The organism is Dyadobacter sp. AC419 (assembly GCF_979253085.1).
In genome coordinates this window covers 1-57671 of record NZ_CEEDCD010000006.1, presented here as the reverse complement: position 1 = coordinate 57671, position 57671 = coordinate 1, and the positions used below count along the sequence as shown (strand labels likewise).

General features: G+C 45.4%; 58 protein-coding genes, 1 other RNA gene and 2 pseudogenes (1 of these 61 running past the window's edge). 24 read left to right on the top strand and 37 right to left on the bottom strand.

Annotated features, from left to right (window positions below; all coding sequences use genetic code 11):
• The 7 genes from AC0IYG_RS03100 to AC0IYG_RS03070 form a co-directional block, all read right to left on the bottom strand.
• On the bottom strand, positions 1–794 hold the beginning of the coding sequence (locus AC0IYG_RS03100) for a HEPN domain-containing protein (protein WP_471709562.1). The gene continues 1435 nt to the left of window position 1, outside the view; only the first 794 of its 2229 coding nucleotides appear in the window; it begins with the start codon at positions 792–794; its stop codon lies off the left edge, out of view.
• Positions 795–808: 14 nt separating this feature from the next.
• Positions 809–2053 (bottom strand): sulfate adenylyltransferase subunit 1, encoded by a 1245-nt coding sequence (locus AC0IYG_RS03095; RefSeq protein ID WP_235159433.1) that lies wholly within the window; start codon positions 2051–2053, stop codon positions 809–811.
• A 123-nt stretch (positions 2054–2176) separates the two neighbouring features.
• Entirely contained in the window at positions 2177–3109 is a 933-nt protein-coding gene (gene cysD, locus AC0IYG_RS03090; protein ID WP_471709561.1) for a sulfate adenylyltransferase subunit CysD, read from the bottom strand.
• Positions 3110–3193: 84 nt separating this feature from the next.
• Positions 3194–3898, bottom strand: coding sequence for a phosphoadenylyl-sulfate reductase (locus AC0IYG_RS03085; protein WP_235159434.1), 705 nt, complete (start codon positions 3896–3898; stop codon positions 3194–3196).
• A 76-nt stretch (positions 3899–3974) separates the two neighbouring features.
• Positions 3975–4310 (bottom strand): hypothetical protein, encoded by a 336-nt coding sequence (locus tag AC0IYG_RS03080; RefSeq protein ID WP_471709560.1) that lies wholly within the window; start codon positions 4308–4310, stop codon positions 3975–3977.
• Between the two features lie 24 nt (positions 4311–4334).
• A complete protein-coding gene (locus AC0IYG_RS03075) occupies positions 4335–5522 on the bottom strand; it encodes a trans-sulfuration enzyme family protein (RefSeq protein WP_471709559.1) in 1188 nt (395 codons plus the stop codon).
• An 88-nt stretch (positions 5523–5610) separates the two neighbouring features.
• Complete coding sequence (locus AC0IYG_RS03070; protein ID WP_471709558.1) at positions 5611–6780, bottom strand: sulfite exporter TauE/SafE family protein; 1170 nt, start codon at positions 6778–6780, stop codon at positions 5611–5613.
• A gap of 424 nt (positions 6781–7204) precedes the next feature.
• On the opposite strand from AC0IYG_RS03070, the gene AC0IYG_RS03065 reads away from it, so the two are divergent.
• Positions 7205–7462 (top strand): Txe/YoeB family addiction module toxin, encoded by a 258-nt coding sequence (locus AC0IYG_RS03065; protein ID WP_471709557.1) that lies wholly within the window; start codon positions 7205–7207, stop codon positions 7460–7462.
• Between the two features lie 76 nt (positions 7463–7538).
• On the opposite strand, the gene AC0IYG_RS03060 is transcribed toward AC0IYG_RS03065, so the two are convergent.
• The 12 genes from AC0IYG_RS03060 to AC0IYG_RS03005 all read right to left on the bottom strand — a co-directional run bounded on the left by AC0IYG_RS03060 (position 7539) and on the right by AC0IYG_RS03005 (position 18219).
• Positions 7539–8501 carry a sugar phosphate isomerase/epimerase family protein gene (locus AC0IYG_RS03060; RefSeq protein ID WP_471709556.1) on the bottom strand — a complete coding sequence of 321 codons (963 nt, stop codon included), beginning with the start codon at positions 8499–8501 and terminating at the stop codon, positions 7539–7541.
• A gap of 92 nt (positions 8502–8593) precedes the next feature.
• Positions 8594–9442 (bottom strand): RagB/SusD family nutrient uptake outer membrane protein, encoded by an 849-nt coding sequence (locus tag AC0IYG_RS03055; protein WP_471709555.1) that lies wholly within the window; start codon positions 9440–9442, stop codon positions 8594–8596.
• Entirely contained in the window at positions 9399–10259 is an 861-nt protein-coding gene (locus AC0IYG_RS03050; protein WP_471709554.1) for a RagB/SusD family nutrient uptake outer membrane protein, read from the bottom strand. Before AC0IYG_RS03050 ends, AC0IYG_RS03055 begins: the two co-directional genes overlap by 44 nt.
• Positions 10260–10306: 47 nt before the next feature.
• Positions 10307–12178, bottom strand: a complete 1872-nt coding sequence (locus AC0IYG_RS03045) for a SusC/RagA family TonB-linked outer membrane protein (RefSeq protein ID WP_471709553.1) — start codon at positions 12176–12178, stop codon at positions 10307–10309.
• Entirely contained in the window at positions 12075–12374 is a 300-nt protein-coding gene (locus AC0IYG_RS03040) for a hypothetical protein (RefSeq protein ID WP_471709552.1), read from the bottom strand. Before AC0IYG_RS03040 ends, AC0IYG_RS03045 begins: the two co-directional genes overlap by 104 nt.
• A 10-nt stretch (positions 12375–12384) precedes the next feature.
• Positions 12385–13881 (bottom strand): STN domain-containing protein, encoded by a 1497-nt coding sequence (locus AC0IYG_RS03035; RefSeq protein ID WP_471709551.1) that lies wholly within the window; start codon positions 13879–13881, stop codon positions 12385–12387.
• A 179-nt stretch (positions 13882–14060) separates the two neighbouring features.
• Positions 14061–14822, bottom strand: coding sequence for a FecR family protein (locus AC0IYG_RS03030; protein ID WP_471709550.1), 762 nt, complete (start codon positions 14820–14822; stop codon positions 14061–14063).
• Positions 14764–15180, bottom strand: a complete 417-nt coding sequence (locus AC0IYG_RS03025; protein WP_471709548.1) for a hypothetical protein — start codon at positions 15178–15180, stop codon at positions 14764–14766. Before AC0IYG_RS03025 ends, AC0IYG_RS03030 begins: the two co-directional genes overlap by 59 nt.
• Positions 15181–15266: 86 nt before the next feature.
• Positions 15267–15863 carry an RNA polymerase sigma factor gene (locus tag AC0IYG_RS03020; RefSeq protein ID WP_471709547.1) on the bottom strand — a complete coding sequence of 199 codons (597 nt, stop codon included), beginning with the start codon at positions 15861–15863 and terminating at the stop codon, positions 15267–15269.
• 189 nt (positions 15864–16052) lie between these two features.
• Positions 16053–17102: a discoidin domain-containing protein gene (locus tag AC0IYG_RS03015; RefSeq protein ID WP_471709546.1), complete on the bottom strand. Its 1050-nt coding sequence runs from the start codon at positions 17100–17102 to the stop codon at positions 16053–16055.
• Positions 17050–17517, bottom strand: a complete 468-nt coding sequence (locus AC0IYG_RS03010; RefSeq protein WP_471709545.1) for an alpha-L-fucosidase — start codon at positions 17515–17517, stop codon at positions 17050–17052. Before AC0IYG_RS03010 ends, AC0IYG_RS03015 begins: the two co-directional genes overlap by 53 nt.
• Positions 17518–17718: 201 nt before the next feature.
• A complete protein-coding gene (locus AC0IYG_RS03005; protein WP_471709544.1) occupies positions 17719–18219 on the bottom strand; it encodes a hypothetical protein in 501 nt (166 codons plus the stop codon).
• 186 nt (positions 18220–18405) lie between these two features.
• Here AC0IYG_RS03005 and AC0IYG_RS03000 point away from each other — a divergent pair, with 186 nt between their 5' ends.
• On the top strand, positions 18406–18795 hold the full coding sequence (locus AC0IYG_RS03000; RefSeq protein ID WP_471709543.1) for a hypothetical protein: 390 nt from the start codon (positions 18406–18408) through the stop codon (positions 18793–18795).
• Here the strand turns inward: AC0IYG_RS03000 and AC0IYG_RS02995 are convergent.
• Positions 18712–20130 carry an alpha-L-fucosidase gene (locus tag AC0IYG_RS02995; RefSeq protein WP_471709541.1) on the bottom strand — a complete coding sequence of 473 codons (1419 nt, stop codon included), beginning with the start codon at positions 20128–20130 and terminating at the stop codon, positions 18712–18714. The two genes, AC0IYG_RS03000 and AC0IYG_RS02995, sit on opposite strands and share 84 nt — an antisense overlap.
• A 25-nt stretch (positions 20131–20155) precedes the next feature.
• The gene (locus AC0IYG_RS02990) at positions 20156–21190 is read right to left on the bottom strand and encodes an isoaspartyl peptidase/L-asparaginase family protein (protein WP_471709540.1); all 1035 of its coding nucleotides are present in this window, start codon (positions 21188–21190) and stop codon (positions 20156–20158) included.
• Positions 21191–21399: 209 nt separating this feature from the next.
• Between AC0IYG_RS02990 and AC0IYG_RS02985 the strand changes: the two genes are divergently transcribed.
• From AC0IYG_RS02985 to AC0IYG_RS02975, 3 genes are read left to right on the top strand one after another with little or no spacing between them, the layout of a single operon-like run.
• Complete coding sequence (locus AC0IYG_RS02985) at positions 21400–22287, top strand: hypothetical protein (protein WP_471709539.1); 888 nt, start codon at positions 21400–21402, stop codon at positions 22285–22287.
• Between the two features lie 23 nt (positions 22288–22310).
• Positions 22311–22949, top strand: a complete 639-nt coding sequence (locus AC0IYG_RS02980) for an ABC transporter ATP-binding protein (RefSeq protein WP_471709538.1) — start codon at positions 22311–22313, stop codon at positions 22947–22949.
• Positions 22946–24016 carry a hypothetical protein gene (locus tag AC0IYG_RS02975; protein WP_471709537.1) on the top strand — a complete coding sequence of 357 codons (1071 nt, stop codon included), beginning with the start codon at positions 22946–22948 and terminating at the stop codon, positions 24014–24016. Before AC0IYG_RS02980 ends, AC0IYG_RS02975 begins: the two co-directional genes overlap by 4 nt.
• A gap of 61 nt (positions 24017–24077) precedes the next feature.
• Here the strand turns inward: AC0IYG_RS02975 and AC0IYG_RS02970 are convergent, their stop codons facing one another.
• Positions 24078–24791 carry an SDR family oxidoreductase gene (locus tag AC0IYG_RS02970; RefSeq protein ID WP_471709536.1) on the bottom strand — a complete coding sequence of 238 codons (714 nt, stop codon included), beginning with the start codon at positions 24789–24791 and terminating at the stop codon, positions 24078–24080.
• A 143-nt stretch (positions 24792–24934) separates the two neighbouring features.
• Between AC0IYG_RS02970 and fabG the strand changes: the two genes are divergently transcribed.
• The 11 genes from fabG (at position 24935) to trmD (ending at position 35355) form a co-directional block, all read left to right on the top strand.
• Positions 24935–25681: a 3-oxoacyl-[acyl-carrier-protein] reductase gene (fabG, locus tag AC0IYG_RS02965; protein ID WP_471709535.1), complete on the top strand. Its 747-nt coding sequence runs from the start codon at positions 24935–24937 to the stop codon at positions 25679–25681.
• Positions 25682–25752: 71 nt separating this feature from the next.
• The gene (locus AC0IYG_RS02960; protein WP_471709533.1) at positions 25753–27828 is read left to right on the top strand and encodes a vWA domain-containing protein; all 2076 of its coding nucleotides are present in this window, start codon (positions 25753–25755) and stop codon (positions 27826–27828) included.
• Positions 27815–28753, top strand: a complete 939-nt coding sequence (locus AC0IYG_RS02955) for a DUF2279 domain-containing protein (RefSeq protein ID WP_471709532.1) — start codon at positions 27815–27817, stop codon at positions 28751–28753. Before AC0IYG_RS02960 ends, AC0IYG_RS02955 begins: the two co-directional genes overlap by 14 nt.
• A gap of 55 nt (positions 28754–28808) precedes the next feature.
• Positions 28809–29792 (top strand): Smr/MutS family protein, encoded by a 984-nt coding sequence (locus tag AC0IYG_RS02950; protein WP_471709531.1) that lies wholly within the window; start codon positions 28809–28811, stop codon positions 29790–29792.
• A 94-nt stretch (positions 29793–29886) separates the two neighbouring features.
• The gene (locus AC0IYG_RS02945) at positions 29887–30894 is read left to right on the top strand and encodes a DUF4403 family protein (RefSeq protein WP_471709530.1); all 1008 of its coding nucleotides are present in this window, start codon (positions 29887–29889) and stop codon (positions 30892–30894) included.
• On the top strand, positions 30881–31228 hold the full coding sequence (locus tag AC0IYG_RS02940) for a DUF4403 family protein (protein WP_471709529.1): 348 nt from the start codon (positions 30881–30883) through the stop codon (positions 31226–31228). The genes AC0IYG_RS02945 and AC0IYG_RS02940 overlap by 14 nt, the downstream gene beginning before the upstream one ends.
• A 108-nt stretch (positions 31229–31336) precedes the next feature.
• An RNA gene (rnpB, locus tag AC0IYG_RS02935) (RNase P RNA component class A) lies at positions 31337–31744 on the top strand.
• Positions 31745–31798: 54 nt separating this feature from the next.
• The gene (locus tag AC0IYG_RS02930; RefSeq protein WP_471709528.1) at positions 31799–33229 is read left to right on the top strand and encodes an OmpA family protein; all 1431 of its coding nucleotides are present in this window, start codon (positions 31799–31801) and stop codon (positions 33227–33229) included.
• Positions 33230–33450: 221 nt separating this feature from the next.
• On the top strand, positions 33451–34038 hold the full coding sequence (locus tag AC0IYG_RS02925; protein WP_471709527.1) for a 30S ribosomal protein S16: 588 nt from the start codon (positions 33451–33453) through the stop codon (positions 34036–34038).
• An 86-nt stretch (positions 34039–34124) separates the two neighbouring features.
• Positions 34125–34688 carry a ribosome maturation factor RimM gene (gene rimM / locus AC0IYG_RS02920; protein ID WP_471709526.1) on the top strand — a complete coding sequence of 188 codons (564 nt, stop codon included), beginning with the start codon at positions 34125–34127 and terminating at the stop codon, positions 34686–34688.
• Complete coding sequence (gene trmD, locus AC0IYG_RS02915; protein ID WP_471709573.1) at positions 34678–35355, top strand: tRNA (guanosine(37)-N1)-methyltransferase TrmD; 678 nt, start codon at positions 34678–34680, stop codon at positions 35353–35355. The genes rimM and trmD overlap by 11 nt, the downstream gene beginning before the upstream one ends.
• Here trmD and AC0IYG_RS02910 read toward each other — a convergent pair.
• Both AC0IYG_RS02910 and AC0IYG_RS02905 read right to left on the bottom strand, forming a co-directional pair.
• Positions 35352–35795, bottom strand: a complete 444-nt coding sequence (locus AC0IYG_RS02910) for a GNAT family N-acetyltransferase (protein ID WP_471709525.1) — start codon at positions 35793–35795, stop codon at positions 35352–35354. The two genes, trmD and AC0IYG_RS02910, sit on opposite strands and share 4 nt — an antisense overlap.
• A 48-nt stretch (positions 35796–35843) precedes the next feature.
• Positions 35844–36875, bottom strand: a complete 1032-nt coding sequence (locus AC0IYG_RS02905) for an RluA family pseudouridine synthase (RefSeq protein ID WP_471709572.1) — start codon at positions 36873–36875, stop codon at positions 35844–35846.
• 40 nt (positions 36876–36915) lie between these two features.
• Between AC0IYG_RS02905 and AC0IYG_RS02900 the strand changes: the two genes are divergently transcribed.
• Positions 36916–37806 (top strand): 1-aminocyclopropane-1-carboxylate deaminase/D-cysteine desulfhydrase, encoded by an 891-nt coding sequence (locus AC0IYG_RS02900; RefSeq protein WP_471709524.1) that lies wholly within the window; start codon positions 36916–36918, stop codon positions 37804–37806.
• On the opposite strand, the gene AC0IYG_RS02895 is transcribed toward AC0IYG_RS02900, so the two are convergent.
• The 3 genes from AC0IYG_RS02895 to rfaD all read right to left on the bottom strand — a co-directional run bounded on the left by AC0IYG_RS02895 (position 37796) and on the right by rfaD (position 42688).
• Positions 37796–40066 (bottom strand): monovalent cation:proton antiporter family protein, encoded by a 2271-nt coding sequence (locus AC0IYG_RS02895; RefSeq protein ID WP_471709523.1) that lies wholly within the window; start codon positions 40064–40066, stop codon positions 37796–37798. The genes AC0IYG_RS02900 and AC0IYG_RS02895 overlap by 11 nt on opposite strands.
• A gap of 108 nt (positions 40067–40174) precedes the next feature.
• Positions 40175–41626 carry a Fe-S cluster assembly protein SufB gene (sufB, locus tag AC0IYG_RS02890; protein WP_471709522.1) on the bottom strand — a complete coding sequence of 484 codons (1452 nt, stop codon included), beginning with the start codon at positions 41624–41626 and terminating at the stop codon, positions 40175–40177.
• Between the two features lie 96 nt (positions 41627–41722).
• Complete coding sequence (rfaD, locus tag AC0IYG_RS02885; protein WP_471709521.1) at positions 41723–42688, bottom strand: ADP-glyceromanno-heptose 6-epimerase; 966 nt, start codon at positions 42686–42688, stop codon at positions 41723–41725.
• A 102-nt stretch (positions 42689–42790) separates the two neighbouring features.
• Between rfaD and AC0IYG_RS02880 the strand changes: the two genes are divergently transcribed.
• Positions 42791–43225 carry a 6-pyruvoyl trahydropterin synthase family protein gene (locus AC0IYG_RS02880; RefSeq protein WP_471709520.1) on the top strand — a complete coding sequence of 145 codons (435 nt, stop codon included), beginning with the start codon at positions 42791–42793 and terminating at the stop codon, positions 43223–43225.
• Positions 43226–43230: 5 nt separating this feature from the next.
• Positions 43231–44340: a lipid-A-disaccharide synthase gene (lpxB, locus tag AC0IYG_RS02875; RefSeq protein WP_471709519.1), complete on the top strand. Its 1110-nt coding sequence runs from the start codon at positions 43231–43233 to the stop codon at positions 44338–44340.
• Between the two features lie 15 nt (positions 44341–44355).
• Here lpxB and AC0IYG_RS02870 read toward each other — a convergent pair whose 3' ends face one another.
• Both AC0IYG_RS02870 and vapB read right to left on the bottom strand, forming a co-directional pair.
• Positions 44356–44751 carry a type II toxin-antitoxin system VapC family toxin gene (locus AC0IYG_RS02870; RefSeq protein ID WP_471709518.1) on the bottom strand — a complete coding sequence of 132 codons (396 nt, stop codon included), beginning with the start codon at positions 44749–44751 and terminating at the stop codon, positions 44356–44358.
• Positions 44751–44963, bottom strand: a complete 213-nt coding sequence (gene vapB, locus AC0IYG_RS02865; protein ID WP_471709517.1) for a type II toxin-antitoxin system VapB family antitoxin — start codon at positions 44961–44963, stop codon at positions 44751–44753. Before vapB ends, AC0IYG_RS02870 begins: the two co-directional genes overlap by 1 nt.
• 146 nt (positions 44964–45109) lie before the next feature.
• Between vapB and AC0IYG_RS02860 the strand changes: the two genes are divergently transcribed.
• On the top strand, positions 45110–46054 hold the full coding sequence (locus tag AC0IYG_RS02860; protein ID WP_471709516.1) for a bifunctional helix-turn-helix transcriptional regulator/GNAT family N-acetyltransferase: 945 nt from the start codon (positions 45110–45112) through the stop codon (positions 46052–46054).
• Here the strand turns inward: AC0IYG_RS02860 and AC0IYG_RS02855 are convergent.
• Positions 46051–47306, bottom strand: a pseudogene (locus AC0IYG_RS02855) (asparagine synthetase B). The gene AC0IYG_RS02860 and the pseudogene AC0IYG_RS02855 overlap by 4 nt on opposite strands.
• A 131-nt stretch (positions 47307–47437) precedes the next feature.
• Positions 47438–49150: a hypothetical protein gene (locus tag AC0IYG_RS02850; protein ID WP_471709515.1), complete on the bottom strand. Its 1713-nt coding sequence runs from the start codon at positions 49148–49150 to the stop codon at positions 47438–47440.
• A gap of 132 nt (positions 49151–49282) precedes the next feature.
• Between AC0IYG_RS02850 and AC0IYG_RS02845 the strand changes: the two genes are divergently transcribed.
• The gene (locus AC0IYG_RS02845) at positions 49283–50740 is read left to right on the top strand and encodes a hypothetical protein (RefSeq protein WP_471709514.1); all 1458 of its coding nucleotides are present in this window, start codon (positions 49283–49285) and stop codon (positions 50738–50740) included.
• Between the two features lie 39 nt (positions 50741–50779).
• Here AC0IYG_RS02845 and AC0IYG_RS02840 read toward each other — a convergent pair whose 3' ends face one another.
• Genes AC0IYG_RS02840 through AC0IYG_RS02830 form a run of 3 tightly spaced genes read right to left on the bottom strand, consistent with a single transcriptional unit; the run spans position 50780 to position 52589 of the window.
• A complete protein-coding gene (locus AC0IYG_RS02840; RefSeq protein WP_471709513.1) occupies positions 50780–51442 on the bottom strand; it encodes an amidase family protein in 663 nt (220 codons plus the stop codon).
• Complete coding sequence (locus AC0IYG_RS02835) at positions 51435–52382, bottom strand: amidase family protein (RefSeq protein WP_471709512.1); 948 nt, start codon at positions 52380–52382, stop codon at positions 51435–51437. The genes AC0IYG_RS02840 and AC0IYG_RS02835 overlap by 8 nt, the downstream gene beginning before the upstream one ends.
• A 60-nt stretch (positions 52383–52442) precedes the next feature.
• The gene (locus AC0IYG_RS02830; protein WP_471709511.1) at positions 52443–52589 is read right to left on the bottom strand and encodes a hypothetical protein; all 147 of its coding nucleotides are present in this window, start codon (positions 52587–52589) and stop codon (positions 52443–52445) included.
• Between the two features lie 220 nt (positions 52590–52809).
• On the opposite strand from AC0IYG_RS02830, the gene AC0IYG_RS02825 reads away from it, so the two are divergent.
• Both AC0IYG_RS02825 and AC0IYG_RS02820 read left to right on the top strand, forming a co-directional pair.
• Positions 52810–52998: a hypothetical protein gene (locus tag AC0IYG_RS02825; protein ID WP_471709510.1), complete on the top strand. Its 189-nt coding sequence runs from the start codon at positions 52810–52812 to the stop codon at positions 52996–52998.
• A 230-nt stretch (positions 52999–53228) separates the two neighbouring features.
• Positions 53229–54203, top strand: a complete 975-nt coding sequence (locus AC0IYG_RS02820) for an FAD:protein FMN transferase (protein ID WP_471709509.1) — start codon at positions 53229–53231, stop codon at positions 54201–54203.
• A 15-nt stretch (positions 54204–54218) separates the two neighbouring features.
• Here the strand turns inward: AC0IYG_RS02820 and AC0IYG_RS02815 are convergent, their stop codons facing one another.
• The 3 genes and pseudogenes from AC0IYG_RS02815 to AC0IYG_RS02805 all read right to left on the bottom strand — a co-directional run.
• Positions 54219–56375, bottom strand: coding sequence for a CheR family methyltransferase (locus AC0IYG_RS02815; protein ID WP_471709508.1), 2157 nt, complete (start codon positions 56373–56375; stop codon positions 54219–54221).
• Positions 56308–56598: a hypothetical protein gene (locus tag AC0IYG_RS02810; RefSeq protein ID WP_471709571.1), complete on the bottom strand. Its 291-nt coding sequence runs from the start codon at positions 56596–56598 to the stop codon at positions 56308–56310. Before AC0IYG_RS02810 ends, AC0IYG_RS02815 begins: the two co-directional genes overlap by 68 nt.
• 30 nt (positions 56599–56628) lie before the next feature.
• Positions 56629–57149 (bottom strand): annotated as a pseudogene (locus tag AC0IYG_RS02805) (chemotaxis protein CheB); the annotation flags it as partial.
• Between the two features lie 185 nt (positions 57150–57334).
• On the opposite strand from AC0IYG_RS02805, the gene AC0IYG_RS02800 reads away from it, so the two are divergent.
• On the top strand, positions 57335–57671 hold a 337-nt coding region (locus AC0IYG_RS02800; RefSeq protein ID WP_471709507.1), incomplete at its 3' end, for an AAA family ATPase.

The following is a 57671-nucleotide window of genomic DNA, read 5'->3' as shown; positions in this document are numbered from 1 at the left end:
TCAGCCAAAAGAAACTTCATGCGTGCCTTATGACGACGCACGCGCTCTCCGTAACGGTCAAAAACGCGGAGCAATGCTTCAATGAAAGGAATGACTTTATCTTCTTCGAGGAATTCAAAAGCCGTTTGTGCAGAAAAAGGCTGTGCGCCTAAGCCGCCACCAATCAGCACTTTGAAACCTTTCACCGTTTCGCCCGCTTCGTTCACGCCCATTTTGGCAATAAGGCCAACATCGTGAATGAATGCCAATGCTGAATCTTTTTCAGAAGAAGAAACGGCGATTTTAAACTTCCGGCCCATATCCTGATTGATCGGGTTGCGAAGGAAATAGCTGAATATGGAATGCGTGATCGGCGTCACATCGAATGGTTCGTCCGGATCAATTCCAGCGATCGATGAAGCCGTTACGTTCCGAATGGTGTTTCCGCAAGCTTCTTTTAATGTAATGCCGGCGTCTTCAAGATCGGCCCACAATTGCGGTGAATCGGAAAGCTTTACAAAGTGCAACTGAATGTCCTGACGCGTTGTTGCGTGCAGGTTACCCGTTGCAAATTTGTCGGAAGTGTCCGCGATCCTGACAAGCTGGTCCGCCGTAATGCGTCCGTAAGGCAGCTTGATGCGGATCATTTGAACGCCTGGCTGGCGCTGGCCATAAACTCCGCGTGTAAGCCTGAACTTACGGAATGCTTCCTCGGGTGTTTCGCCCGTGTTAAATGCATTGATCTTTTGGTTCAAATCAATGATATCGCGCTTCGCAACAGCGGATACTTTGTCAGAAATCAATATTTCGCTCATGGTGATAATTTCTTTTATTCGATCATGCAAGCTCCTACGGTCACATTTGACGTTTCGTCAATCAGGATTGCTGCGCCATTCGCGCGGTTTTTCTGATATGGGTCGTAGGCGATGGGTTGTGCTGTTCTTAATACAATTCTGGCAACGTCGTTCAGTTTCAGGCTATCAACCTCATCCAGCTTTTCGTAGGAATTAATGTCAATTTGGTATTCAATGTCGCGGATAGAACATCTCGATCTCGCCGTTCCGTGCTGCAACACATATTTATTGCCCGCTTTCAAAGTCTTCTTATCGTCCATCCAACATACGAGCGCCTCAATATCCTGGCTCACAATCGGTGAATTGGTAACAGAAACGATGGTGTCGCCGCGGCTGATGTCCACGTCGTCTTCCAGCAAGATGGTCACAGATTCTAAAACAGAGGCCTCCTCAATTTCGTTTCCGCCAAATTCAATTTTAGCGATCCTGGATTCCGTTTCAGAAGGCAAAACTTTGATCAAATCGCCTTTTTTGAATGTTCCGCTTTGCACACGTCCCGCATATCCGCGGTAATCGTGCAATTCGTCCGTCTGAGGGCGGATCACATATTGCACCGAGAAACGGCCGTCTTCCTGATTCTGATCTTTCAAAACATTCACATTTTCCAAAACAGAAAGCAATGTTTCGCCAGTATACCAAGGCATGTTCACCGATCTGTCGACAATGTTATCGCCATTCAAGGCACTAACCGGAATCAATGTCAGGTCTTTAATATTCAATTTGGAAGCCAGTTCCTGATAAGATTTCGCAATCTCCAAAAACGCATCTTCCGAATTACCAACCAGATCCATTTTGTTAATCGCCACAATCACATGCGGAATGCCCAACATGGAAGCGATTAATGAATGACGACGGGTTTGTTCAACAACGCCATGACGCGCATCCACGAGAATGATCGCCAAATCTGCATTAGAAGCACCCGTAACCATATTTCTGGTATACTGAATGTGTCCTGGCGCATCAATGCTGATAAATTTGCGGTTCGGCGTCTGGAAATATTTGTAAGCCACATCAATGGTAATGCCTTGCTCACGCTCCGAACGAAGGCCATCCGTAAGTAACGCCAGATCGATTTCCCCCACATTGCGGCTCTTACTCGCACGCTCAATGGCCTCCATCTGATCCGCCAATATATTTTTTGTATCGTAAAGCAAGCGTCCGATCAATGTGCTCTTGCCATCGTCCACGGAACCTGCTGTTATAAATCTTAGTAAATCCACCTTATTTAATTTTGAATGATTGAATGAGTGAATGACTGAATGTTGTTGTCATTCTGAGCGCACGACCTGTTGCCCTGTCACCCTGAGCGCACAGGAGCGCCGGCCGGTCGAAGGGACGCTACCTCAGAAGTAACCCCCTTTTTTCCTGTCCTCCATTGCCGCTTCCGTCTGCTGGTCATCGATCCGGGTTTCGCCTCTTTCACTGATTCTTGAAACGGTGATTTCGGCAATAACCTCGTCTAATGTTGCTGCGCTGGATTCTACGGCGGCTGTGCAGGTCATGTCACCAACCGTTCTGAAACGAACCTGACGAGTTACGATTTGGTCGTATTCGTCTTTTTCGATAACAGGGGTGTTGTTCAGCAACTTGCCATCTCTCAAAATCAATTCACGCTCGTGGGCGAAATAAATGGATGGTAATGTGATGTTTTCTCTTTTCAGATAAGCCCAAACGTCAAGCTCAGTCCAGTTTGAGATTGGGAAAACGCGCACGTTTTCACCTTTATGAATTCTACCGTTGAACAAGTTCCAAAGTTCAGGACGCTGACGTTTCGGGTCCCATTGACCGAATTCGTCACGGAATGAGAAAATGCGTTCTTTTGCACGTGCTTTTTCTTCGTCACGGCGTGCTCCACCTATGCAGGCGTCGAATTCAAATTCTTCAATCGTATCCAGCAAAGTGAAGGTTTGCAGCCAGTTACGACTTGCATTTTTGCCGGTTTGTTCTTTCAAACCTTTTGCCTTAATGGTGTCTTCCACATAGCGAACGACCAGTTTTGCGCCAATCTGTTCGGCCAGTTCGTCGCGGTAATTTATCGCTTCAATAAAATTATGTCCGGTATCAACGTGCACCAGTGGAAAGGGGATTTTTCCGGGTGCAAAGGCCTTTTGAGCCAGTCTTACCAATGTGATAGAATCTTTTCCACCTGAAAACAACAATGCAGGGCGCTCGAACTGGCCTGCGACCTCACGCATAATGTAAATCGCCTCGGCCTCCAACTGGTCCAGATAATCGGGTGACTTGCGTCGCGCTTCCTGATCGCTGATATCCGACATCTTCTTTAACTGAAATTGACATATTCTGAATAATTGTTTTTCTATAAAATGGGCTAATGCTGCCCGTTTATGGCATTTTGCAAGCTACTTCGCGTGTAATCCACATTCTTTTTTCGATTCGTCTTCCCACCACCATCTTCCGGCGCGGAAATCTTCGCCTTCCTGGATTGCCCGGGTGCAAGGTGCGCAGCCAATGCTTACGAAGCCTTTGTCATGCAATGGATTATAAGGAATGCCATTCGATTTAACATATCCCTTCACCTCCTCAAATGACCAATGCAGAATCGGATGAAACTTCACCAATTGATGCGCCTCGTCCCATTCCAGCTGCGGCATATCATGGCGGTTGCCAGACTGTTCCGCCCGGATGCCCGTAACCCAGATCTTCGCACCTTTCAAAGCGCGGTTCAAAGGCTCCACTTTGCGGATAAAGCAACATTCCTTCCTGTTTTCAACCGAATCGTAAAAGCTCAGAGGTCCTTTCGTGCTGACCAATGTTTCGACTGAATCCGTTTGCGGATAGTAAACCTTGATCTTCGTATCGTAACGATTATTCGTCTTTTGCAGCGTCATATAAGTCTCGCTGAAAAGCCGTCCCGTGTCAAGCGTGAAGATCGTAACGTTCAGATTATTCTTTAAAATAAAATCTGTAATAACCTGATCTTCATAGCCCAGGCTAGTCGAAAACACCACCTCGCCAGGAAAAAGATCCGCCAGAATCGCCAGCGACTCCGTCTCACTCTTGCCCTCAATGGCCGCGTTTAAAGAAGATATTATTGTTTCGTTCATGGTGATTATTATATCAATTCAAAACGGGCGACATTCAAAAATTCCTTATTCAAATGATCAAAGTCTTTGTCCGTTGTTATTGAGAAAGTAAAAGCTCCAATGGTTCCTGAATGTTCATTTCATCGGCGAGCTTACTCATTCTCTCCTTGTCAAAACCCTTATAATTTTGTTCTCTTTTTAAAATTTCAATCCATTTCTCGGTTGAAGCATATTCCTTTGTCGGTTTGATCAGCTCTTTTGCAGGATCATTATCAGACAAAGAATAATACATCAAATCATTCACTGGAACTTCTGCCAAATCTGCCGCTTGTTTAGCTGTAAGCGCTCCCTTTTGATAAAGTTGCACTGCAATAGAAAGGAGAACCGACCTCTTCTCAAACTGCTCCGGAATTTCAATAGTTAATGTGTGCATGATATGAATATGTTAAAGTGTTTATCAATCTAATATATCACTTTTCACCGACACCTCCACGGCGTTGGTGAAGTCTTCGATTAAATCCTCGATGTCTTCCAGGCCGACTGAAATGCGGATAAGGCCTTCGGTAATGCCTAGTGCTTTTTTCTCCTCGGGTTTCAGTTTGGCGTGTGTGGTTGTGTTTGGGTTGGTTACAATGGTTCTTGTATCGCCCAGGTTTGACGAAAGTGACGCGATTTCCAAAGCATCCATAAATGCCGAAACTCTCTCAAAACCACCTTCAAGATCAATCGTAACAATGGCGCCGCCGGCTGACATTTGCTGTTTGGCCAATTCATGCTGCGGGTGTGATTCCAGGAACGGATATCTTACGGATTTTACATCCGGATGCTTTTCCAAAGCCTCAGCAAGTGCCAATGCGTTTGAACAATGTCTGTCCATTCTCAATCCAAGCGTTTCAAGGCTTTTGGTCAAAACCCAGGCATTGAATGGCGACATGGATGGTCCTGTCTGGCGGCAGAAAAAACGTAATTCTTTAATATATTCTTTTTTACCAACAACAATTCCACCCAAAACGCGGCCTTGTCCGTCCATATATTTTGTCGCGGAATGTACGATCAGATCAGCGCCGTATTCCGCAGGATTCTGTAATGCTGGTGATGCGAAGCAGTTGTCTACATTAAAGATCAGGTTATGCTTCTTGCAAAGTCTTCCTACCATGGCAAGATCGACCAGATCCAGACCTGGGTTTGAAGGCGTTTCCAGATAAACCATTTTGGAATTCGGCTGAACTGCTGCTTCCCAATCCGCTTCGCTTGCATCCGCGTCAAGGTAAGTGTATGTGATGCCCCATTTGCTCAAAATCTGCGTAATCACCTGATGTGCAGAGCCGAACAGTGCACGGCTGGCGATAATGTGGTCGCCGGTTTTAAGCAATGCAGCCATACTTGCGAAAACTGCTGCCATTCCTGTTGCGGTTGCAACGCCATCTTCACAATCTTCTAAAAGACAAACCTTATCAACAAATTCCTGGACCGTTGGATTGGAAAAACGGCTGTAAATGTTCCCTTCTTCGGTTTCCTCAAAAAGTGCTTTTCCTTGTTCCGCGCTTTCAAATGTGAAGCTGCTGGTCAGGAACAATGGTGTTGAATGCTCGCGATACTTGGTTTTCGGCGTTTGCGTGCGTATCGCTTTGGTCTGTTTTTTCATGATTTTCGAACTTCGACTGTCGGCTTTTGGCGTTCAGCTTTTTTAGGTTAATATTTAAAACTAAGCGCTGAGGCTTGGATAATGTCTTTTATAAACTGCTGATGACCATATAAATGATCCTCAAACTCACGATTATGATAACGGTCCCGACCATGATCATCATCGTTTTTATTGGTAACCTGCGGGATAGATTTGCGGCGATCGGGGCGGCGACCATACCACCAAGTATAAGTCCCAAAACGACTTGCCAATGTGAAAATCCGATGATGCTGATGAAGGTAATTGAGCTTGCGAGTGAAACGAAGAACTCCGCGAGATTTACCGACCCGATTGTATACTTTGGGTGGCGTCCGCGGGCAATCAGCGTGGATGTAACGATTGGTCCCCAGCCGCCTCCGCCGATCGAATCGAGCGTTCCGCCTGCCATTGCCAACCAGCCAATCTTCGTCATAGGCTTCTTTTCAACTCGCTTCTTTAACGCTTTCTGAATGATAAGAATTCCCAGAATTAAAGTATAAACTGCCACCAACGGCTTGATTACGTAAATGTATTTTTCAAACGACGAAAGGAGGTAAGCCCCGGTAATTGCCCCTAAAACGCCTGGAAACAGGATTTTTTTAAAAAGCTTACTATTTACATTGCCGAATTTCAAGTGCATATAACCAGAAACCCCGCTGGTAAATATTTCGGAAGTGTGCACACTGGCACTAACGGCTGAAGGCGGAACGCCCAATGTGAGCAGGAAAGTAGCTGCCGTTACGCCATAAGCCATGCCCAACGCGCCATCGATCATTTGTGCCACAAACCCACCCAGAACATAATAAAAGAAACCTTCGCTCAATTCCAGTTCGTTCCAGAGAACGGTAAGCCGGTCGTAAGTGAAGAATGTAAACAGCAGGTGTCCGACGATCATCAATGCGATCGCCGAGAATATGTTAACGGCAACTTCTGTGCGGGTTCTTTTGCGAATGGTCGCCTGCCAGATTTTTTGCTGAACAGTTTCCCAGGTGAATGGTGCTTTTGTATTATTCCTCGTCTGACTTGGGGATGATGCGACAGTCGACGGAATTGTGGAAGGAACATTAAAACGGACGTCGGATTCCTCGGGAATATCGCGTAGGAAAACCACCTGACCCTTTGCACGGGCGAGTGCCGCCAGGCGCCGATCTTCCTCAGGATCACCGCTTGCGATGTAGGCAACATCAAGAGATTCCCAGTTTGTCTCAGATGAGGGTGTAAAATCCGCCGCTTCCTTCAAAGTCTATGTAGTATACTATAATGATAGAGTAAACGAGCAATAAAATAGCAAACAATTGTTTGCTATTCGGGTGGCAAATTTAAGATCAAATTGTTAGTTTTCAAAGAACAAAACGCAACATCGAGGTTATTAGCACCGGATCTGGAATGCTGTGACTTTATCTTTATATTTGAAACATCTTACTCAATTTCATAACACATACTAACTTAAAATCTTCACTAATGCTACGCTTAGCAGTGCCGTCACGAAGAGAAAAACGAGCTATTCTTCAATTTTTGAGAACTATCAAATCTCAAAGATCTCTTCATATCCCAAAAGATACGACCGAATATTTAATGCGCAGTCCTAACCGGGAGCATCTGCTCAGGGCGGTCGACGATGTGGAAAATGGAAGGAACATCGTTTACCATAACATGATGGAGATTTGACGCTCGCCTGGCAAACCCAAGCCTGGAATCAGTATTTAGCGTGGCAAGTAGACGACAAAAATGTCGTAAAAAAGATCAACGAGCTTATAAAGGAGTGTTTAAGGACACCTTTCGAAGGAAAAGGGAAACCTGAAATGCTTCGGGCAAATTTGTCGGGCTACTGGTCACGCAGGATTTCGGATGAACATCGACTTGTGTACAAAGTTGAAAAAGACCTTATTACAATTGTAGCGTGTAAGTATCATTATAGTTGATTGCTAACAAAAAGTGCGGGCCCACCGGACCCGCACTTTATTAACTTACAGAATATAATTATGATTATTTCCGGGATCAGCTGAACACTTCCCTGAATAGTTTCAGACTTTTAGGAACGGCGGTTGCGGCATCTTCTTTTCCTTCCATTTCCAGTGAAATGTATCCTTTGAAATTGGCCTTGCGCAAAATGCTGGCAATGCGTTTGTAATCCAGATCCAAGTCGTAATAATGACCGCCTCCGTAATAAGTTTTGGCTTGCACAATGGTTGCGTATGGTGCCAACCGCTCAAACTGCGGATAGGGATCACCAACGAAATTCCCCGTGTCCACATTCATGCCCATAGCAGGCGAAGCGGAGAGTGGTTTGTAAATTTCGAGCAGATAATCAATGTTGGAAGACAAGCCCCAGTGGTTTTCAATGGCCAGCACGACGCCCGCCTTTTCCGCAGCAACCAGACATTCGCCCATCGAATCAATGCACCATTTGATGGCGTCCTGATCCGTGTAACCTTCGATCGGTGGCTCTTTGCCGTCTTTATAATAATTGGCGTCCCGTTTTGCTGTTCGCCAGCTTCCCGTGTTCATTCGGATCGCTGGAATGCCCATTTGGACAGCCATATTGATGCAATTGATCGTATGCGCAACGTCTTTTTTACGGTCTTCGGCTTTGGGCTGAACAAAACTCTGGTGAATCGACAGCAACGGAAGCGAAAGGCCGTTATCAAATGCAAGCCTTTTCAGCTTGTTCATGTAAGGAACCGTCTCATTCTCCATTTGCCTGTGCAGGATCTCCACACCGTCGAAACCAAGCTTTGCAGCGTCCTCGATCACTTTTTCGACCGGATACTTTTCCTGCCCAAAATGCCAGTAAGAATAAGTGGAGACCGCAATAGGAATTCTTCTTGCAGGCACTTTTGCAGGTGCGGATTCCGCCTCAACAGACTTTCCTGCCATCGCCGCGACGCCAGCCAGCGCAGCAGTCTTTAACCATGTCCGGCGGGATTCACCTTCTTTATTCGTGTTTGGATCGAATGACATTGTGTAAAGGTTTAGGAATAGTTTATATAAATAAAATTTGAAAAACTTGTGACAAAGCAAGTTAAATGAATAACCTGCTTTGTCCAAATTGGTCAGGGATTTTGTTTCAGCACATTCGATCCCATAATGTCGATCTGCGCTTGTGGGATTGGGAAATACTCACTTTTGCCTTTCACGAATGTCGCTCCGGACAGATAAGTGCGCTTTTTGCTTTCTTTGGACAGATATGAATTCAAAACCACATCTGCAACGCCCCAGCGAACCAAATCAAAGTGTCTGTGGCCTTCCATGGCAAGCTCAACGCGACGTTCGAAGCGAACTGCTTTTCTTGCATAATCCTTGTTTGCAAATGATGGATAAGGTTTTACAAGATAATTTGCTGCTGGCTTGCCCGCTTCATTTGTAACAACCACATTAGCCGCACGTGTGCGCACTTGGTTAACCAGTTTCAACGCCATAGCCAAGTCGTTATCTTCCACGGCAACTTCTGCACGCATTAAAAGAATGTCTGCAAAACGGATTGCACGATAGTTATTCGCATTGGCACGAGGGGATTCTGCGCCTGCGTTTTCACCACTGTAAGCAAAGAATTTCTTGAATGTATACGGACCTCCGAAAGCCTGGTCACGAACCCAGTTTTTACCTGGATGCACACCCCAGTTCAGGAATGGCAAGCCTCTTCTGCCAACTGTCCAGTCCAGACGAGGATCCAGCGTGCCGGTGTAAGGCGTGAATGCATCCGTCGAAGAAAGTCCTTCATCATTTGTCACATCCACGTCATTGAATGTATCCAGCAAAGGCAATCCAGTCGCGTCGGTTTTGAATGCATTTACAAGGTTTTGCGTAGGCTGATAAAATCCGCAGCAACCGCCGGGAGCAGAGCCATAAGGGAAATTGTCAGTTGTCTCCCCAGCTTCCGTTCTGTCCGCCGCCGCCGTCACCAACCGACATTTGCACTTCAAAAATCGACTCGCTGTTGTTTTCTGTCGTGATCCGGAAATTGTCATGAAAGCTCGTTACCAAAGCAAATGGTCCGTTATTGATCACATCGTCAAGCAATGGCTTTGCTGCCGTAAAATCCTGCTGATACATATGCACTTTGGCCAATGTTGCTTTCGCTGTCCATTTGGTCGCACGGCCAGCCTGTGTTTTTGTTGCTGAAATGTTGTCAACAGCAAATTGCAGATCCGCCTCAATGTTTGGCCAGATGTCTTTGTCGTTTGGCAGATTAATATAATCCGTCACCGTTTCATCCACATAAGGGACCATATTCCAAAGTTTCTTGGCTTCAAAATGATACCAGCCTCTCAAAAAACGCGCTTCACCCAACGCTTGTGCCTTTTCTGCTTCGGTCATATCCGTTGCAAGGCCAATGAGCTTAATGGTGTTGTTGGTGCGCGAAACACCGTCGTAAACGGCCACCCATTTATCATTGTAAGCGCCGATATCCGCCTGCGGAATGTAACGTTCAATGGTCGTGATCTGCGCCTGGTCACCCACGTCGCTGCCTTTGTAAGCGTCGTCGGAGGCCACCGAACCGTAAATCCAGTTACTAACCGATGAGGTGTTAACCGGGCCTGCGCCCACGCCGTCAAGCAAGCTGTATGCGCCGATCAGGACTGCATTAACGCCGTTTTTATTGGAAAGTGACTGCTCATTGCCCACCCCGAGCGGAGTGGTTTGCAGGAATTCGTCGCCGCAGGAGGTCATTAACCCCATGCAAACCAGCGCTGTTAAGATTGATATTTTCTTATTCATATCTATAAACTTGTGATTGTCAGATAAGTTATTCTCTTATGCCTTGATTAAAATCCGAAATTGATACCAACCTGGTACATTTTTGAATTTGGATAATTACCCTGATCCACACCTAAAACAGTGCTTCCCGGTGTCGATCCAACAGAAGTAACTTCCGGGTCAATGCCGCTGTATTTGGTAATGGTGAACAGGTTTTGCGCTTGCAGATAAATGCGTGCGCTTTCAAATCCGATTTTTGACAAAACACCTGTTGGCAATGTGTATCCCACGGTCAGGTTTTTCATACGGAAATAAGAACCGTCCTCGATGAAATAGCTCGAAGGCTGCTGACTGCGGCTGTCGTTTGCGTCCAGGATCGGAAGCACAGCGTCAGGATTTTCGGGCGTCCAGGAATCATTCAGCATGCGAAGGCTTCTGTTACCCGCCTGGTTGTTGAAGTCAACCCATCTTTTTACCATATTAATGATCTGGTTGCCTTTTACGCCCTGGAAGAATGCCGACACATCGAAGTTTTTGTAATTCACATTCAGGTTAATACCATAAGTGAAATCCGGGTGCGGGTTGCCGAGGAACTTCCGGTCGTTGTCCGTAATGGTGCCATCGCCGTCTGTGTCGTGGTATTTGTATTTACCAACTGCTGCATAACCCGGGTATTTTGGGCCATTGTCCACTTCGCCCTGATTTTGGTAAATGCCGTCGATTTGCAAGCCGTAGAATGAATACAATGGCATCCCTGCAACTGAGCGGGTCCAAGTGTAACTGCGGATTGCAGGTCCAAGCAACACAGCGCTCGTGCTGTTGTTGAGCTTCATTACTTCATTTTTGTAGGTCGAGAAATTGACGCCTACCGAGTAAGTAAGGTCGCCGTTCATGGCTTTGTTGTTGAAATCCAATGCAAGGTCAATTCCCTTGTTGTTCATTTCACCCACATTCACAAACGGGATCGTAGCCACACCCTGCGTTGCCGGCAAGCTCACCTGATAAAGCATATCGGAAGTTGTACGGTTATACAAATCCAGGTTGAAGTTGAACATGCCTTTCAGGAAAGTCGCATCCACACCAATGTTCGTCTGCGTAGTGGTTTCCCATTTTGCATCCGGGTTCCCAAATGCTTCTGTGTCAAAACCAGGTTGCACAGCATTGTTAGAGCCATCGATTGCATAAGAAGACGCGCTCAAACTTGAACGATAAGTGCTGAAACCGTTATAGTTACCAATTTCCTGGTTACCCGTTTGTCCCCATCCCGCTCTGATTTTAAGATCGTCGAGCCAGGTCAAAGGTTTCAAGAATGCTTCCTCAGAAAGCCTCCATCCCGCGCTGAACGCAGGGAATGTTCCGTAACGGTTGTTTTGTCCAAAACGGGAAGAGCCATCGCGGCGCACTGTCGCTTCCAGCAGATAGCGGTCTTTCAAAGCATAATTTATTTTACCAAAAATCGAGAATAATGCCCATTCATAACCCGCACCTGTGTTGGCAATGCCCGCCGTTCCTGCGCTAAGAAACATATACTGAGGATCTTCTGAGAAGAATGTGGTTCTGGTTGCAGAGAAATCGCGACCCGTTCCTTTAATTGCTTCCGTTCCCAAAAGCACACCCAGTTTGTGAATGTTAGCAAAGGTTTTGTTGTAATTCAATGTGTTAGACCACGTCCAGTTAATGTCGTAAGCATTGGCATTGGTCAAAGCATTTGCAGCTTCAATCTCCGCTTCTTCCAAGTCCATCAATGTGTAGCCCACGCGGTTTGCAGCGGTAAGGTCAATTCCTATGCTTGACTTTGCAGTCAGATCTTTCAGAATGTCCAGTTCCAAATAGGCGTTACCGAATGCGCGGAAGTTGTTTGTCTGGTTTTTTCTGGTTCTGTAAAGCTGTGCAAACAGGGTTTGTCGCAGGTCCGAGTCCCGATGCTCTCGTTGCCGCAAAATTGCCCATAATGTCATAAACCGGAATGATCGAAGGGATACGATATCCGTTTCCGATCGGGTTGCCATCCTGGTTGTTGGCCGAGCTTGCTGTTCCGTTGTTGTTATAGTAACCCTTATTCTCCGTATAACTCACTTCCAGGTTTTCGCCCAGACGAATGCGTTTTTTGAAAGTAAATTCTGTGTTCGAACGCAAAGAATAACGGTTAAAAGAAGTGTGGATCAGCACACCATCCTGCTTGAAATAGTTGAATGCAACCGCATATCTTCCTGTTTCGGATCCTGCCTGTGGCGCCCACATTGTATTCCTGAATGGCAGCCGGACGAAGGATTTCCTTATGCCAGTCCGTTCCTTCTTTGTTTGCCTTTACGATTTGGTAAAAACCTGCACGGTTATAGTTGTACAAGGAAGGATTTACCTTTGGATCGCCTTCAAAAAGACCATAACTTGATCCCGCCAGAATGTAATCCGGAACAACTGCATTGTCACCGTTGCCATATTGCGGATGCGAAGGCTTGCCATTGGTTAGCACGCCTGCATTTTTACGCTGCGTCCAAAGCAGATCGCCAAATTGCTGCGGATCTTTGATCAAATCCAGCTTCACTTTACCCGTTTGCAAACCAGCCCTTGAATTGAATGTGAAACGCGGCGCGCCTGCTTTTCCTTTTTTGGTTGTGATAATAATAACACCATTCGCCGCTCTTGAACCATAAATAGAAGCCGAAGACGCATCTTTCAGCACTTGCATGGATTCAATGTTGTTAGGGTTAATGCTGTTCAAGCCGCCTTTTGTAGGAACGCCATCGATCACATACAGAGGATCGTTGTTGTTGATCGTTCCAAAACCGCGGATACGAACAGTTGCTTCACCACCCGGCGAGTTGTTCGAAGTAACCGTAACCCCCGCAACACGTCCCTGTAATTGCTGGGCAACGTTGGGAGCCGCCACTTTCGTCAATTCAACTGCATCCACGGTGGAAACAGCTCCGGTAATGTCCCTTTTTGATTGAGAAGAATAACCTGTTACCACCACTTCCGACAATGCTTTTACGTCCGACTGCAAAGTGATTTCCACCATTGATTTGTTGGTAATGTCCACTTCCATCGTCAGAAAGCCGATTGACGACACGACTAATGTTGTGCTGCCATCGGGCACAATGAGTGAGAAAGCGCCGTCCGCGTCGGTGGTCGTTCCCACTGATGAACTGCCTTTCAACACCACCGTTGCGCCCGGAACTGTCGCGCCGGTTGCGTCTTTAACTTGTCCTTTGACGGGTACGTCAACGGGTTGGGTCATTTTTGTAGACGAGCCCGAACCTTGCGCAGGAGCCGTTTTGGAAGAGGCTCTTTTCAACAAGATCTGCTTGCCGGAAACCTCGTAAGTGACCTGCAACGGGGTCAGGAAATTATTCAGGATAGCTTCCAGCTTTTCTTCTTTTGCGCTGAAAGTAACCGTGCGTTGTGAACCGATCAGTTCGGGGCTGTACATGAAATTGACGCCCGAAAGTTTCCCGATCTGATTAAGTGCCGTTCCGATTTTTTGTTCCTTAATGTTAATTGTCAACCTGCGGTTAAGGACTTCCTGGCCGAAGCCGTCGAATGCATAGGAAAGTCCTGAAAACATGGTGATCATCAACATTTGCATGAGGCTGATTCTCATAATTTTAAGCAGGTAATTCTGCCGGTAAAAGGTTTTTTTCATACTTTTGATTGTTTTGGTGGTTATAAAAAATCAGCAAAATAATTCCCTTCATCCCGTTGGACTTTTCAGTCCGGGATTCTTCTTAGCGCCAGCATAGAGAGGGGGTAAATCAGGTGAATGATGTTGACGCATCATTCACTTTTTGGGTTTAGGTCAAATGTTCAGGTTTAGGTGAATAATTATTTACAGGGATTGCCTTTGATCGTTATCTTATCTTCACTCACTGCATATTCTGCTTCGAGGATCGTGCAGATCCACTTTACCTTATTTTCCAGCGGCTCATCACCCAAAGTTGCGGTTATGCTGCATTGGGACAGTGTTTCTCCATTATAATCGATGTGAATTCCGTACGCTTTTTCCAGTGCTTCAAAAACTTCTTTAACCGGTGTTTCTGAAAAAGTAAAGTCCTGGTTTTCAATGGGAATGTTCAGCAATATCGGACTGCTAAGCGCTAATCGAGATAATTTGAACTGGCTCCGTTCCAATGTGGCTTGCTGATTAGGCGTTAGCACAAGTGCCTGCAAAGCCTTGTCTTTCTTGTATTGCTCCGCTTTCGAGTCATTTTTAGAAAAAACGGAAACCTTCCCCGTTTTGACGGCCACAACAACTTTGGAATCGCTTCGTCCGGCCTTAATGCTGAAACTCGTCCCGTGCACTTTCGCCACCAGCTCATTGGCATAGACAAAAAACGGCTGCTCCGGATTTTTGGTTATCTCAAAAAATGCATCGCCTGTCAGAAAAACTTCACGCACGGGTCCGGAAAACTGCTTTGGAAACCTTATGCTGCTGTTTTTATGCAAAACAATAGCGCTCCCGTCCGATAGCCGCACATATTTTACAGCCTGATCTTTATTGGTGACTTCAATAAATATATTCGCATCATCAGCTTTCGCTAGTCCGCTTTTGACCGGTTTTGAAATGCCCGTTTTTATAAATTCCAAAAATTGCCAAACCCAAACCCAGCAATGTTACCAATGTTGCAGCCACATTCCAGACTGTAAAATTGAGGCTTCTTAACGGGCTAATCTGACGCAGACTTTGTTCGTTTTCGATCTGTTTAGCCGTTTTCAGCGCCTGGTTTACCTTATTTGCAATGTGCTCATTTGAAATGTCGTTGTTGGAAATTTGAAATGATTCCAGCAGCTCTTTGGCGATTGCAATGGTTTCCTGTTTTTCCAGATCATCCGCAGCCCAATTGTTCCATTTTACTTCATCCTCCGGCCGCTCGCCGTTTGCCCAGGCAACGAAATCGAGATTGGTGAGCAAGGTTTGCAAAAGGTCGGTCGAGCTGGAATGCATGTGCGGAATGCAGATTTTCTTACATTATCCGATTATGCTGCGCAAATACTCACTTGGGATAGAATATTTTTTCTTTTGTTAAAGACTTAATACAAAATTTGGAAAAAAGAGCAGAGTAGGAGGGAGAAAGGCGGTGTGGAAATCCACATATTCCGCAGGTTATGCAATGCGCGCTGAATAATGTTACTAACAGACTGCGAATTGATTGAGAGCAGCTTTCCGATTTCCTCGGGTTGCAGATTTTGGAAAAAACGAAGATAAATTACTTCCTGCTGCCTGACGGGCAACTGATCAACGGCATTCTTAACCTGCTTTTTCAACGCAAATTCATGCTCGCGCTGAATAAGAAAATCTTCGCAGGAAAATTCGGTGTTCATGTCTTCGGTCAGCTCTACTTCTTCCAAAAGCGGCTTGATCGTTTTCAGCATGCGGTGACGGAAAGATTTGATCAGGTAAAACTTTACCGAAGGCGTATCATTGATCGTCTCGCGGTGCAGCCACAAATGCACGAGCAGATCCTGCAATGTGTCCTCGATCAATTGCATGTTGACCGTGAACCGCTGTCCGTATTGGATCAGCGTGCGATAGTAGCGTTTTGAAAGTTCGGTGTAAGCATCTTCATCCCCGCTGCGGAAGTAATTCCAGAGAATAGCATCGTCGGTATGTTTTGAAAACTGCGCCAATGTAATCGGAGTAAAATGCGGATCTAATCAAAAATAGGCATTGCGATTTATATATAAAATACTGTTTTGCAAATTATTCGAATAACAAAATTTAATTGTCCTATTCTGCAAAAAGGCAACACTAGTACGTACTGAAAAAGAAAAGTCACGCCTTTTGAGCGTGACTTTATCTTAAAATGTATCCGTAAGTTACTCAGAATCTTTATATAAACCGAACTCACTGATGGCAACGCTCACGGGAGATTTGGTAATCCGCAGCCGCACTTTTTGAGTTGTAACAGGCGTCGAAAGTTTTACAATTCTTTTCGCACCGATGCTCGTTCCTTTGTGAATTTCCTTCCAGTCGCTGCCTTCCCAGCTATCGACTGCAAACTCTTCAATGCGCTGTCCGAGCTTGATGAATTCCTGCAAACTGATTATGTCAAACGTCACCGGCTGGCTGAGATCAATCACCACTTCGGGCGTTTTAAAATCTTCGTCTGTCGCCCAATATGTTTCAGGTTTGCTGTCCAGAATATTTTTTGCGCTGTAAATGGAGTTGTATCCGCGCACATTAACGGCTTTCGAACCGGCACGGGCGATCAGGTTTGTTGCAAATGTGGTCTTTACGTGGTCACCGAATGCTTTTAATGCGGCCACGTCGTCTTCATGCAGTTGTCCGCGTAAATCGGGAGCCAGTCCAAGATCAAGCGCCGCGCCGCGGCCTACACTTTTCAGGTAAAGGTCAAACAGCTTTTCGGGTGTCTTGGGCTTTTCTGTCGGATGGTAAAACCAGCCTTTACGCAACGGAACGTCACATTCTGCGGGAATCCAGAACTTTCCATTTCTTGTTCCCCCAGGATTTTCTGTTGCATTCGCTTGTCCGGGAACTGCAACATTCTGGCCTTCCGAAGGTTTCGGGGTCAATGTCGCCCAAGACGTTTCATTCACACTTCCATCCTCATTGCCTGCCCAGCGCACATCCCAGCCAATGTCGCTGAAAATGCTGGCTGTCGGTTGCAGTTTCCGCGTAAGATTTGTCCAAGTCGCATCCCATTGATAATAAGTGGTGTTATCGATCGCGCGTTTCTCGCGCGCACCGCCGTAGTAACCGTCGCCGCCGTTCGCGCCGTCGTGCCATGACATGAAGAGCTCGCCGTAATTTGTATAAAGCTCGCGTAGTTGTTCCCGGTAAAGCGCCAGATAATCAGGCGTTCCGTATTTGGCGCTGTTCCTGTCCCAGGGCGAGCAAGTACACACCGAATTTCAGTCCGTGCTTTCTCGCTGCGTCCGCGACTTCTTTAACCAAATCACCTTTTCCACCGCGGAAAGGGCTTTTTGAAATGTTATATTCAGTGGTTTTGGTGGGCCATAGTGCAAAACCATCATGATGTTTCGCAACAAGCACAATGCCCCTTAACCCGCCCGCTTTGGCAGCCAGGACGATTTGTTCCGCATTAAAATCACTTGGGTTAAATGTCTTAGGATCAGCGTCCCCAAATCCCCATTCTTTATTTTCGAATGTCGTCGGAGTAAAGTGCATAATGCCATAAACCTCGGTTTCATGCCAGGCAACCTGCCGGGGAGCCGGCAAAGCGCCATAAGGTTTCGGAGGAGTCTGCGCAAAAGCGTTTAAAGTGGTAAAGAGAGCAAGTGCGGCTAAGGGTTTTATCATTTTAAGTGGGGTTCTGTTTATGCGAGTAAATAAGGCTCTATTTCCGGGCCAATTTAAAGTTGCTAACCTTTGTATTGTTAACCGGTGATTTCGGGGATTTTCTTTTCTGTAATAGTGCACTAATTTCCTTCAAATCGGAATCGTTGAGTTGAACATTTACAAATTCCGGTTCTGTTTGATCGATTGCTTTGAAATTCGGTTTCATTTGAAGTATCGTTTAACCAGTAAACTGGATTCTTTCGTATCAATAAACATTCGGTTGCCAGCCAGGATCTTTGCGCCAATAGCAATCTGATAATGTGTAATTAAGCTGGTCTTGGACTCAAAAACAACAATTCCGTCAAATCCATTCTCGAATGATAATTTGCATGCATAAGCGATCAGGTTACCTGCGACGCCTAGATATTGCTTTTTGGCTCCCTTGTTGCTTTTGCTGTTTTCAATCAGATGCATAAAAACATGATCCTGATTAATGCTTATACTTAGCAAACCATGAATAACAGTCTTATCTGCGACAGCCACTAATTTATACAGCTGCTTCGCTTGGTTCGAAAATTCTTTTTTCCAGTCAAAAAGCCAGTTTCTAACGCCCAATGATCTCAGATGCGAAGCTTCAACCTGAACAACCAGCGTTTCAAAGATTTCACCTGTTACGGCATGTTCTATTGAATTGGTTAATTTGTCAATTTCAAAATTTAGCATGTGTGTAATTTTACCTTAAAGATAAGATTACTTCACCAATCTCTAAATCCTAATCAATCACAAACAAATAAGCCGGCTGCTGGCCGATTTCGATAGAAATTTGATTTTTGGAAATTCTCCATAACAAAAATCTTAATTTTAATTCATAAATTTCTCAACTCTTCAACGTTCAGCTTCAATGTCATCATGTTAAATATCATCGAAAATTACATGCAACTTAAAAAGAACATGGGTGCTCTGATTAATAAATCAGGCTATAAAAATGCCTTTTTGGCTGAACAGATCGGAATGCCGGCGCCCACTTTCAGCGTTAAAAAGCAACGCGGGAATTGGACTGAGAACGAAATGAAGCAGATTTTAGCCATCATTCAGAATGAAAAGCTCGAAGACTACTTCTTCCTCGAACTGATGCGAGCCGATTCCGATGAACCGCGCCTGCCCATTGCTGATCCTGAAGAAGCAAATTGGATGGTAGTTCAATATGTTAATACCCTAATCAATTACAAACAAATAAGCCGGCTGCTGGCCGATTTCTGTGGCGGTCTTTGCTGGGATTTGAATGCTTCCGTCTTTTAGTTTCAGTGCTTTTTTGTTTCCTGCTAATGTGATTTTTGCGTTGGCTCCCAATGTTAGGCCTTCGGGTTTTAATGTGGCTGGCAGTTTTTCTCCGGCTTCGGCTAGATAGAATGCGTAGGTTGTGTTGCCTTTTTTGGTGTAGGCCCATTTTCCTGCGCGGTAAGGAGCGAGGGGTTTGGTTTCGTAGATGCCGATGCTGTTAACATTCATCCATTTACCCATTTCTTCCAGGCGTTGATAAGCTTCTTCATGCCATTCTCCATCCGGGCCTGGCGCTACATTCAGGAGCAGGTTACCGCCTTTGGCGACAATGTCAACCAATGTGTAAACGAGCTTTTGTGTCGATTTGAAATTCTCTTTCGGAATGTAAGACCAGGAATCGCCCATTGTCATGCACGATTCCCAGGGAATAGACATATAATGGTCCGGGATCGATTGTTCGGGTGTGACGTAATTCTCAAATTCACCTGTTACAGTCCGGTCTACAACGAGTAATCCCGGCTGGTGTGAGCGGGCCATTTTCGCGATACGTGCCATGTCAATGTCCTGGTCGTAAGGAATTGACTTTTGCCAGCTGATATTCGGGTCAATGGTGCTGAAAGGCCTTACCCAGCCGCCATCGAGCCAAAGAATGTCGACAGAACCATAATCCGACATTAACTCTTCGATCTGGTTATAAGTAAAGTCTTTGAATTTATTCCACATTTCAGGACGCTTCTTGGGGTCGTAGGAAACGTTACGGTCTTTTGGCGGGAAATAGGGCCACCAGTAAGAGTCTGTGTTCCAGTCGGGTTTTGAAAAATACGTGCCTGTCATGAATCCCTGGTTGCGGAATGCCGCCAAAACTTCCTTGGTAACATTCGCTTTTGGATTAGACTTAAATGGCGTGTTGGTAATCTTATAATCCGTGTATTTGGAATCGAACATGGCAAAACCGTCATGATGCTTGGTTGTAAAAACGACGTATTTCATGCCAGCTCCTTTCGCAGCCTGCGCCCAGCGTTCCGGGTTGAACTTTACTGGGTTAAAGGTTTTAGGAATTTCTTCATATGCTTTCTTGTATTCAAACCAGTCATGCGAATGCGGTCCCTTGCGCTCACACCAGCCCTCATCCTCAGGGCATAACGACCAGGATTCCACAATTCCCCACGCACTATACGTTCCCCAGTGCATAAGCAATCCAAACTTTACGTCCTGCCATTTGCTGAGCTTTTCCTTAACCAGCGGATCTGTCGGTGCGACATATTTGGAGTGATCCTGCTCGGCATGTTGCTGTGCGTAAATGTTACCGCTGAACATGAGCGCAGCGGCAAGCAATGTAGATTTCAATTTCATTCTAAATTCTTAAAAGTGGGTTTCGTCAGGAAAAATAGCTTTTGGCATTGATCACCACGCCTTTTCCGCCTTGTTCGGTAACTGTATAATTAAAGCCTTTTTGAACAGAATATGCGCCAACTTCTCCTTGCTTGTTAATCGCAAGAAAACCAACCTGGAATGTCTTTGCGCGTTCCGGATTAGGCTTGACAATGCGTTCAATGGCTTTTTTGCAGGCTTCTTCGGGTGAAAGTCCTGAGCGCATAAACTCCACAACGAGGTGTGTCCCGCAAACACGGATCACTTCTTCGCCTTGGCCTGAGGAAGTTGCCGCGCCGATTTCATTATCAACAAATAAACCTGCACCAATAATCGGTGAATCGCCAACCCTGCCGCGCATTTTGAAACCCATCCCGCTCGTGGTGCACATGCCGGACAGGTCGCCGTTGTTGTCCAGCGCCAATGTGCCCATTGTATCGTGGTTAAACGCGCCATTTTCCAGGCGGGCCGGAGCGAACGGGCCGTGACCTTTTTGACCCTTGGATTGCTGATGTTCAATGTTGATAACCGGCTTATACTCACCTTTTTTCAACCATTCTTTATAAGATTTTTCTGCGTCCGGTGAAAGTTTTGCGGGTTCCAGTTTGAAGCCATTTGCAAGGGCAAACTGCTGAGCGCCAACACCGGCCAAGAAAACGTGCGGCGTAGTTTCCATTAGTTTCCGCGCAACGGATATCGGGTGTTTTACCCTTTCCAAAAATGCGACGGAACCGCAATTGGCTTTTTCATCCATAATGCTGGCATCCAATGTTACAAAACCGTCACGGTCCGGGTTTCCGCCCAAGCCTACGCAGCAGTTAATGTCGTTTTCGATGGCGATTGCCGCTTGCTCCACCGCATCCAATGCTTTTCCTCCTTTTTCCAAAACAGGCCAGGCGGCTGCATTTGAGATTTGCCCGCTATCCCAGGTTGAGATTACAATTGGTTTTTTGACCACATTTTTTGCAAACAATTTGGGGGCTTGCATGAAAGGCAGCGCAAAGGCAGACAGTCGTAAAAATGATCGGCGTGATGGTGTCATCTTAGTTGGGATATTGAGTTTGGGGTAAGGAAAATACTGAAAAGTCAGGATTTGCTATAATTTTTAAAAAGAACTGCCTCTTTTTTTAAAATTTTTCAAATATACATTTCAGTGCTTAACGCACCAATTAATGTATGATTATTTTCCCAGTTGAGAAAATACAGATAATTTAGCCCGACCAATACTGCACTAATATTAATCTGTTTAAAATGAACTCTCCGCAATCGCGTGTTGACGTGGCGATCAATGCTTACGGCAAACCATATCAGACAGCAGTTACGCTTTATACTTTAATGAAGCATTCGGGCCAGTGGATCAATAAGATTTATTTTGTTGAGGAGTCGAAGCAGCCTGAAAAGTCAAATTATCAATTTATCCGGGATCATTTCGGCGATAAGCTGGTGCACTTTAAGCCAAGTGTCTGGCTTTGGACAAAAAGTGTCAAGTTTGATTTTTTGCTAAACTTCAAGATGTTCCGGCATGCCGTCCGCTATCAATATCCGTGGGAAATGTCGGATCAGAAATATCTTTTGGTGCTGCATAATGATGTTTATTTCAAAGACGATCTTGTCAAACATTATCTGGAAGGCATCGGCGATGCTTCCGGGATCGGGCGCATCGGACAATGCTGGGGCTGTCCTGCATTTGAGGCAAAACTTTGTGTTCCTGAGACTTATCCGGAATATAAGCCCGATTACAAGGAGTTAATGCAACTGGCAAAAGATTATCCGCAAGCCCGCACACATGAATATGGACTTGTTGTGGACCCGAAAGCGCCGTGGCCTTTGCCGGAATGCCGCCTGAATGAATATATGGCAATGATTGATTTGGAAAAAACCAAAAAGGACACCATGCCGATTGGCAAAGGCACTGCATTTGGCTCATACGACCGGCTGGACGTGGGCGTAAAGTGGTTTGCCGATATGAACAACATGGGCCATACATTCAAGCATTTCGATTACGATCCTTATGCGACGCATAGTTGGGTGAGCTTGCGCAATGCGGGCCATGATGCATTGTTTAACAAAGATCTTTACCGTTACGAAGAGTCGGTTGCATTGCAATGTCTGCGTGATGAATTTGGTTTCAAAGGCTGATGCGCATCCTTATATAACGTTACATGACACTTCAAATCCGGGATCTGCGCCAGCAATATGGCAGTTTGGAAATCCTTAACATTGATTCCTGGGAAATAGGTTACGGGATTTTTTGGATCCAGGGAGAAAACGGAGCTGGCAAATCGACACTCTTTCGCACCATTGCCGGAATGCTGCCTTACACCGGTTCGCTGCGGCTCGATGACCGGTTGGATCTCCAAAAAGATCCGGTTGAATTCAGGTTAAGACTTAATCTGGGAGAAGCCGAGCCACTTTATCCATTATTTCTGACACCCGCCGATCTGCTGGAATTTGTGGCTGAGGCAAAACAAAGTCCGGCCGGACAAACTCAGATGCTCGTTGAAGCTTTGGGAATTAATTATCTGCAGACGCCATTTGGCAACTGTTCGAGCGGCATGGTGAAAAAGCTTTCACTCGCGCTGGCATTTTTGGGCGAGCCTTCCGTTATCATTCTGGACGAGCCACTGATCACCATTGACCGCGACGCACGCATTGCGCTTTTCAGTCTCATTAAGTCTTATCATGCCAAAGGCGTTACTTTTCTGCTTTCTTCTCACGAAAATTTCCAGCAAGACGGTCTCGACATTTCAGCAACCTATTTATTGAAAGACAAGACATTAACACTTGTTCCTGCGCTATGAAAACCTTGATGCTGGCCACGGTTTCAGCGTTTTTTAAGCAGCGGTCAGGAATGTTTTTCGTGATCCTGGCTGTTTTGTTCGGATTTCTGAGCGGAGCCGAGCACCATGCATTTGCGGTTTTCTTTCTGACGAGTTCCAAAGGAATGCTTTATCTGGGCATCATCTGGCTGGCTTATAGTTTGTTCTGCATTCAATTTTTATCCCGGTTATGGCGGCGGCCCGAATATGCATTTATTTATCAAGCCAGACTTTGGAATCCCACCACCAGAACATTCCGGTTTATCGCGCTTGCCGTCGGCTTTCTGCAACCATTGCTTTACTATGGCGTTTATCTGACGGCAGTTGCCATTCAGGATAAGCTCAGCGGCGGTTTGTGGCCGATATTTCCTTATTATATTGTATTGATCGCACTCGTTGCGCTGGCAGCGGAAATCCGGATCAAGCGCCCGCACATCATTAGCGAATCCCAAAATAGCCGGATCGTAAAATGGCCGTTTAAGCGCATTGCGTCGTGGACATGGTGGTCGCTGGAATATTTGTTTCGGGAAAAAGGCGTTACGCTGCTTGCTGGGAAAGTTGGTGCAATGTTGGTCACACTTGGCACATTGCTTTATTATTCGACTGATGTGTATGATTTGCGGCTTCCCGCCGTCGGGTTGTCGCTGGCTTATTTGCTCAATGTCGGGATTTCTTACGAGCTGTATAAATGGGAAAGTGAAACGTGGCTTTGGGGGCGTTCGCTGCCGGCAACGCGGACACGGCGAATTGCCCGGATCTTCCTGATTCACGCCATTGTGCTCCTTCCCGAAACATTCGTCGCCATCCGCAACGGCGCATTAACTATTTTCGAACTGTTTCAGCTTTATGCATTAGGCCTTTCCATCATCGTCGCCGTGCATTTGTTTTTTTACACAAAAGCAGGGTTACTGGAAGATTCAATTCAGACTTTTCTGTTCGGATTCATGGGCCTGACCTTATTGATCCTCTACAAAATCCCTATCCTGGTTCTCGCGGGAGTATTTACATTACTCTCTATTTTAATGTTTCCTAAATGGTATAAAATCTAAAAACGGACTTGATGCCGCTCTGAGCTTCAAATCCGTTTATTTAACAAACTAAAAAGGACGTTCATTTCGGAGGCATTGAAGGTCTTACTTCAACTTTGCTAGGAAGCGTTCTGGCTGGCATTTTGATAAGGTCTGAAACAATTTGACCAATGTCTTCCGGCTGGATTTTCCATGCATCTTTTTCTGATGGCTGGTGATTGCTGAATTCTGTTGCAACCGAACCCGGCATAATGGTCGTCACCTTAATTCCGGCATCACGAACGTCCATCATCATGGCTTGCGAAAATCCTACAAGGCCAAATTTGCTCGCATTATAGGCCGTTCCGCCAGGGAAGAAATTTGTTCCTGCCAAGCTGGCAATGCTGATAAAATAGCCTTTTGACTCCGTTAATGCTGCTATGGAAGCTTTTGCACTGAAAAATACGCCCGTCAAATTAATGTCAATCGTTTCCTGCCATTGTTCAGCAGTAAGTTCTTTTATCGCACCAAAATGTCCAACGCCCGCATTTGCGATGACATAATCAAGCTGTCCCCATTTGGAAATAACGGTTTGAACTGCCTTTTCCTGCGATTCAAGATTTCTCACATCCGACTGAATGCCGATGGCGTATCCGTCCTTAATTTCATTTAATGAAGCGGCTGCCTTATCAGCGCTTTCCTGCGAACGGCTGGTGATAGCAACCCGGATTCCTTCTGCTATAAGCACGGCTGCAATGCCGTAGCCAATTCCTTTTGAGCCGCCTGTGATGAGCGCCGTTTTATTTGATTCTGCCATTGGTTTTGATTTAGGTAAACAAAAATATGCGTATGCCAGTAACAGCAGCCTAACTCAGAAGGTTTCTGCAATATCTTTTTTGGCAGTGCCTGTTAAAACCCTATTTTTGCGACCTAATCATTTTGACAGAATTTATCCCATTTATGAAATTAGTAGAAAATAAAGTCGCGTTGGTAACCGGAGCATCACGTGGTATTGGACGGTCCATTGCTTTGCGATTGGCTCAGGAAGGTGCTGACGTTGCATTTACTTATTTGTCAAGTGTGGAAAAGGGCGAGGCGTTGGCCAAAGAACTTGAACAATTTGGTGTCAGGGCAAAAGGTTACCGTTCCGATGCTTCCAATTTTCAGGCCGCCGATCAGCTTGTGACGGACGTGGTCGCTGACTTCGGGAAACTGGATGTGCTGATCAACAATGCGGGCATTACGCGCGACGGACTGCTGATGCGCATGAGCGAGGAGCAGTGGGATTCTGTCATTACAGTGAATTTGAAATCGGTTTTTAATCTTACCAAAGCCGCTACAAAAAGCATGATCCGTGCCAAAACCGGTTCTATCATCAACATTACATCGGTGGTGGGGATCAGCGGAAATGCCGGTCAGTCCAATTATGCAGCTTCCAAAGCGGGGATCATTGGTTTTACCAAATCCATCGCATTAGAACTGGGTTCACGCAACATTCGCTCCAATGCAGTTGCACCAGGTTTTATAGAAACCGAAATGACTGATGCGGTTGATTCAAAAGCAGTCGAGGAATGGAAGCAATCTATCCCTATGAAACGCGGCGGACAGCCTGAGGAAGTGGCTGATGCATGCGTTTTTCTTGCTTCTGACCTTTCACGATATATCACAGGCCAGGTAATCCAGGTGGACGGCGGTATGTTAACATAGTGGGTTTCTTCGTTAGTGAATAGCTGGCAGTTTCATTGTATATTGTAGGCTGCCAGTTATCGATATTTAGCATGCGGTCCGAACTTATTTTCCAAACCCCTTACTGGTTCATTCTCTTCTGCCTGGCGGCGGGTGCTGCATATGCGTTCCTGTTATATCAGCCAACTGCGCCCTGGGGCAAAAAATGGAATTATTTTCTGGCTTTTTTAAGAGGTTTGGCGGTTAGTTTGATCTGCTTTCTGCTGCTTGGGCCACTGGTTCGTAAAACTGAAACTTCGGTTGACAAGGCCAAGATTGTTTTCGCGATTGACAATTCAGAATCTGTCAAAAACAATGGTTCCGAATTAATGAAGCAGGTTTCCACCGCCGTTACCGACCTGGAATCTGCGGGATTTGAAGTTAGTGTGCAGACATTAGATAAAGATTCAAAAACAGCATCGCCTGATTCTGTCAAATTTGACGCAAAGCGGACGGACCTCTCTGAAATGCTGCAAACAGTCAAAACAAATTTTGAAGGCAGAAACCTGACGGATGTCGTTTTGCTTTCTGACGGAATTGTGAATCAGGGCATTTCGCCTGCATATAACCGCTTTCCATTCAGGATCAGCACGCTTGCTGTGGGCGACACAGTTCCGGATCTGGACATTAGGATCAAAGACGTGATCAGTAACCGCATCGCGTATCTTGGAAATGAGTTTCCGATCCGTGCAGAAATTGTTGCCAATGGCCTTGCCGGCAAATCAACAACAGTAACATTAAAGCAAAACGGGCGGGTTATCGCAAGTCAGCCTGTGGCCATTGACCGGCCATCTTTTTTCAAAGCATTCGATTTCAAAGCTTCTTCCGATCAGAAAGGCGTACAACATTATACATTGGAATTGGGCAATGTGGCGGGTGAAACCTCCGGAAGAAATAACAAGCGTGACGTTTACATTGACATTATCGACGGACGTCAACGCATTTTGCTAATGGCCCTCGCGCCGCATCCCGACATCAAAAGCATCAGAAGCCTGATTGAAGCAAACGATAATTACGAGCTCGATATCAAAATCCTGTCGATCTCAAACACACCGATTGCTGCTACAAAACCTTACGATCTGGTTATTCTGCACCAAATCCCCAATGTGCTGGGTTTGGGAAATGCGCAGGTCCGCAATTACATTAACGCCAAAACACCGCTCTTTTTTATTCTGGGAAATCAGTCTGCCGTGCCTTTGGCCAATTCCCTGAACCGCTCGCTGACGATCAATGCGACGAATAGTCAGGTGGATAAGGTTACTGCTCGGTTTAATCCTGCATTCCAGCAACTGAATTTTGATCCGGAACAGCTGAAATTGTTAGAAAGACTTCCGCCGTTATCCGTTCCCTTCGGAGATTATAATGTGTCATCAGGCACGGAAACCATTTTATTTCAAAAAGTCGGCACTTTAAATACGAGTAAACCGCTTTTGGTTTTGAACACCAATGGTGAACAAAAAACGGCCGTGCTGGCAGGAGAGGGGATATGGCAATGGAGGCAGGAGGAATTTGCGCAAACCAATAAGCAGGAAGTTGTTGATAATTTGTTTCAAAAAGTGATTCAGGTGCTTTCGGTTCGCGAGGATAAGCGTAAGTTTCGCGTGTATCCGGTTCGCAATGAATTTGAAGCCGGCGAGCAGGTTGTTTTCCAGACGGAGATCTACAATGATATTTACGAACCGATTTTCGGCCAGGAAGTAAAATTGGACATTACCAATGAAAAGGGCGTGACAAGACAGTTCACATACACGCATGCGCAGGAAAATCCGAGGTTCAATGTGAGTGGCTTAGCAGATGGCGTTTACCGCTACGCTGCATCGGCTTCGCTCAGGTCCGGACTGGAAAAAATTACAGGTCAGTTTGTTATCACCAATGCGGATCTGGAACTGAACAATACAACCGCGGATTTCGGAATGTTGCGCGAGCTTGCAGGTCGCTCCGGTGGAACCTTCACGACTCCTGCAACATTCGCGAGTTTTATTTCAAAACTAAAAGAAGACCGCCCTGCTGACCGCCTGGACAGCAGCGAGGAAATGGTCGAGATCATTTACATGAAATGGTTGTTCTTTTTGCTGGTTCTGCTGCTCGGCGCAGAATGGGGGTTAAGAAAATATCATGGCGGATATTAAGCAGTTTTCGCTGAGAGTTTTATTGCCGCTGGCGCTGGTTTTGCATTTTTTTAATCCCGTCTTTTCACAAACTGACTCGCTTCAAACCGCTTCGGTTGAAGTCGATTCAAGTCAGCAGGTCCGGCCGAACTATGCAATGCTGCGCGCGATCTTTGCCGGACAATCTGCGCTTTATCTTGGAACCATTTACGGCCTCAGCAAATCCTGGTATAAAAACCCTTTGACCAAGTTCACTTTTAAAGACGATACAGGCGAGTGGCTCCAAATGGACAAAATGGGGCACGTTTACACATCCTACCAAATTGCCCGGCACACCGCAGCACTTTATAAAAAGACAGGAATTTCGAAGAAACAAATGCTCGTTTACGGAGCGATTTCAGGCATCATTTTCCAGACGCCCATTGAGATTCTGGACGGCTTTTCTCCTGATTATGGATTTTCACCAGGCGATATGGTGGCCAACATTACGGGGTCGGTTCTCTTTTTGGGTCAAATTGCACTTTGGGATGAAGTAAGGATCCAGCCGAAGTTTTCTTTTCACTACACATCGCTCGCAAAAGTGCGTCCCGAATTGCTGGGAAGTAACCGCTCTGAAAGTTGGCTGAAAGATTACAATGGTCAGACTTACTGGTTCTCAGGCAGTCCCGGAACGTTTTTCAAAAACAGCGGCTGGCCGGCATGGCTTTGCTTCTCCGTCGGATATGGAATTCACAATATGGTTTCTGCCGAAAAATCGATGAGCATTGAACGGGGTTACCGGCCTTACCGGCAATATTATTTGTCATTGGACATTGATCTGACCCGGATCAAAACAAAAAGCAAGCTGATCCGGACCATTGGATTTTTTGCAAATTCAATCAAAATCCCTGCGCCTGCATTGCAGTTTAGCAAAAAGGGCGTTGATTTTAAACCGTTTTACTTTTAACTATTGTTGCTGTTAGTAAGCACGATTTATCGATGCTGAAATTAATTTATACATTATGAATATTGGAGATAAAGTAAGGCTTGTGCACGGACGCGAAGAAGGTATTATTTATGCGTTTTTGCCAGGTAATATTGTTGAAATTGAGATAGAAGACGGTTTTCGCATCCCGGTGCTCCGCAACGAGATCGTAACCATTTCGCCCATTGAAACGCAACGACTGGCGAAGGCTCCGGATGCGAAAAAGATTGGCTCACAAAATGATGTAATTGTTCCAAGAAATGCGCCTTTCGCTGAAAAAGGCATTTATCTGGCATTTGTTGCTGTAAATGACCGGGCTGTAACCATGCATCTTATCAATAATTCTGACTGGATTTTGCCTTTTACCGCAGTTGCTTCCGGTGAGAAAGTGAATACGGGTTTGGCCGGTGGCGTTTTACAACCCAGGACAGCGCAAAAGCTGACAGAGCTGATTATGAAGGACTTTGAAAGCTGGCCTGTTTTCGATGTTAAGATTTTATATTATCGTGAAGGAAATCATACATTGCCGCAAGCGCTGAATAAGCGCATCAAATGCAGGGCGCAGTCGTTTTATAAAAACAAAGGTAAGGCGCCTGTTTTGGGTAAAGATGCATTTGTGTATCAATTGGATGAAGAAAACCTGAAAGCAGAAGTGCAGCCAACGCCGGAAAATCTGTCACAAGATTTAAAAAACAGCATGCTGGGCGGAAGCAAAACCGAGCAGGCGACCATTGCAAAACCGGAGCAAGTGGTTGATCTTCATATTGAAAAGCTTGCTAATAATGCGAATCAACTTTCCAGCGACTCCATTTTAAAAACGCAGCTGTCGGTTTTTGAAAACAGTCTCGAATCGGCAATTGCCAATGGGATGGAAGAAATTACATTCATTCATGGAGCTGGAAGCGGGGCCTTGCGGGCAGAATTGCATCGCCGGCTTGGTAAAAACCAGCACGTTAACTATTTTAAAGACGCTCAAAAAGAAAAATTCGGATACGGTGCGACCCTCGTTAAGATTAAATAATCGGCCTGCTAATTGCCTGAAAGTATTGGTTTTGATTGCATTTGCCGTGTTTTTGTCGCAATGTAATCCTAAAAGTAACTCTCCGAAAGCGCCTATGGAAGAATACAAGTATTCTGTGAATGAGATCCAGAATGAACGGCATCTGTCGGTGCTGAATGTGCCCGTTGAAATAGCTATTGCTGAAATTGAAAATCAGATCAATGCGAAGATCAAGGGATTGATTTATGAAGACAACAGTTACGAAGATGAAGATAACGACAATCTGAAAGCGAAGGTTTGGAAGATAAGCCCGATTAAAGTCGTTGCGATCGACTCCTCTTTTCTTTTCGAAGTGCCTTTAAAGATTTGGGTAAGTGCAGGTTACAAAATCAGTCCGCTGGGCATTACAATGTCTGGTTATAAGGATACGGAATTCTCGATCCGGATCAGGCTGATTTCTAAAATAGGCATTGCTTCAAACTGGAAAATCAAATCGGAGACTTATGTCGATAGTTATGACTGGATTTCGGACCCGAATGTAAGGGTTGCGGGCATCAACATTCCGATTAAGAGCATGGCCAGCAGGCTTTTGAATAAAAACTTTGACAAAATAACACAAGCAATCGATGAACAGGTTGCAGACAACATTGAGTTAAAAAAGAATGCAGAGCTTGCCTGGAACATTGCACGCCAGCCTGTTTTGCTCTCAAAAGAATACGATACTTGGCTTTCAATTGTGCCTACTGCTGTGGTAATGACCCCGTTACTTGCTAAAAATAACGTTTTGCGCTCTGTTATTGGCATCAAAGGTTACACACAGACCATTACTTCGGCGACCAAACCGCCTGTTCCGGCCATTTCAAAGTTGCCCGATTTACTAATTGTAAACAAAGTGCAGGAAGATTTTAAGGTCGGTCTGATCAGTGTCGTTTCCTATGCGGATGCGGCGCGGCTGGCAACTGCGAAGTTCGCAGGAGAAAAATTCGCTTTTTTAGGCGGCCAGTATAAAGTTGAGGTTACATCCATTGATATGTACGGGCAAAATGAGAAGCTTGTGATCAAGGCGGGATTGAAAGGCAGCATTAATGGCGACATTTATCTAAAAAGGAGTGCCTTACTATGATCCGGAGACGCAGCAATTGTCGCTTAAAGGCCTTGACTATGATCTGGATACGCGAAACTCGATCGTCAAAACGGCGGGCTGGCTCTTGCAGGGACAGTTTAGCAGAATGATGGAAAAGAAGATGGTTTTCCCGGTCGGACAGCAGATCGTAGATGCGAAAACGACAATCCAAAAAGCGCTTGCGAATTTTAAAGTCACCGACGGTGTCATTTTAAAAGGAAGTCTTACCGACATCAGCCCTGACCGGGTTTATTTAACTCCGGAACACCTTTACGCTGTTGTATTTGCGCACGGAAACGTCAATTTGAAGGTCAATGGATTAAAGGGAATTTGAAATGTAGTTTCTACAATAATCCCTGTCATTACCAGAATTTTTTACTTTTAATAGTATATTGGCTGCTGATCGAAAGAAAGTATTTCTTAGCTTTGTGGTCAGAGGAAAGGAATAAGCTGACCTACCGCTGCGGTTTCGGCCGGAGAGGAAAGTCCGGGCAGCACAGAGTGCCGTACTTCCTAACGGGAAGGCAGTAACCCGGAGACGGATTGCTGACAGCAAGTGCCACAGAAATGATACCGCCCTGGCATGTTTTTTATATACGAGGGTAAGGGTGAAATGGTGGAGTAAGAGACCACCGCTCTTTGGGCGACCAAAGGGGCACGGTAAACCTTACGGGCTGAAAGATCAAATAGGTGTCAATCCGCGGGGCTGCTCGTCCCCGTCTTTCGGGACATTGACACGGGTAGATCGTTAGAGGTTTCGGGTGACCGGAATCCTGGATAAATGGTAGGAGCTTTCATTTGGCTTGCCAATTGAAAGTAACAGAATCCGGCTTACAGGCTTACTCTTTTTCTGTTTTTGAGTTAATTAATAGTGAATATTTGAATCACATAACTGGTGTTTCCCATGAAGAAAAAGAATCTTTACGTTGCTTTTATTTGTTTGTCCCTGCTGAGTTTGAATACGTTTGCCCAAAACCGGACGTACGAAGGACCCAATAAAATGAACACCTGGTCTATCACAGGTTACGGGGGGATTACAAAATTCTTCGGAGATTTATCTGAGTACAATGGCTTCAAACGCGGAGACAACGAGAAACTGACAGGAGGCTGGGGTTTATCGATCAACAAACAGCTTTCTCCTATTTTTGGTGTTCAGATCGTTGGTTACAACGGTCGTCTGCAAGGTTCAAAAGCAGGTCACATCAGTTCTTTATCGAACGACGAATACAACGCCACATTTAATAGCCCATCATTCGTACAGCTTTCTCTTGATGGAACTGCAAACCTTAGCCGTCTGCTTTTTGGCTATAAAAAACTACGCAGATGGAAAGTAGACGCACATTTAGGATGGGGTATCATTTACTACCACACCGATGTTGATTACATTAACGTAACGAAAAACATCGAAGGCAGCTTTTCAACAAACACAGATGCCAGCTCGAAAACAGCCGGAAAGTGGGAGCGTAATGGTTCTACTTATACCCGCGAATGGGTTATGCCAGTTGGTCTTTCTGTACATTACGAACTTACTCCAAGATTTGATATAGGATTAGATTATACGCATAACTTTGTAAATACTGAGAAATTGGATGCAACTGTTGGTGGTCTGAGCGATTACACAACACAACAAGGCATCTGGACATTTGCTAAGGGCGAGTCAAACAATGATGCTTACGGAATGGCATCTATCGCATTGACTTACAAACTTGGTAAAAACGCTGTAATGGCGAAAAAAGGCAAATACGATGCAGGAAGCGGTCGTTATCACTTGCGTTGGGCTAACCCACAATCATTGATTCCAATTCCTTACAATCCTACAATGGAAGATGCGGATTCAATCGCAAAAGCAAACATGCCTAAGCCAGTTGACCCACGTCTTTACACAGATTCTGATGGTGACGGTGTAGCTGATCTGTTTGACAAAGAGCCTAACACACCAATCGGAAGCATTGTATCTGGTGGTGGTGTAGCAATGGATCTTGATAAAATCATCAGAGACGCTATCAAAAATAACTTGCCGAAAGACGAATGCGAGGCTTTATTCAGTAACATCGAATTTGACACTGACAAAGCAATTATCCGCAACCCATCAAAAGAAACTTTGAGCAAAGTGGTTGAGCTTTTGAACATGCGTACAAACTGCCGGATTGTCTTGGTTGGTCATACGGATGCTCGTGCTTCGGACGCTTATAACGTTTCACTTTCACGTCGTCGTGTTGATGCAGCCAAGAGATTCCTGATCCGCGCCGGAATAACTGATCCTAGCCGTATCATTGCAGAATACTACGGAGAGTATCGCCCGATTGCTGAAAACACAACAGTTGAAGGTCTTTAAGTCTAACCGTCGTGTTGAGATCAAGATTCTTCCAAATAACTCGATTCGCTCAACTTATCCAGCTGGTTTCAGACCATAAGGAGCAATTAAGATATAGAAACGGAAAGGTGAGCAATCGCCTTTCCGTTTTTTTGTTGTGTCTGTTCCGGAATTCAGTATTTTCACTTACCTTTGCACCCTGTTTAATTTAGGGACGAGTTCCCGATCATAACAATTCAATAATGGCAGTTAAAATTAGGTTAGCGCGTCGTGGACGCAAGAAGAAGGCGATTTATGATATCGTAGTCGCAGATGCCAGAGCACCACGTGATGGTCGCTTCATCGAAAAATTGGGTATCTACAACCCAGGTACAAATCCTGCTTCCATCGTTTTGGAATCAGACAAAGCAGTTGATTGGCTTTTGAAAGGTGCACAACCAACTGATACAGCACGTTCTATTTTGCAACATGAAGGCGTTATGCTTAAAAAACATTTGCAAGTAGGCGTTATCAAAGGTGCTATCACGCAAGAAGTTGCTGATTCACGTTTTGACGAATGGAAAGAATCTAAAACAGACCGTAAGGCAACTGCTGCTGATTCGTTGTCACAGAAGAAAGATTCTGACAAACAAGCCAGACTTGATGCTGAACGTAAAGTAAACCAAACTCGTGCAGAAGCGATTGCTAAGAAAAACGCTCCTGTAGTTGAAGAGGTTGCTCCAAGTGAAGAGACAGAAGTAACAGACGAAGTTTCTGATGACGTAACTGCTGTACCTGCAGAAGGAACGGATGCTCCTTCTGACGCACCAGCGGAAGAAACTGCTGAGTAATCAGCGTCTCAATACATTCTTTATGAGTCTGTCGGTTATCCGTACAGACTCATATTGTTTTATAATACACCATTATTAATACGCAGGTGACACAGGACAATTGTTTTTTGTTAGGTTATATCGTCCGTACGCACGGGACGACGGGTAATGTGGTCATTTTTCTTGACGTCGATTATCCGGAAGAATATGAGGAGCTCGATTCAGTGTATGTCGAGATCAAAGGTGAGCTGGTTCCATATTTTGTAGAAAACTTCAACTTGCAAAAGCAGGCTAATGCGATTGTTAAGTTCGAAGATGTGAACACGATAGAAAAGGCGCAAGCGCTCGTAGGAAGTTCACTTTATCTTTCCCTGGACGAATTGGAAGAGCTGGGAAATGAGGAGTTCTATTACCACGAGATAAAAGGCTTCACCGTTGTGGATCAGACACAGGGTGAGTTAGGCATTGTTCGCGAAGTGTATTCGTTGAACGGGCAGGATCTTATTGCAATGGATTACCAGGGAGCCGAAGTGCTTATTCCAACGGCAGCGGATATCGTTTTGCATGCAGATAAAGAGAAGAAACAATTGATGGTTAATCTTCCCGAAGGTTTGCTGGAAGTTTATCTGGACAATTCTGACGCTGAAAATACGCCCGATGATGCGGATTGACATTATCACTTGCGTCCCAAATTTACTAGACAGCTTCTTTGCGCACTCTATTTTGAAACGTGCGCAGCAGGGTGGTTTTGTGGAAGTGGCTGTTCATGATATCCGGGACTATTCGGTCAATAAGCATCGCACCATTGATGATTACGCATTTGGCGGCGGCGCAGGAATGGTTCTGCAAATTGAGCCCATTGCGCGCTGCATCCGTCAACTGCAAAGTGAACGGAACTACGACGAAATCATCTATTTGACGCCTGACGGAGAACTGATGCAACAGCATATGGTCAATCAGCTTTCTTTGAAAGGGAATTTGATTATGCTTTGCGGACATTACAAAGGCGTTGACCAGCGTGTGCGTGATCTGTTTGTAACGAAGGAAATCAGCATTGGCGATTATGTCTTGTCTGGCGGAGAACTTGCTGCTGCCGTGCTTTCCGATGCGATTATACGTTTGCTACCCGGCGTGTTGAACGACGAAACTTCTGCACTAACAGACTCGTTTCAGGACAATTTGCTTGCACCGCCTGTTTACTCACGTCCCGCCGATTTTGAAGGAAATAAGGTTCCGGAAATATTAATGTCGGGGCATGAAGCCAAAATTGAGGAGTGGCGTTACGAGCAATCCATTGAAAGAACCAAGGCCCGAAGGCCTGATTTGTTGAAACCTTAAAAATCGAGGCTGCAATTGATCCATTCGTTGTCAAAGTTGGTGCCGTATTTGCGGTAAAAGCCAACCGCTGACGTGTTCCAGTCCAGCACCTGCCAGAGCATGCCCGTGCAGCCGGTCTCTTTTGCAGCGGTTACCGTGGCATCAAAGAGAATCTTACCGATGCCATTTCCGCGCATGTCTTCCGTCACGATAATGTCTTCCATATACAATCTCTTTCCTTTCCAAGTCGAGTAGCGATAATAGTAAAGCGACATCCCTATGATTTTCGAATCCGATTCGGCAACAAAAAAGTCGTACAATTTTTCATTATAATCACGGGTCATTTTCTCAACATTGTTAGTAACCTGATTCAATGCTCGTTCATAAATGGCCAGCTCTTTAACTAATTCAAAAATTGCAGGGATGTCTTCCAGTTTGCCGTGTCGGGTTGAGATTGTCATAGTATTGTTTAATTAATTAACCTGTAAGAGCTTAGAATATACGATTTCCTACTCATTGTTTACATAGTTTTCCCACTTTTCTAGAATCGCCTGGAAGTTTTCAGGCAACTCCGTATCAAATTGCATCCACTCGCGCGTAGTCGGATGCACGAAGCCAAGTGATTTAGCGTGTAATGCTTGTCCGGGAAGGAATGAAAACAGGTTGGTAACCATCGATTTGTAACTTCCGCTGGAAGTGCCACGCCAAATTTTATCCCCACCATAAGTCGTGTCGTTGAAAATCGGATGGCCAATGTGCTTCATATGCGCCCTGATCTGATGTGTGCGGCCCGTTTCCAGATTACATTGGATGAGCGACACATAATGCATGCCTTTGATGACTTTGTAATGCGTTACTGCATGTTTTCCCTGACTGCCATCCGGAAATATATCCATCACCCGTCGGTCCTTCGCACTGCGGCCAATGTTGCCGGTGATCGTTCCGGATTCTTCCTTTGGTTCGCCCCAGATAAGCGCATTATAAGTTCTTTCAATGGTGTGATCAGAGAATTGTTTGGCCAGAAAAGTCATTGCAAATTCCGTTTTCGCAATCACCAGCAAACCGGAAGTGTCCTTATCAATCCGATGCACAAGGCCAGGGCGTCCCTCGCCGTTTCTGCCTGTGGGAAGTTGCTGAAAATGATAAACCAGCGCATTGATCAGCGTTCCGGACCAGTTGCCAAAAGCAGGATGAACCACCATTCCGGTTGGCTTATTAACGATCAAAAGCACTTCATCTTCATAAATAATTTCCAGCGGAATGTTTTCGGGGATAATCTCAGTATCGCGCGGCGGTTCTGGAAGCGATAGTGTGATGACGTCGAGCGGCTTGACCTTATAGCTGGCTTTGGTCGGTTGCCCGTTGACCTTAACCGCTTCCGCCTCGATTCCATTTTGTATTTTTGTCCGGGAAGCATTGGCCACGTGAAGGCTGAGAAATTTGTCCAGCCGGATTGGCCCCTGACCTTTATCAGCAACGATTCTGTAATGTTCAAATAAATCGTCTTCTTCTGACGCAATCTCAATGTTGTCTTCGGACATTTGCAATGGGTTATTTAAAGGGACAAAATTATCAAAATAAGTGGATTTACTAAGTGCCACGCTTCCGACTTCCATTCAGGAGCTTTCCAATATAACGACTGAGCGCGCCGGAATCCGGCTGTTTATCAAGCGTGATGATCTGATCCACCCGACTGTTTCAGGCAACAAATGGCGCAAATTAAAATACAGCCTATTGGATGAAGAAGCTCAACGGACACGGCATATTCTGACATTTGGCGGCGCTTTTTCCAACCATTTATATGCAACAGCAGCTGCCTGCAAACTGTTAGATTTCAAAGCAACCGGCATTGTGCGGGGTGAAGATGCAGCCCTTAATCCCAGTCCGACATTGCAGTTTTGCAAGGCGCAAGGAATGGAGCTGCATTATGTCTCGCGGGAAGAATATAAGCGCAAAAACGATGCAGATTACCTCAGTCAAATAGCATTTGAATTTGGAAATCCATTTATCATTCCGGAAGGGGGAACGTCGTCGCTCGCATTGAAGGGTGTAGCAGAAATGGTCGATGAAGTCGCTGCTCAATTGGGAAGCATTCCGACTTATTTCGCTGTCGCTGTCGGCACGGGCGGAACTGCTGCTGGGCTGTTGTCGGCCAATGCAAAGGTGCTTGCTTTCGCTGCGCTCAAAGGCGGTGGCTTTTTAAAACAGGATATCGAGAAGCTGGTCGGAAGTGATTCTGATCGTCTGCAATTATTTACCGATTATCATTTCGGCGGATATGCCAAGTGGAACAACGAGTTACTGGATTTTATGCAAGAGTTTCAAACTGATTTCGGCATTCAGTTGGAGCAGGTTTACACAGCTAAAATGTTTTACGGATTGTTCGACTTGATCAAAAATGGTCACTTTAAAAATGGCGACACGATTGCTGCCGTACACACCGGCGGAATGCAAGGCCTGCTTAGTTCATAGCAATGATTTCTTCATCACTGCTGGCTGATTTCGTCTTGACAAATTCCTTGATCAACTCACGCTCACCGGCAATCCAGAGCACGTCATCATTTTCAATGATCATGGAAGAATCGGGGTTAAGGATGCGTTCTCCATTGCGCTCCAAGCCGACGATCATGCCGTGCGTTTTTTCGCGTATCTGACTCGTTCTGATGCTTTTGCCGCGAATCTGATATTCGCTTCTTACTTCCACGCGTTCGAGAATAATGCTGTCTTCGTGCGCCATGTAAACGTCGCCATTGGTGCTGACTTCAATGTGTCCGCGGAAAATGTCCAGCTGATCATCGGTTCCTATGACTTCAATGCGGTCGCACGGATAAAGCACTTCGGTGGGGCGGGGGAGGTAAATCGTCTTGCTTCCGCGCTCAATGAGCACGACATTGATCCCAAAATTTTCCCTGATCTTCAACTCCTGCAACGTTTTGCCGATGAGTGATGAGTCAGGGCTCACTTCCAGGAAGGCGAAATGAGCGTCCCAGGGTAAAAGTATTTTTTTAGATTTTCCGCTGCCTTCCAATTGTCTTGCATTCAGATTTTCCAGAAAACGATCTTCAATTCTGTTGTAGAATGTCTGCAACCTTTGGTAAAAAATGGCAAATCCGAGGATCATAATGACTGCTGCAACGGTCAACGCCGTCGGTGTGGCGAAAAAGGAATTCAGTAGAAAACCCATAAGCAGGATCGCAATCAGCACTCTTGACAATTCCAGTAAAAGCAATGGTCCGCGGCTGAATTTCCTGCTTAACCAGATGGCTGAGTAAGCTTTTCGATTGGATCTTTTGAAAATAAGCGCCCAGAGAAATGGCGAAATCAGCAGAAAAGTTATTCCAAATAAAACAGCATTGGTAATGTAAGTTTCAGGCAAGCGTGTGTGTAATTGCTCTGCAAGTTGGCGGGAAGATGCCATCACAATCCCAATTATGACAACCGAATTCAAGATTACAGTCTGCAAATAAGATTTCAGGATCTGATTCCAGTGCGTCGTCTGGACAATGGTTTCCGTACTCGTGCTATATCGGTTCAGATAATGTCTCCATTTGTCAGGCAACCTTTTTTCCAGCCATTCTGAAAGCGGTTCTGATGCTTTCATCATATAAGGCGTTGTAAATGTGGTTATTACGGAAACGCCGACTGCGATCGGATAAAGGAAGTTGCTCGTCACGCTCAATGAAAGTCCCAGATTGGCAATGATAAATGAGAATTCACCGATTTGCGACATGCTCATGCCGGATTGCAGCGAATTTTTCAATGGCTGACCAGAAATAATTGCGCCCAGTGAAACGAATGTCGTTTTTCCCAAAATGACCACCAAAACAAGAATGGCTGTCGGCACAGCATATTGTAACAGCAATCCCGGATTTATCAACATCCCGACGGAAATAAAGAATACAGCGCCGAAAAGGTCTTTTAATGGCTTTAATAAATGTTCGATCTTCTCTGCATGCGTTGTTTCAGCCAAAATGGAACCCATGATAAATGCCCCGAGCGCTGCGGAAAAGCCTGCCTGCGTCACCAGAAACACCATTCCGAAACATAATGCAACAGAAGTGATCAGCACGCTTTCGTCATTCATTAATTTGCGATAACGTCTGAGCAATGTTGGAAATATGAAAATGCCACCTAAAAACCAGATTGTCAGGAAGAAAAACAGCTTTAAAATTGATTGCAACAATTCCATTCCGGCAAATTGCTGGCTTATCGATAATGTCGAAAGCAACACCATCAGCAAAACCGCAGTAAGGTCTTCAATTACCAGAATCCCAAGAACGACGCGGGTGAATTTTTGTGTTTTGAGGCCTAGCTCGTCAAATGCCCGAAATATGATTGTGGTGGAGGAAATCGCAATGATCCCACCCAGAAAAAGGCTGTCCGTCTTGCTCCACCCCAGAAGCTGACCTGTTGTAAAACCGGTCGCGAGCATCATGCCCACTTCAAATAGGCCCGTTATTGCGGCTGTGTTTCCTACTTTGACCAGCTTTTTAAAACTAAATTCGAGACCCAGGTTGAAAAGAAGAAAGATAACGCCGATCTCCGCCCATATTTCTATGGTTTTAATGTCGGTAATGGTTGGGAAAAGGTTGAAGTTCGGTCCTACAAGCAATCCGGCCAATATATAACCAAGCACGATAGGCTGCTTCAATTTTTTGAAGATCAGGGTGATAATCCCCGCCATCGTGAGTATTAAAGAAAGGTCTACAATTAGTTGCGGAACGTGGGTCATGAAGGTTTATATTGGTAAGACAATTCTTTTGGATCAATAAAATACAAAAAGCCTTTGACGAATCAAAGGCTTTTTAAGGGCAATCTGATAAAAAGTGGCGTTGTAAGATTATCCTACGCTGCCTTCCAGACTGATTTCCAGCAATTTCTGAGCTTCCACTGCAAATTCCATCGGAAGCTGGTTCAGCACTTCTTTGGCATAACCATTTACGATCAAAGCAACCGCTTGTTCTGTTGGAATTCCGCGTTGATTGCAATAAAACAGAATATCTTCACCAATTTTAGAAGTCGTAGCCTCGTGCTCAACAGTGGCAGACGGGTTGTTAACTTCAATGTATGGGAATGTATGCGCGCCGCATTTGTCACCTAATAAGAGAGAGTCACATTGCGAAAAGTTACGCGCTTTTTCAGCTTTCTTGAAAACCTGCACAAGTCCTCTGTATGAATTCTGGCTTTTACCAGCCGAGATTCCTTTCGAGACAATGCGGCTTTTGGTATTTTTTCCGATATGGATCATTTTGGTGCCCGTATCAGCTTGCTGCATGTTATTTGTAACCGCAACTGAGTAAAATTCACCAATCGAATTGTCACCTTTCAGAATCACCGAAGGATATTTCCATGTGATCGCCGAACCGGTTTCAACTTGCGTCCAGGAGATTTTTGAACCAGCGCCGTCGCACAGACCGCGTTTGGTTACAAAGTTATAAATCCCACCTTTGCCATCCTTATCGCCGGGATACCAGTTTTGCACAGTCGAATATTTCACATTCGCATTCTCGTGCGCGAAAATTTCCACAACCGCAGCGTGCAATTGATTTTCGTCACGCATAGGCGCTGTACAACCTTCCAGATAACTGACGTGGCTATCGGCATCACCGATAATCAATGTCCGCTCAAATTGTCCTGTTCCGGCTGCATTGATACGGAAATAAGTGGAAAGCTCCATCGGGCAACGAACGCCTTTTGGAATGTAAACGAATGAACCGTCTGAGAAAACAGCCGAGTTCAATGCTGCATAATAGTTGTCCTTCGGAGGAACAACTGATCCTAAATATTTTTTGACCAATTCAGGATGTTCACGGATTGCCTCGCTGATCGAGCAAAAAATAATGCCTTTTTCTTTCAGCGATTCTTTAAATGTCGTGAAAACCGATTCAGAGTCCATAACGGCGTCAACCGCGATAGAAACGCCTGAAAGTCTTTTTTGTTCGTTAAGGGATATTCCAAGACGCTCAAAAGTGTCGCGCAATTCCGGATCAATGTCATCCAGACTGTCAACTTGCTTTTTCTTTTTAGGCGCCGAATAATATTTTATTGCCTGAAAATCTATTTTAGGATAATGTACGTTGGGCCATGTTGGCTCAGCCATGGTCAGCCACAAATGATAAGCTTTCAAACGCCACGCAAGCATCCACTCCGGTTCATTTTTTTTGGCAGAGATAAACCTGACAATATCATCATTAAGACCCGCAGGAGCCTCATCTGCCTCAATATCAGTTACAAAACCATATTTGTATTCCGAACTGGTGATTTCCTCCAACAATTCATCTTCTTTGCTCATAGTCTAATAATTATCACACTGTGTTTCGTAATACAGTAACACAGAGATCGGGGATTGAGTTTATTGAGAACATCAAAAATACGGAAAATTGCGGATTTATAAGTAAGCGCCCGTCGAAAGATAGTTCTTCACATAGTCGTCAATTCCGTCTTCCAGTGAGGTAAACTGACGCGTGAAACCAATGGAGCGGAGTTTGCTCATATTGGCCTGCGTGAAATACTGATATTTGTCACGGATGTCTTCCGGCGTATCAATATACGAGATGTCCGGCGTCTTGTCCATTGCATTAAATGTGCTTGTTACCAAGTCTTTAAACGTCCGTGCGCGACCGCTTCCCAGATTGTAAATGCCTGAATTTTTACGGTGGTGCATAAAGAAGATGCACACATCGATCAGATCTTTTACATAAATGAAATCACGCATTTGCTCACCGTCCTTAAAGTCAGGGTTATGCGAGCGGAAAAGCTTCATTTTTTCTGTTGCCTTGATCTGATTATAAGCATGCATCACAACGGATGCCATTCTCCCTTTGTGATATTCATTCGGACCGTAAACATTGAAAAACTTCAATCCAGCCCAGAAGAATGGTTTTTTCTCTTGCTGCAAAGCCCAAATGTCAAACTCGTTTTTCGAATCGCCATAAGGATTAAGCGGTTTCAGCTGCGACAATGTTGACTCATTATCATCATATCCGTGCTCGCCGAGTCCATAAGTTGCTGCGGAGGATGCATATACGAGCGGAATTTGATAGGCAACACATTTCTCCCAGATCTGTTTAGAATAGTTGACATTAAGTTCGTCAAAAATCTCTTTGTCAAATTCAGTCGTATCCGTGCGGGCACCGATGTGGAAAATGAATTCTACGTCCCGGTTGTTCGTGTCCAGCCAATCGAAAAGTGAATCTCTTTCTACTTTTTCCTGAATTGTTTTACCTTCAAGATTTTCGGCTTTTTCGATTTTGGAAAAATCATCTACTGCGATAATGCTTTTAAAGCCATCCTGGTTAAGTCGGCTGATAAGCCCGCTGCCGATGAATCCGGCTGCACCTGTTACGATAATCATGGGAGAGATTATATGTTATTTTTTATTATCCTCGGTTGAACTGCAAAACTACGGATACAAGATGTAATTTTGTACCCTATTTATTAAGGGAGGAGAAGATTTATGATTTACGTAACGAGAAAAGAGCATTTTAACGCAGCCCACCGACTTTTCAATCCGGCTTGGTCTGAGGAAAAAAACCAGGAAGTGTTTGGTCCTTGTGCCAATAACAACTGGCATGGACATAATTTTGAACTCATTGTTACGGTAAAAGGAAAGCCTGATCCAGACACAGGATTTGTAATTGATCTGAAAGTGCTGGGTGACATTGTGAAAGAGAAAGTGGTGGATAAAGTAGACCATAAAAATCTAAATCTGGACGTCGATTTCATGCAGGGTAAAATGGCTTCCTGTGAGATATTTGTAACTGAGATCTGGAATATCCTGGCGCCGGCCATTCAGGAGGCTTCGCCAAACTCCAAGCTGCATTACATTAAGCTTGTTGAAACTCCAAAGAATTTCGTAGAGTATTACGGCGAACAATCGCCAACTGACTAGTCCAGATGAAATATTACCTCATTGCAGGAGAGCGTTCGGGAGATTTGCACGGTTCCAATTTAATCGGCGGAATTCTGGAAAATGATCCCGATGCGCAATTCCGCGGCTGGGGCGGCGATATGATGGCTTCGGCTGGAATGGAGCTGGTCACACATTATAAGGACACTGCTTTCATGGGTTTCCTGGAAGTGGCCCTTAACCTGCACAAAATTTCGGGTTTTCTCAAAAAGTGTAAAGCGGACATTCTGGAATACAAACCCGATGCATTGATCCTGATCGACTATCCCGGTTTCAATCTGCGCATTGCATCTTTTGCAAAGTCAAAGGGCTTTAAAGTGTTCTATTACATTTCCCCAAAAGTGTGGGCCTGGAATCAGAAACGCGCGTTGAAGATCAAGCAGAACGTCGATCACATGTTTGTGATCTTTCCATTTGAAATTGATTTTTATAAAAAATTCGATTATAAAGTCGATTATGTCGGCAATCCGCTGATGGACGCCATTGCCGCGTTCAAGCCCAATTCTTCGTTCAGGGAAAATAATGGTTTGCAAGCTGATAAGCGCGTTATTGCATTGCTTCCGGGCAGTCGCCAGCAGGAAATCGTCGGCATGCTGGACATTATGCTCACCGTTCAGCCGCATTTTCAGGAACATCAGTTTGTCATTGCCGGCGTCAGTAATTTGCCAAAGTCTTTATACGAAAAGTACGTTTCGGCGCACAATGCAATCATTGTCTACGAATCCACATACGACTTGCTGAACATTGCCGACGCAGCCTTGGTCACATCAGGAACAGCGACATTAGAAACGGCTTTATTTGGTGTCCCGGAAGTGGTTTGTTACAAAACCAGCGGCTTCTCCTACGCCATCGCCAAGCGCCTCATCCGCGTCCCCTTTATTTCCCTGGTCAATCTGATCTTAGAAAAAGAAGCAGTCCGGGAGCTGATCCAAGATGACCTGAACGAGAAATTGTTGGTCGAAGAACTAGGAAAAATCTTACCCGGCGGAGCCAAACACAAAGCGCAAATGGCAGATTACCAAATATTGAAAGAGTTGGTAGGCGGCCCTGGCGCCTCAGGCCGGGCAGGTGGGTTGATTGTTGGGTATTTGAAGTAACTTCAATGTCAGGATTTACCAAATTCGTCTAATCTCGCTTCCCGAAAAGTACTTGTCAAAAACGCCATCATTGCTAAGTAAGTGCATCTTCTCAGCCAAAGCCTGAGAAGCGATAAGGCGGTCGAATGGATCTTTGTGAAAAAAAGGCAGTTTACTTTGCACAACCGTGTGACTGAAATCAATAGAGATGATAAGCATGTTTGCACTGTAAACTTCACTTATTAAAGTCTCATAGGGTGCAAGCATTTTTAGCTTACCCAGCGCCACTTTTATACTTATTTCCCAAAGGCTGACTATGCTGATAAAGATTTCATTTTTTTCGTTTTCAATGATCTTTTTCGAACTTTCACTTAAATCCTCCGAACCTTTAAGAAACCAGATGAATGTGTGTGTATCAATTAAATATTTCATTACATATAATCTTTAAAATGATCTAACGGCTCGTCAAAATCGTCAGACATTTCAAATTTTCCCTTCGCCATTCCAAACACGCGTTTTTTTCCAGAATTAAGATTTGGTGCGCCAGTATATTTGCTCTTCAACATCGAAATGTACTGCAACACTTCCTGCCTTAAACTTTCTGGTAGCGAATGTATCTCCTCTAAAATCGCTTTTTCTGTCATATTATTTATGTTGTTTTCAAAAATAGCAGATTTAAATTAAATGTTCAAGCTTTTGATTTGCACTGCCTTACATTATAAGTGTAGCTTATATTATTATCTACGTAGCCTTCTACGTATATTTGAACATTAATTAATTAATCCCAAAAATGAACATTTTCAACGAACTCGGTGGATTGGCGATTTCTACTCGTTTGCAGCAGCTTAGTGATCAGTTTCGTAAGGATGGAGCGCTGATTTACAAGGCGAATAACATCGATTTCGAGCCAAAGTGGTTTCCGGTTATTTACACATTGCACGTGAAACCGGCGCTTAGCATTCTGGAATTGTCGGAAGAGATCGGTTATGCGCATCCTTCGACCATTACATTATTGAAGGAATTGGAAAAAGAGGGATTGATCGAATCTTTCAAGGACACGAAGGACGAGAGAAAGCGAATGGTGCGGCTTACCGACAAAGCGCATTTGCTTGTTCAGAAAATGCAGCCGGTTTGGAAAGTGCTGCGCAAAGCGGCCGAAGAGATAACAAATACAGCAAATAACCTTTTACAAGCCATGGATGAAACAGAATATCAATTGAAAAAAGAGGGCTTTTTTGATCGCTACCAGCGTTTAAGCCAGGAAGAAACGACGGCATCGGTTCAAATTGTTGATTACAATCCAATTTATGCAAAAGCATTTTACGACCTGAATTACGCCTGGATTTCTGACGCTTATGAAGTCGAACCGGAAGATGAAAAAGTGCTTGAAGATCCGGAAAAGTATTATTTGAAAGACGGCGGAGCAATCCTGATCGCGCTTTATCAAGACGAACCCGTGGGGACGTGCGCGCTAAAATGGGGCGAACCCGGCGTTCTGGAAATGAGCAAAATGACTGTGTCCAGCGAAATGCGCGGCAAGAAAATCGGGGATTTGCTTGGTAATGCGGTTATAGCAAAAGCACGGGAACTTGGAGCGGAAAAGCTGATCCTTTATTCGAATAAAAAGGGCTCGGCGGCGGGGATCAACCTTTACAGGAAACTGGGTTTTGTGGAAGTGCCGTTAACCGGACAAAACTTCAAACGTGCCGACATTAAAATGGAATTGCCACTTTAAGTTTTTCTCTTTTTCTTTCTGGCCGAAGGAAACAACACATTGTTCAAAATCAGCCGGTAACCAGGTGAATTGGGATATAAATTGAGGTCAGTGGGCATTCTGCGTCCACCCCCGCCACGGCCTTCCGGGTCGTGGCCGCCGTAAAAAGTCCATTGTCCTCTGCCGAGTTCGCCGTAAATGTAACGGTCTGATGAGGGGCTCGTTCCCATAACCAAAACGCTCGGCTTAACCGTATTTTTAGAAAATGCAGTTGTTTGTCCCATGAATTCACGCACCAAATGTTCGTGGTTTTGAACAAGCATTGCCGGGATCACATCCCATTTGGCAGAAAAATCAAAAAGTGAAAAATAGGCTCCATCGTCGCCCCAGTTGCGATAGCGGCCCGCTGAGGAGTTAATGTCTGAGAAATTCATCCCGTCATATTCGTCCGTTTGCAGCTTGAAATTTTGGAACGCAAATGTCTTTTCGAAATCAAGCTTAGACTGCGCGTCGGGGTCAATGCCATCGCCATCCAGATTATCGACAATGTCAACGCCCTCGGCAGCAAGCGCAATGTCAAAAGTCTCTGCCCCTGAACACATTGCAAACACGAAAACCGCCTCCGGCGCAAAAATTCTTTGATCGACTTGGCAACCGCCAGCTTCATTTTGGAAACTTTGGAATAGCCGAACCGGTTTGCAATCGCTTCCTGCGCTTTAATGTCCGTCGGCGTTGTGCGTCTTAGGTTTTTGCCAAACTGCCCCGTGAAATCTTCATGGTGCAAATGCAGCCAATCGTATTTCGGCAAATCACCTTTTAAGATCTCTTCGTCATAAATAACATCAAACGGAATTTCGGCATATTTCAGCACGAGCAGCACTGCATCCGTATTTTCAAATTCCGAAGGGCTGATCTTGATGGGCGAGTAAACGGCAATTTTCGCAGCCTTGAAAAGCTTCACCACATCCATATTAACGTCCGGATTGCTGATCTGACCCACAATCTGCTGGCTCGCAGATTCAGACAAAACCTCATAGGAAACGGCGCGGAGCTTGCATTCATTTTCAATTGACTTGCTATATGCGACTTTGAAGCTGCCGCCGCGGTAATTGAGCAGCCATTCGACTTCAATTTCGCCTTTCAGCAACATATAAGCGAGCCCGTAAGCTTTCAAATGGTTTGTCTGCGATCCGTCCATGGGAATGAGGATCTGGTTCGCAAGGCCAATGTGCGAAATGAGCACGAAAATGAGCAGTAGGAACCTCCTCAGCATGGTGTGACAGGTTAGAATTTCCAGCGCTTATGTAGGGGAGAGTAAAATCAAATTTAATTATTATTGATGAATTTAAATAGTTGCCAATAAGCGAATTGTAAATTTTTTTGCCGCCGTTGCAATGATGGATTTTACGAGAAACGAAGCGTATGCTTGAAGGGTGTGAAACCTGTTAGATAAACCGTGGGCGCTTCCATAGCAGGCAATGCGCCGCGTAATGCAATGTTTTTGTGCAATCCAACGCCTGGGCCGAATGAAATCGTATCGCCGCCGAAGCTGTAAGTTCCGGTCCCTTCTTTCAGCAGCCAGGAATCTTTGGTGTTCTCGATTAATGTTGCGCCGGAAAAAGTCCCGCCGGGACGGAAAATGAGTTCAACCGCCAGCGGCACGCGTTCTGTTCCCGAAGTCTGGATTTCGAGCTGCATGCCGTCGCTTGTTTCCCGGATCGAGATCGTTGTTTCCAAAGCCTGCACTTCGCTCACCGGTCTGAAAATTCTTGGCATTTTTTCCCAATCGCCGTCCTGGGCAATGAAATCTTTGGGATATGGCTGATAATAAGGCCCGTCCAATGTTTGTGTCAGTTTCCAGCCCTTGCCGTCTTCTTCAGGCTTCTCAGATTGGAATTGCCCTTTGCCAAAAAATGAAGAAGCCAGCCGCACGCCCTGCAGCACAGCGTTTCCCTTCATGAAAGTGAACCACGTCGGGTTATTAGCGATCAAAGTGCTATCCCAATTGCCACGCCGGATCCTGACTAAGCCGGAGTTCGGGAATGTCTTCACATAATGAACGGGCAGCGGTTGCGCGGGCGGCAGCGCCTTCCATAATGTTTCATCTGCCAGATAATAATCCAGAAAACCACCGATTTTCAACCCCGCACTTTGCTCGATCATTTCACACATTGCCGCATACGACTTGTTCTGATCCTTTAATGCGAGATAACGATAGGGGTAATAGTAATTTTCCAGCGTGCCAATCAACGCTTTATCCTGCCTGCCCGAAGCATCCGTCACAATCTCACCGTTCGGATGGACGTAAAACATCGTCATATCAAGATTTTTACGCACATGGTCGAGCAATGCCGGCTTATTAAAACCGTTGGCAATGGTTATCAGCAAACGATCCGTTAATGATGAATAAATAAACGTGCTTTTCTCATTATACTGACCATCTGCATCGATGTCAATGTGTTCGCTCAGCCACTCTTCGGCACGGGCAACATATTTTGGATTTGGCCAGAGCGAATTCAGCTTGGCTAATGCTGCGCACACGACCCACCGGTGATTCGGTGTGTGAATTCCGCCCACGCTCAGCGCTTGTCCGCCCCGGATGAGGAATGTTTTCAGATTTGCAAGCATCCGTTCCGCGCCTTGCGTTTGCGACTTTTGGATCAACGTATAAGCAGTTACGAGCCGTTTTACAAGGAAGCCAGTGTCGGGCGTAGAATGGAAATTTGTTGATAGTAAATCAATGGTGCCGTCTGCGTGCTGCGTTTTTATCAAATATAAAGCCGCCAGATTCATGTCAGCTAGCAGCTCCGCCGAGCGATAGAATTTGGAGCTGGAAGAAGAAAGTGCATTGGCACTCGCCTGGATCAGCGCCGACGTGCTATGCGGATTAACAATGTCAGTTGCATCCTTAACGCCTCCATATGCAGCATCCTGGACATCTTTTACCTGCAACTTTCGAATCGAATCTACACCCAAGTCATTTTGCCGGATGAGCGCCTCCAACCATTCCGGCATCTTTTGTATCCTTTTATTTACATTTGTAACTGCAAAAGCGGACATCATGGGCATGGCGCACAAGGCAGCAACACTATTCTGTACAAATTCTTTTCTGTTCATCGAGGCAAGTCTCTTTTTTAATTCAAAAGAAGATGGATTGCCCAAGCTACCGCTTGATAATTCAATTGTGAAAAGCCGGATATTCTTTTAAACTTTATTCACCACGGGTTTACTATCACTTATTTCTATGAGATGAAAACAACTCTACTCCGCAATTTAAGTCTGGGTTATCTGCTTCTGCCCAATCTGATCTTCTCCATAGGATGGTTCAGGTTGCCGTTATCTGTGATGCTGGCCGCAGGGATCATTTTTATTTTTGTTTACAATTATCGTGTTGAGAAAAATAATCTCACGAGTTTAAGCCCCAAGCAGATCGTTCAAATCGGCACAATGTCACTTGTAATCATCGCTTTTTCAGGCATCGGCGGTTTTTGTTTTCAAGCCTTTGATTATTGGGCGCACAATTCTAAATATTACACGCTCTTTAATAATTCCTGGCCGGTGCTTTTTAAAGCGAACGGACGTTATGCCTGCCATTATTTCGGATTTTTCCTCGTTCCCGCGCTGATCTCCAAAATGCTCGGCGAACTGTCAGGAATCGCACTTTATATATGGGCTTCCATCGGTTTGTTTATGGGATTTTGCTGGATATTCATTTTTACGGGTAAAAGCTATCTTTCGCTCGTTCTGTTCTTGTCGCTTGGTGGCGTGGGGCATTTGGTTAAAGTGGTCACATTAAGGCTTGTAGGACTTAATTATCACGTTCCTCCCTTCTTTACAGAGATCTGGCCTGTGCTTTATCAGGCACAATGGGCGCCTAATCAGCTCATTCCGATCATTATCGTTTCGGCCATCCTGTTTCACGATTATGTTTATCTCAAAAAACCGGAACGCAGTTTCCTGGCCGTGATAGCGACTTTTATCTGGGGCATCTTTCCGTCGATCGTTTTTGTTATTATTTTCTCAATGCTCGTTCTGGTTCGCTATCGCAAGGATATCAGAAGCTTTTTCCGGCCCGAAGTAATGATAGATGTGCTCGTTCCGGGAGTGCTTTTTGTGCCAACTTTCTTTTATTTTCTTTCGGGCAAAGGCTCCGTTATTGCAGGTTTTATCTGGCAGTTTAACCCCCTCAGTGAAATCGCATTCCACTATTTCTTCGGTGTGGTTATTGACCTGGGCGTGCTTACGGGAATCGTGCTGACATTAAACCTGCATAAAAGCGTCAACAAGAACATCATAATAGCATTGTTTTCACTGCTGATCCTGATTTCCCTAGTCCGAATGGGCAAATGGAATGATTGGTTCTTACGTGGAAATACGCCGGTTCTGACCTTGTTATCTCTCTTTATTCTGCAAAGTTTCTCCGTATGGATCAAAGAAAGGCCCGACTGGTATAAATTAAAGGTTTCGTATCCATTGGTGCTTTTCCTGTTATTGGGCCTCGTGGTTCCGCTTTCTCAGATCAAGCGTGCCTTGCAGGAGAATGTGGTTACTTCCATGCTGTTTCCTGATCAGGTGAAATTTACGCCATATCCTTACAACAAGTTTGAGGACTTTTATGAGTTGGGCCTGAGCATATATTCGCAGCAGGAAGCCAATCAGTTTCTAGGACAGAAAGGCTCCATTTACGAAATTTATTTAGCCAGATAGCGAGCTGCTTTCCTGCTATATCACACTTTTAGTAGGCCCTCAGTTTATCGATTCGATGAATTTGGGGGCTTTTCTGTTTTTGGACGCTTGCTCATAAGCATAAGCAATGCGTAACAAATCCGCTTCACCGTACGCTTTTCCCAAAAACGAAATCCCGATCGGCAATTCATTCACCGCGCCCATAGGAACCGTAACCGACGGAAAACCTGAAATTGCAGCCGGGCCATAACCGCCATATCCCGTCCAGAAGTCGCCATTCACAAGATCGGTGCACCACGAGGGCCCGGTTGCCGGCCCGCACAATGCATCCAGCTTTTCAGATTCAAACAGTTTGTTAAGCAAGTCGCCCACGTTCATAATTTTGGCAAGTGCTTCTTTATATTCCTTTGTTTCCAAATCCCCTCTCGACTCAGAAAGCTCAAACAGTTCCTGCTGGAAATGCGGCATGGCTTTGGCAGCATTCGCCTTGTTATAGGCGATCAGATCTGCAAGGGATTTAGGTTTAGCATTGGATTTTGACAAATATTTATTGACACCATCTTTAAACTCATATTGCAGCAAAACCGATTCTCCGCCATCCGTTTGCTGGGTTTTCATGTAATCGACCTCAACGATCGTAGCGCCTTTTTGCTTCATTTGTTCCAAAGCTTTGGACAGCAATGTGTCAACGGCTTCGTGCTGTTTCAGAAAACCTTTATCCACACCAATGCGCTTGCCCCTTCAATCCATTCGCGTCGAGCGAAGCCGAAAGATCGCGATAGGACTCGTAAGGAGCTTCGGTTCGCGCCGGGTCGTTCGCGTCGCCGCCGACCATTGCACTTAGCAACATGGCCGCATCCGCGACCGTCCGGCCAAATGGTCCGGCCGTGTCCTGCGACTTCGAAATAGGGATAATGCCCGAACGGCTCACCAGCCCAACCGTCGGTTTAATGCCGACAACACCATTCATTGAAGCGGGACAAGCGATGGAACCGTTGGTTTCGGTGCCCACGGCAACTGCGCAAAGATTCGCCGAAACCGCCACGCCCGAGCCCGAGCTCGACCCGCAAGGTGAACGGTCTAGTATGTACGGATTCTTGGTTTGTCCGCCCCGGCTGCTCCACCCGCTTGACGATCTTGTAGACCTGAAATTTGCCCATTCGCTCAGATTCGTTTTGCCGAGAATTACCGCCCCGGCATCACGCAGTTTCTTCACGACAAATGCGTCCAGCGACGCAATGTTTCCCGTCAGCGCGAGCGAACCCGCGGTCGTCTGCATTTTATCGGCCGTATCAATGTTGTCTTTTATCAAAATGGGAATGCCATGCATCGGCCCGCGGACTTTTCCGTTTTTGCGCTCCTCGTCCAATGCTTCCGCAATGTTTAATGCATCCGGATTTACTTCAATCACTGCGTTCAGCTTGGGCCCGCTTTTGTCCAATGCAGCGATCTGATCCAGATAAGCCTTGGTTAATGCCTGAGAAGTAAGCTTCCCGTTTTTCATCTGCTGCTGCATTTCAGCCACAGTCATTTCTGAAAATTGAAAAGCCGTTTTATCGCTGCTTTCAGCCTGCTTTGTTTTGGATTGACATTGGGTTAAGGGAAATGCGGCCAAGGAAAAACCTGCTGCGGAGGCCAGGCGCACAAAATTTCGTCGTTTCATAGAAGTGAATGCATTGAACGTAAGTTGATACGCAATTTAAAAAGTCTGTCAACTTATCGCTTATCGCCGCCGCTTTTTTTGATTGAGCAAATTCCAGATCCGAATGGCCAGCCAGATGGGGCCAACCAGAATGACTGTGACGACCGTTGCAACACCGAGGAGAACTGCGAGCACGAGTCGCAAAATGTAGATTACGATGGCAGACATTTGAAGTAGTGTGTGAGTTTGTAGAATAAATTTGACTATACGATTTTGATATTAGAACATATTCTATACTGACGTGTTGAGTGGATAGTAAGGCATAGTCATAAATGGCTAAAACCCTTTAAATGATTTAAATATATAGGTAAATTATCATATTATATTTGGCTGGCACAGTTATTTATTTAATTTTGTCATTGAAAAATATCACATAAACGATACGGTCATGGACTTCATATCAAACATCATATATTATTCAGGAAAGCTACTTTTTGCAACGATCTTGTTCGTTGCCATGATTATTTCAACCATTGTTTCGCTTCCATTTATTGGTGCAGGGCTTATAAAAGACGCGATCGATTCCAACCAGCATCAGCATGCAGATAGGAATCACCTGGCAGATTACTTCGGATAATATTAGTTCGCTAACGCGTCAATCTACATGGGTGCAAGACTTAGGTCTTGCACCCATTTTTCGTTTAGTGCAGATTACATTCGCAAATCAGGTCGTTAGAAGGGAAGTTTTCGGTCAAATCAAATACTTTTGCGCCTCATTCAAGGCATTCGATGCGTTAAGACAGTATGAGTTCAAGATTTCCAGGTGTAATAGAGGGCTTTTCAGAGTCAGTAACCAAACGAGTGCTAATGCGCGTCGGAGTTGCGTTCTTGCTGTTAACAAATGCTTCGGCCAATCCGGTGCACGCGCAGGAAAGCCGTTATATTTTTGAGAAAGGCATGATGGGCTCGCCGTTTAAACTGGTTTTTTACGCTCCCAATGATTCCATAGCCAATGTCGCTGCGCAAAGTGCTTTTGCCAGAATCGAGAAACTGAATGAAATTTTGAGTGATTACCGGGACGGCAGCGAGATTAACCAGGTCTCCGCAAAGTCAGGAAATGGTGCGTGGATTCCGGTAAGCGATGATCTGTTTAACATTCTTTTTATCAGCCAGGACATTAGTAAAAAAACAAACGGTGCATTTGACGCAACGTTGGGCCCTGTGGTTCAAATGTGGCGCCATGCAACCAGAAAAGGCATTTTTCCGCAAGATTCGGAAATTAAAGAAGCCATGCAGAAAACGGGTTATAACAAACTAAAACTTGATCCGAAGGGTAAAAAAGTCTTTTTATCACAAAAAGGCATGCGGCTTGACATTGGCGGGTTAGGGAAAGGTTTTGCCGCAGAAGAGGCCGTTAAGGTTTTAAAAAGCTTCGGAATTAAGTCCATCATGATGGATGCAGGCGGAAAAATTGTGCTGACCAATCCGCCTCCTGGCGCCAGCGGCTGGAACATTACGGTTTCAAATGGCAGCGATTCGCTCAAAACAATGGTGCTGTCCAACGTTTCGCTCGCCACTTCCGGGCCAACTTACCGCTTCATGGAATACAAAGGCATCCGCTATTCACACATTGTCGACCCTACAACCGGCATCGGATTGTTGTTTCATGTGCGGACAACCGTCATTTCACCGGACGGGACAGTCGCGGATGCATTAGCAACTGCTTTTAGCGTCGCAGGCATTGAGAAAAGTAAGAAAATGCTGAAAAAATTTCCAGGCAGCGAGGTTTGGCTTGTGGAAAAGCAAGACGAGCGCGTCGCCGAATGGAACATGCTTAACTAGCGCTTGCAATCCGCATTAGTCACTCTTCTTATCATCAATGTCTGATCCGCTTCCTATAAAACCATTGAATTTATTGTCAATACTAAACATGGGTTTCGCGTGTTCCAGCACCCAGCGATAAGTCCCGTCGTGCCGCAGCAGCCTGTATTCGCTTGTGAAAGCGGTCCGGTTACGCAATGCATTTGCAAACTGCGCGAGATAACGGACCCTGTCGTCCGGATGAATGCTGCCCGTTGGGAAATCGTTGTCTAATGCCAGTTTACCCGTGTAATCTTGCCAGGCTTTATTGAAAAAGTCAATCTTCCCGGCGGGCGTGGAAACCCAGATCAGCACAGGTGCATTATCAATCACATCTTCAAGCCACTGTTTCCGCTCATGCAGCAGTTTTTGAACCCTGCGATGTTCGCTAATGTCTTCCAGAACGAGTAAAATCGATTTTTGACTGGGCTGAATGACCACTTTTCGCGCATGCAGCAAAATGGTCGGTTCTTCCGGCGTGCTGTTTACATTGACCTCAAAACCCTTAATGTCTTTGTCTTGTGAAATGACCTCTTCCAACTGGGTCCGCAAGCCGGGCAAGTTCCAGTAACGGTCATTCAATTCGTCGAAAAGTCTTCCTTCGGTGTCTTCTGCCGTCGTGTGAAATAATTTATAAAAAGCCTTATTAGCAGCCATGATCCGCAAATCCTTATCCAGCACAAGCGTCGCCTCGCTAATGGTCGACAATATTGATTCGGCATAATGATTCGCTTCGGAAAGCTGGTCATTGCGCACCCGAAGTTCCTGATTGATCGTCATCAGTTCTTCGTTGGTGGACTCAATTTCTTCCTTACCGGTTTCCAGCTCTTCGATAATGCTTTGCAATTCTTCGTTATTGCTCACGATTTCCTCATTCGCCGATTGAAGTGCCTCATTGCCAGATTCTTGTTCTTCAATAATGGATCGCATATCTTCTTGCAATGCAATCAATTCCGTTTCAAGCTCGGTAATGCGGTTGTCCCGCGCACTTTGCGATTTGGTCGCCGTCAGTTCAAGATCGGGCAGCTTTTGGAAAACCACAAGCAATAACCTGCAGTCGCCAGTCAGCGGAACTGCCTCGATCTCAACCTGATGTTCCTCGCCGCTCACTTTCACGCGCAGCCCCTTTTTGATCATGGGCTGACCCGTTTTCTTAACCTTATGAATGATGTTCCGCAACGCCAGACCCAATGGCGGACGAGCCATTTTTAACAGATTAAAGCTTGGTTTTCCTGAGGGCATTTCCAGAAAAAGACCCGTTGAACCGCGGAATTGCAAGATTTCCAGATCCTGGTCCACCACAACACTTGGCGGCACATATTTACTAAGCAGAACGGTGTCGGTCAGCCTGTCAATGTCTTTCGAAGGAAGCGGTTCGCCCGTTTCAAGAATTTCCGGCTTTTCACCACGGAGCTGCGCCGGCGACTCCCTTTTCCACCGCGACGTCATCTCGAATGGAATTCTGCTTTGGACAATGTTCTTGCGAACGTAGATCTTATGGTTCTTTTCAATCGGGGAAAATAAAGACGGAGCCGCGCCAACCGATTCTGATTTACCCAAAACCAGATAACCGGTCGGGTTTAATGCGTAATGAAAGGTTGCTAATGCTCTTTGTTGCAGGCTGTTATCCAGATAAATCATCAGGTTACGGCAGCTTAACAGATCAATCCTGGAAAATGGCGGATCTTTCAGGAGATTATGCTGCGCAAATACGCAAAGGTCCCGAATGACTTTACTAACGCGATATTGGTCGTCTGTTTTGACAAAAAAACGTTCAAGTCTTTCCGGCGAAATGTCCTGCACCTCACTTTTCTGATAACTTCCCAGCCGCGCTTTCATGATCGCATTCTCACTCAGGTCGCTCGCGAAAATCTGGACCGGAAACGAAAGTGCAGCATTGCCCGTCAGCTCGGTAAGGATCATTGCCAGCGAATATGCCTCCTGCCCGGAGGAACACGCAGGAATCCAGATGCGGATCGGATCGCCGGTGCCTTTTCCTTTGATTATTTCAGGAAGAATGTACGCTTTCAGGTAATCCATTATCTCGTTGTCCCTGAAAAAGTTCGTTACATTGATCAGCAGATCATTATAAAGCAGGTTCGCTTCCTCGGCGGTGCCGCTGCAGATAAGTATAATACTCAGAAAGCCGGTCAAATTTGTAAACCAGCATGCGTCGCAAAACGCGTCTTTTGATTGTCGTTTTTTTATATTGATCCAAATCGACACCGACCGCAGCTTTTACATGTCGCAGGATTTTCTCAACATCCTGATCCGAAGAATCTTCTTCCTGTTCCAGCGCGGCTTCACTCGTCAGCTGGAAAATCTTGGTCTGCTTACTTAACCGCTCCAGTTCGCGCGCAATTTCCGAAGGCGGCATCACAATGTCCACCACACCCTCAATCATCGCAGACTTGGGCATGCTTTGAAACCTTGCTGTCTCGTTTTGTGCAAATGTGATTCCGCCAGCCACCTTAATCGCCTTTAATCCCAATGTGCCATCATTAGCCATGCCCGAAAGCAGCACACCAATAGATGCCTCCTTCTGGCGCTCGGCGAGGGAAATGAAAAACCGGTCAATAGGCATATGGATCGCCGGTTTGGGCTTTCTGGGCATCAATGTGAGTACGCCGTCTATGACTTCAATGTCTTTATTTGGCGGAAGCACATAAACGTGGTTAGGAAGCACCCGCAGCATGTCCTCCGCTTGCAGAACGGGCATGCTGGTCGTTTTTTGAAAATGCTGACAAGCTGACTGTCAAAGTCAGGAGCAAGGTGCTGGATGTAAACAAAGGCAAGGCCAGTCTCCGGAGACAAGTTTTGAAAAAGCTCTGAAACTGCTTCTAAGCCACCCGCAGAACCGCCAATGGCCACCAATGGAACGGCATGAACGGGTGCATCAGCCTCAGATGGATTCGTTGACGACGACATTATAGACGCACATTTGAAAAGTAAGACACTAAGTGAAAGATATTTGTAAAAAGGAAAAAATCATCGGGACATAATGATTTTATTTAGCTGTAAAAACTAGTGCCAGCAACGGTTATGCGGCATATTGGAACAATTTTTTAAGTGGCCGTCAGGAGCATTCCTGCCGCTTCAACATTTATCGCTTTATGACGAAAACCATTTTTATCGCCTCCGCCGAGCCTTATGCGGGCAAATCTGTCATTGCATTGGGTTTGGTAAACATGCTTTTGGCAAAAACAAAAAAGATCGGTTTTTTTAAACCCATCATCTCTCAGCAGGAGCCTGGGCAAAAAGACAAGCATATTGAAGCGATTATCAATTACTTTTCATTGCCCATCGCTTATGAGGACACATTTGCGTTCAGCCGGCAGGAAGTGCTGCAGCAGACAGAATCCGAGAATTGGGGCGAGATGATCAATACGATCATTGGCAAATTCAAAAAGCTGGAAGATGCCTATGATTTTACAGTAATAGAGGGCAGCG

Bases quoted from the DNA above. Each gene is read 5' to 3' on its own strand.
- cysD (WP_471709561.1), bottom strand. From the start codon at position 3,109: ATGTCGGATATCAGCGATCAGGAAGCGCGACGCAAGTCACCCGATTAT.
- AC0IYG_RS03085 (WP_235159434.1), bottom strand. From the start codon at position 3,898: ATGAACGAAACAATAATATCTTCTTTAAACGCGGCCATTGAGGGCAAG.
- AC0IYG_RS03080 (WP_471709560.1), bottom strand. From the start codon at position 4,310: ATGCACACATTAACTATTGAAATTCCGGAGCAGTTTGAGAAGAGGTCG.
- AC0IYG_RS03075 (WP_471709559.1), bottom strand. From the start codon at position 5,522: ATGAAAAAACAGACCAAAGCGATACGCACGCAAACGCCGAAAACCAAG.
- AC0IYG_RS03060 (WP_471709556.1), bottom strand. From the start codon at position 8,501: ATGTCATTCGATCCAAACACGAATAAAGAAGGTGAATCCCGCCGGACA.
- AC0IYG_RS03050 (WP_471709554.1), bottom strand. From the start codon at position 10,259: ATGAATAAGAAAATATCAATCTTAACAGCGCTGGTTTGCATGGGGTTA.
- AC0IYG_RS03035 (WP_471709551.1), bottom strand. From the start codon at position 13,881: ATGAAAAAAACCTTTTACCGGCAGAATTACCTGCTTAAAATTATGAGA.
- AC0IYG_RS03025 (WP_471709548.1), bottom strand. From the start codon at position 15,180: ATGCATTCCAGCTCGACCGACCTTTTGCAAACCTTGCTCACCAATCTC.
- AC0IYG_RS03010 (WP_471709545.1), bottom strand. From the start codon at position 17,517: ATGATAAAACCCTTAGCCGCACTTGCTCTCTTTACCACTTTAAACGCT.
- AC0IYG_RS03005 (WP_471709544.1), bottom strand. From the start codon at position 18,219: ATGCTAAATTTTGAAATTGACAAATTAACCAATTCAATAGAACATGCC.
- AC0IYG_RS03000 (WP_471709543.1), top strand. From the start codon at position 18,406: ATGTTAAATATCATCGAAAATTACATGCAACTTAAAAAGAACATGGGT.
- AC0IYG_RS02995 (WP_471709541.1), bottom strand. From the start codon at position 20,130: ATGAAATTGAAATCTACATTGCTTGCCGCTGCGCTCATGTTCAGCGGT.
- AC0IYG_RS02990 (WP_471709540.1), bottom strand. From the start codon at position 21,190: ATGACACCATCACGCCGATCATTTTTACGACTGTCTGCCTTTGCGCTG.
- AC0IYG_RS02985 (WP_471709539.1), top strand. From the start codon at position 21,400: ATGAACTCTCCGCAATCGCGTGTTGACGTGGCGATCAATGCTTACGGC.
- AC0IYG_RS02980 (WP_471709538.1), top strand. From the start codon at position 22,311: ATGACACTTCAAATCCGGGATCTGCGCCAGCAATATGGCAGTTTGGAA.
- AC0IYG_RS02975 (WP_471709537.1), top strand. From the start codon at position 22,946: ATGAAAACCTTGATGCTGGCCACGGTTTCAGCGTTTTTTAAGCAGCGG.
- AC0IYG_RS02970 (WP_471709536.1), bottom strand. From the start codon at position 24,791: ATGGCAGAATCAAATAAAACGGCGCTCATCACAGGCGGCTCAAAAGGA.
- fabG (WP_471709535.1), top strand. From the start codon at position 24,935: ATGAAATTAGTAGAAAATAAAGTCGCGTTGGTAACCGGAGCATCACGT.
- AC0IYG_RS02960 (WP_471709533.1), top strand. From the start codon at position 25,753: ATGCGGTCCGAACTTATTTTCCAAACCCCTTACTGGTTCATTCTCTTC.
- AC0IYG_RS02955 (WP_471709532.1), top strand. From the start codon at position 27,815: ATGGCGGATATTAAGCAGTTTTCGCTGAGAGTTTTATTGCCGCTGGCG.
- AC0IYG_RS02950 (WP_471709531.1), top strand. From the start codon at position 28,809: ATGAATATTGGAGATAAAGTAAGGCTTGTGCACGGACGCGAAGAAGGT.
- AC0IYG_RS02945 (WP_471709530.1), top strand. From the start codon at position 29,887: ATGGAAGAATACAAGTATTCTGTGAATGAGATCCAGAATGAACGGCAT.
- AC0IYG_RS02930 (WP_471709528.1), top strand. From the start codon at position 31,799: ATGAAGAAAAAGAATCTTTACGTTGCTTTTATTTGTTTGTCCCTGCTG.
- AC0IYG_RS02925 (WP_471709527.1), top strand. From the start codon at position 33,451: ATGGCAGTTAAAATTAGGTTAGCGCGTCGTGGACGCAAGAAGAAGGCG.
- trmD (WP_471709573.1), top strand. From the start codon at position 34,678: ATGCGGATTGACATTATCACTTGCGTCCCAAATTTACTAGACAGCTTC.
- AC0IYG_RS02910 (WP_471709525.1), bottom strand. From the start codon at position 35,795: ATGACAATCTCAACCCGACACGGCAAACTGGAAGACATCCCTGCAATT.
- AC0IYG_RS02905 (WP_471709572.1), bottom strand. From the start codon at position 36,875: ATGTCCGAAGACAACATTGAGATTGCGTCAGAAGAAGACGATTTATTT.
- AC0IYG_RS02895 (WP_471709523.1), bottom strand. From the start codon at position 40,066: ATGACCCACGTTCCGCAACTAATTGTAGACCTTTCTTTAATACTCACG.
- sufB (WP_471709522.1), bottom strand. From the start codon at position 41,626: ATGAGCAAAGAAGATGAATTGTTGGAGGAAATCACCAGTTCGGAATAC.
- rfaD (WP_471709521.1), bottom strand. From the start codon at position 42,688: ATGATTATCGTAACAGGTGCAGCCGGATTCATCGGCAGCGGGCTTATC.
- AC0IYG_RS02880 (WP_471709520.1), top strand. From the start codon at position 42,791: ATGATTTACGTAACGAGAAAAGAGCATTTTAACGCAGCCCACCGACTT.
- lpxB (WP_471709519.1), top strand. From the start codon at position 43,231: ATGAAATATTACCTCATTGCAGGAGAGCGTTCGGGAGATTTGCACGGT.
- AC0IYG_RS02870 (WP_471709518.1), bottom strand. From the start codon at position 44,751: ATGAAATATTTAATTGATACACACACATTCATCTGGTTTCTTAAAGGT.
- vapB (WP_471709517.1), bottom strand. From the start codon at position 44,963: ATGACAGAAAAAGCGATTTTAGAGGAGATACATTCGCTACCAGAAAGT.
- AC0IYG_RS02860 (WP_471709516.1), top strand. From the start codon at position 45,110: ATGAACATTTTCAACGAACTCGGTGGATTGGCGATTTCTACTCGTTTG.
- AC0IYG_RS02850 (WP_471709515.1), bottom strand. From the start codon at position 49,150: ATGAACAGAAAAGAATTTGTACAGAATAGTGTTGCTGCCTTGTGCGCC.
- AC0IYG_RS02845 (WP_471709514.1), top strand. From the start codon at position 49,283: ATGAAAACAACTCTACTCCGCAATTTAAGTCTGGGTTATCTGCTTCTG.
- AC0IYG_RS02835 (WP_471709512.1), bottom strand. From the start codon at position 52,382: ATGAAACGACGAAATTTTGTGCGCCTGGCCTCCGCAGCAGGTTTTTCC.
- AC0IYG_RS02830 (WP_471709511.1), bottom strand. From the start codon at position 52,589: ATGTCTGCCATCGTAATCTACATTTTGCGACTCGTGCTCGCAGTTCTC.
- AC0IYG_RS02825 (WP_471709510.1), top strand. From the start codon at position 52,810: ATGGACTTCATATCAAACATCATATATTATTCAGGAAAGCTACTTTTT.
- AC0IYG_RS02820 (WP_471709509.1), top strand. From the start codon at position 53,229: ATGCGCGTCGGAGTTGCGTTCTTGCTGTTAACAAATGCTTCGGCCAAT.
- AC0IYG_RS02810 (WP_471709571.1), bottom strand. From the start codon at position 56,598: ATGCCGCCTTCGGAAATTGCGCGCGAACTGGAGCGGTTAAGTAAGCAG.